The sequence below is a fragment of the Nocardia sp. BMG51109 genome (assembly GCF_000526215.1).
GTDB lineage: Bacteria > Actinomycetota > Actinomycetes > Mycobacteriales > Mycobacteriaceae > Nocardia.
In genome coordinates this window covers 6,487,586-6,545,256 of the sequence record NZ_JAFQ01000004.1, presented here as the reverse complement: position 1 = coordinate 6,545,256, position 57,671 = coordinate 6,487,586, and the positions used below count along the sequence as shown (strand labels likewise).

Sequence of the window (57,671 nt, the reverse complement as noted above, 5' to 3'; positions counted from 1 at the left end):
GCCGTCTCCGAGGTGGTCGACCTGGTCAGTACGCTGATCCGGTTCGACACGTCCAACACCGGCGAGCTGGAAACCACCAGGGGCGAACAGGAATGCGCGCAGTGGGTGATCGACCGATTGCAGGAGGTCGGTTACACCACCGAGTACGTCGAATCCGGCGCGCCCGGCCGCGGCAACGTGTTCGCCCGGCTGCCCGGCGCCGACCCGGACCGGGGCGCGCTGATGATCCACGGGCACCTGGACGTGGTGCCCGCCGAGGCCGCCGACTGGAGCGTGCACCCGTTCTCCGGCGCGGTGCGCGACGGCTACGTGTGGGGCCGCGGCGCAATCGATATGAAGGACATGGTCGGCATGACGCTGGCGGTGGCCCGGCAGTTCAAGCTCGAGGGCACGGTGCCGCCGCGGGATCTGGTGTTCGCGTTCCTGGCCGACGAGGAGAACGGCGGCCGCTGGGGTTCGCAGTGGCTGGCCGACAACCGCCCGGACCTGTTCGAGGGCGTTACCGAGGCGGTCGGTGAGGTCGGCGGCTTCTCGCTGACGGTGCCGCGCCGCGACGGCACCGAGCGGCGGCTGTATCTCGTGGAGACCGCGGAGAAGGGCCTGGGCTGGATGCGGTTGCGCGCCAAGGCCCGCGCCGGGCACGGCTCGTTCCTGCACGACGACAACGCGGTGACGATCCTGGCCGAGGCGGTGGCCCGGCTCGGCACGCACACCTTCCCGCCGGTGCTGTCGGATTCGGTGGCGGAGTTCCTGGCGGCGGTGGGCGAGGAGACCGGGATCGCCTTCGATCCGGCGGGCCCGGACATCGAGGGCCAGCTGGCGAAGCTCGGCACGATCTCCCGCATCATCGGCGCCACCCTGCGCGACACCGCCAACCCGACGATGCTGCGCGCCGGATACAAGGCCAACGTCATCCCGCAGACCGCCGAGGCGGTGGTGGACTGCCGCGTGGTGCCGGGCCGCCAGGCCGCGTTCGAGCGGGAGGTCGACGAGCTGATCGGACCCGACGTGGAGCGCGAGTGGATCACCAAGCTCGACTCCTACGAGACGACGTTCGACGGGCATCTGGTCGACGCGATGAACGACGCGATCCTCGCGCACGACCCGAACGGCCGCACCGTGCCCTATATGCTGTCCGGCGGCACGGACGCCAAGGCGTTCGCCCGCTTGGGAATTCGCTGTTTCGGCTTCGCGCCGCTGCGGCTGCCGCCGGACCTGGACTTCTCGGCGTTGTTCCACGGTGTCGACGAGCGCGTCCCGGTGGACGCGCTCGAGTTCGGCACACAGGTCCTGGAGCAATTCCTGTTGCACAGCTGACGATTTGAAAGGACGGCTCACGTGCCCGACTACTCCTACGATCCCTACGCCTCGCTGCCGCAGCTGCCGTCGTTCACGCTGACCTCCGAGGACGCCACCGACGGTCAGGCATTCGGCAACGATCAGGTCAGCGGCGTGTTCGGCGCCGGCGGCAAGGACATCTCGCCGCAACTGTCGTGGTCCGGGTTCCCCGCGGAAACGCGCAGCTTCGCGGTGACCGTGTTCGATCCCGACGCCCCGACCGCGTCCGGGTTCTGGCACTGGGCAGTGGCCGACATCCCGGTGGCGACCACGTCGCTGCCGCGCGGTGCGGGCAGCGAGGGCGGCGCGCTGCCGTCCGGTGCGCTGCACCTGCGCAACGACGGCGGGGTGGCCGGGTTCATCGGCGCGGCCCCGCCGGCCGGGCACGGCTACCACCGCTATTTCATCACCGTGCACGCGGTCGACGTCGAGTCGCTGGGCATCGGCGCCGACGCCAGTCCGGCATTCCTGGGCTTCAACCTGTTCTCGCACGCGATCGCCCGCACCCACATCGTCGCCACCTACGAGGTGAAGTAACCGCCATCCCGCATCCTCGTCCTCAACTTCGCGTCCCCGTTCCCGTCATTCCGGCGTGCTTCGGCCGGAATCCACGCTGAGATCCCGGCCGAAAGACGCCGGGATGACGGGATTCGTTGACACCGCGACGACGGGGGACGTCGAGGCTGGATGACGAATGGATCGCACAACGTTGTGGCCCGGGCCGAATTAGCCCGGGCCACAACGTTTTTCTGCACCGAATGCAGGGTGGCACCGCGTGCGTGCCTGCGCCGCACGCACGTCTACCGCAGGTCGATCACGCCCTCGGGCACCGGATCGGCGTACAGTTCGGCGATCTCGGCGGCGTACTTGGTGCCGATCGGGCTGCGCTTGAGTTTCAGCGTGGGCGTGATCTCCTCGCCGCCGGGTTCCCACGCCTGCGGCAGGATCCGGAACCGCTTGACCTGCTCGGCCCGGGAGATGCGCGAGTTGCCGGACACGATGGCGGCGCGGATCTCGTCGACGATCTCGGGGCGGGCGGCCAGCGCGGCCACATCGGCGTCGGGTGCGTCCAGCGACTTGGCGCGCACCGCCGCGGTGTCGGGATCGAGCACGATCAGCGCGGTGATGTAGGGGCGGGCGTCGCCGATCGCCACCACCTGCCCGACCAGCGAGGAGACCGTCTTGACCGCGTTCTCGATGGCGGTGGGCGATATGTTCTTCCCGCCCTCGCTGATGATCAGCTCCTTCTTGCGGTCCACGATCGTCACGTAGCCGTCGCCGGCGATGGTGGCGACGTCGCCGGTGTGCAGCCAGCCGTCGTCGTCGAGGGCCGCGGCGGTCTTGTCGGGCATGCCGCGGTAGCCGCGGGTGACGATCGGGCCGCGGATCAGCAGTTCGCCGTCGCTGTCGAGGCGCAGTTCGGCCCCGTGCAGGGCGCGGCCGACCGAGCCCGGGCGCGGCGCGTCCAGTTCGGTGAAGGTGCCGACGCCGGTGGTCTCCGACATGCCCCACACCTCGGTCACGGTGAAGCCCAGGCCGAGCAGGTATTCGAGGGTCTCCGGCGGGATCGCGGCGGCGCCGGAGGCGGCCACCCGCAGTTCCTCCAGGCCCAGCGCGGTGCGCAGTTTCGACAGCACCAGCGCGTCGGCCACCCGATGCCGGGCGGTCAGCAGCGGATTCACCCGCCCGCCGGACAGCCGGGTCCGCGCGGCCTCGACACCGACGCCGATGGCCCAGTTCGCGAGCGCCTTCTTCACCGGGCTGGATTCGGTGGCGAGCTTGGCGTCGATACCGGCCTTGATCTTCTGCCAGACCCGCGGGACACCGAAGAAGGCGGTGGGCCGCGCGTCGGGCAGGGCGGCGGCGATCTCGCGCGGATCGGGCACGCACGTGATGCTCACCCCGGTGAACAGGTTGGCGCAGTGCCCGGAGATGCGGTCGGCGACGTGCGCGGCCGGCAGGTACGACACCGCGCGGTCGTCGATGCCGACCACCAGCGGCCCGGCGCCGGTGGTCAGCCCGGCGATCTGGGCGACGACGTTGGCGTGGGTGATCTCCACGCCCTTGGACGGGCCGGTGGTGCCGGAGGTGTAGATGAGGGTGGCCAGATCGTCGGGCCGTACCGCTTTCCAGGCGGCGTCGAAGTCGAAATCGGCGGCCGGGTCGGCCTCCACGTCGGCCAGCGCGGTCGTATCGGCGGCCTGCCCGTCGACCAGCACGAGGTGGTCGACCGCGACGCCGGAGGACTGGACCACGTCGAGGAATGCCCGCTCGGTGATGACGATCCGGTTGCCGGCGTTGCCGAAGACGTGCGCGATCTGTTCGGCGGAACTGGTGTTGTACACCGAGAACGGCGCGGCGCCCAGATGCAACGCCGCGGTGTCGACCAGGTTGAACTCCGGCCGGTTGGTCAGCATGATACCGACGGTGTCGCCGTGTGAGACACCGAGTTTCGCCAGGCCCGCGGCGATCGCCCGGACCCGGCGGTCGTAGTCGGCCCAGGTGATCTGCTGGGTACCGCCCACCGTGCGCAGCGCCACCTGGTGCGGGCGCAGGGTCGCTGTCTGTTGGAATGCCTCCGGCACAGTGCGGACGGTGCTGCCGGACTGATGCGTATAGGCGATGTCTGTCGTCATATCCTGTTTCCCGATCGGTGTGCGAACCGGGCGCTCCACCGGGAAACGGTACGAACTCGACGTGGCGGAGATCGGATACGCACGGCCGGCGGGGCGCCCGCGTGACGCGGCTCACTCATCCTATCCGTGCGTTCCGGAATGCGAAGGGACTTACAGACGCTCGGCCGCGGCCGCGCAGAGGGGGTCGGGTATGGCGCCCGGGGACGGCGCGGCCGGTGTCCGGGGTACGTCCGCCGGCTCGGTTGCCGTGCGGTGCGCCGGGGCCGCGTCGACGGGCGACGGCGACTGGTGCGTCCCGAACTCCGGCAGCAGATGGCCGCGGATGTGCCGCTTGGATTCCATGTAGGCACGGGCGCGTTCGCTGCGCGGTTCGGTGATCAGCGGCACCCGCTCCACCCGAATTCCCGTGTCCGCCAGGTCTTTCACCTTCTCCGGATTATTCGTCAGCAGCCGCACGAAGCGCAGTCCGAGGTCGTGCAGCTGCCGCGCCGCGGTCGCGTAGGAACGGCAGTCGGCGGGAAGATCCAGGTGCCGGTAGCTGGTGAAGGTGTCCACGCCCTGGGCCTCGCTGTAGTGCAGGCCGCGCGCCTTGGCGAGCAGTCCCGAACCGCGGCCTTCCTGCTCGAGGTAGACCAGCACGCCCGCGCCGGCGTCCTGGATCAGGTCCATGGCGAGATCGAGTTCCGGCCCGCAGTCGCAGTCCTCACTGTGCAGTGCGTCGCCGTACAGACAGCGCGAATGGATCCGGACCAGACAACCGTCGGCAACGTCACCGAACAGCAGGATCGTGCCGCCGTTGCGCGGATCGCGGAACTCTCGCACCCGCACCGACAGGTCCCTGCCCTTGCGGCGGATGTGGTGCCGGGTGTCGTCGCGTCGGTCGGCGTCGCCCCCGTCGTGATCGGTCTGGTCGAGGTGGGTTGTCAAATGCTCCTCCGAAGGATGTCGGGTCGTTACGTAGGGCAACCGGCCGCATGGAGCGTCGCGCCGCCGGAAGAGATATTCGTTCACGACGGCACGAGACGATAGCCGTCGTCCGGGTGGCGCCGACAGCCGGGCAAACAATCGGCGTCACCGGGTCTCGATGCGCGTCGGAACCGTGGCCCCGGCCAGCTCGACCATCCGGTCGACCTCGTCGGGTGTCGGCATCGCCCCGGAGATCGCGCCGGTCGACTGCGTTGCCGCCATAGCCGCTGTGGCCCACAGGAAGTCGTCGGCGTCGGCCCGGTGGTCACCGGTGACCAGTCGCCGTGCCAGGGCGGCGGCGAAGGCCGCCGGCGCGCCCGGCGAATCCTTCAGGGCGACCGGGAACGGCCCGACGTCGACGTCGAGGTCGTCGGACCGCACACTGGTGGCGAATTCCTCCACCATGCACACGGCGCCGGCGCCGAGGATGCGCAGCCGGCGCGCCAGCTCCGCGTCCCCGTCCGGCGAGGATTCGGTCGGTTCGGTCATCGGCGCCAGGGCGGCGAGTTCGCGCCGGGTCCCGATCAGGTAGTCGACGGCGCCGAAGAAGCGGTAGAACCGCTGCGGGCCTTCGGCGGCTGGCGCCGGCTGCACCAGCAGGCGGTGCCCGGGGCGACGGGAGCCGCCGTCCAGCGCCTCCTCGATCACCGCGGCCGGCGGCTCGAAGGTGAGCAGTACCGCATCGGAATCGGCCAGCGCCGCACGGGCCGCCGGCGTGCGCAGATCCTCGGCGGCCAGCCGCACCCGATCGTCCGGGCAGGCGATGTTGAGCGTTTCGCCGGTGCCGGTCACCAGCACGACCGTGACCGGGGTGGTGGCCTCGGGCACGACGCGGACGAGATCGGTTTCGACCCCCTCGGCGCGCAGGTGGTCGAGGATGCGGCGGCCGCGGATGTCGTCGCCGACGGCCGCGATCAGCCGCACCCGCAATCCCTGGCGGGCGGCCGCCACCGCGCGGTTGAGGCCCTTGCCGCCGGGTCGGTCGAGGAAGGTGCCGATGGCCGGGTCGTCGGGGGCCGGGAAGTGGTCGACGATGCTGCAGATGTTGTCGAGCACGGCGTCACCGATCACGGTGACCGTGCCGACGCGTTCGACGGCGGTCGTGCTCGCCGGCGGCGGGGCGGACATCGACGCGTATCCGGAGGCCGCGGTCAACCGCTGCGCCAGCAGCGTGAAGGTTTCGGACTCCAGTCTGCCGCGCAATTGCCGCGGCGTGGGCACCGGGTCCGCCGTGTCGCCGCCGACGGCGTCGAGCAGCCGCGTCCAGGACCGGCTCAGATATTCGCGGCGGCGGCCGAGGTCGGGTGCGTAGAGCAGATCCGGATCGACGGTGTCGGGGATGTCGTCGCGCAGCAGGCCCAGCGACAACCCGACGTCGGCGATCAGCCGCTGCGGCGGCGGCAGGCGCCGGGCCAGATCGCGCACCACCGGCAGCACCGCGTCGGCCGGCGCGGTCCCGGCATGGTGCGCATGCTGGCGCACCACGTACAGATCCAGCAGCGGGCGGACGTCGATTTCGGTGCTGCGCAGGCGTTCCGGGCTCAATCCGGCGCGTTTGCACAGCCGGGCGAGTACCGCGCGCACGGCCGCGACCGTTGCGTCCTGTCCCGCCATCGGAGCGGTCACCTCCGTCTCGGTACGCAGTGATCATCGGGTCGACGTTGCGAACGTACCGGGTCGCTGCCGGTTTATCGACTGCCGAAATCGGCAATCATTAGAGTGCCGGGTGGCATTTGCCTGAGAAATACGGCAAGTGACGCTCCGGCATCGGCATTGTAACGCCGAAGCATCCGGGAGGCCCGATGGCCGGGAACGATTCTCTCCGAGTGTCGTCTCCGCGCCGGAACGGTTTCGGCCGAGCGAACCAGACGGTGCGGATGATGACGCCGCGCATCGCGGCCCTTCGGCCATCTGCGCCGATGTCCGGGGTGACCGCCCGGCCCGGCGCAGCGGCAGTGCTGCACGGGGCGGGACTCGAGAGGAGAACAGCCGTGACCATCGAGACGACCGACTGGGCGATGATCAGTGACCGGACCCCCGAGCGCGCATTCCGCGTCGACGGTGCCGGGGCGGCGGTGTGGCGGCTGAGCTGGCTGCCCGAACACCGGTTGACCCGCGCGCAGGCGCTGGCCGGCATGGAACTCGACGAGTTGCTCAGCGATCCCACCGCCGTGCACGACGAGACGGCACACCAGCGGGTGGCTCAGTGCGCGGCCGCCCTCGGCGTGCGCTACGAGGAGGCGGTGATCCTGCTGTCGCGGCGGATGATCACCCGCATGCGGCGGCACTCCGGTGGCCGCAGCCCCCGGGAGTCCGAACCGGTGCTGTCGGGCCCGACCTTCCGCTACCACCCCGCCGATCTCGCCGAGGACCGACCGCGTCTGTGCGGCTGAGTCCCGCGCCGCCACGACGTCGTCCCGCGCCGCCACGGCATTTGGCTGCCGCCCCCACGATGTCCGGACGCCGTCCCGCGCCGAGTGGCCGGAACACGGTGGGACGATGGGGGATTCGCGGGGGAATTCGCGGCATCCGGGTGGTGCGCCGCGACCCGTGCAACCGGTCCGGCAGGCAGGGCCGCGCTCAGGCGCGGGTCTCGAGCCCGGCGCCGACGGCCTCGGCGAGGCCGCGGTAGCCGTTCGCGCGCAGTCGCTGGGCCAGGCCGCGATGGATGCGGCGGGTCCAGAACGGGCCGCCGTAGATGAAACCGGTGTAGCCCTGCAGCAGAGTGGCGCCGGCGAGGATGCGCTCGTAGGCCTGATCGGCGTTCTCGATGCCGCCGACCGAGATCAGCACCAGCTTGTCGCCGACGCGGGCGTACAGGCGGCGCAGCACCTCGAGCGAGCGGTCGGCCACCGGCGAGCCCGACAGCCCGCCGGCGCCCATCGCGTCGACCTCGTCGTCGGGGGTGGCCAGTCCGTCGCGGCGGACGGTGGTGTTGGTGGCGACGATGCCGGCCAGGCCGAGTTCGACGGCCAGATCGGCGGCGGCATCGATATCGTCGTCGGACAGGTCGGGGGCGATCTTCACCAGTACCGGCACCTGGACGCGTTCGAGCACGGCGGCCAGCAGCGGCCGCAGCGATTCCACCGCCTGCAGGTCGCGCAGGCCGGGGGTGTTGGGGGAGCTGACGTTGACGACGACGAAATCGGCGAGCGGGCCGAGCAGGGTGGCGCTGGTGGCGTAGTCCTCGGCGGCCCGCTCGGCGGGGGTGGCCTTGGTCTTGCCGATGTTGGCGCCGATCGGCACGCCGCCCGGGCGGCGGCCGCGCAGGCGTTCGGCGGCCGCGGCCGCGCCGTGGTTGTTGAAGCCCATCCGGTTGATCAGCGCCCGGTCGGCGGGCAGCCGGAACAGCCGTGGCGCCGGATTGCCCGGCTGTGCCTCGGCGGTGACGGTGCCGATCTCGGCATAGCCGAAACCCAAGGGCCCCCAGGCGTTCACGCCGTCGGCGTCCTTGTCGAACCCGGCGGCCAGGCCCAGCGGTGCGGGGAAGTCCACCCCGAACGCGGTGGTGCGCAGCACCGGATCGCCGACCACGGTCAGCCGCGACAGCAGCGCGCGCAGCGGGGCGACACCGGTGGCCAGCCGCATCGCGGCGAAGACCCAGCGGTGGATGCGCTCCGGGGGCAGCAGGAACATCAGCCGCAGCACTAAGGAATACATCCCCGTCACATCCCCGGCTGGGCGACGGGGAAGGTGGTCTTGCGCCGGCGCAGCAGCACCCGGCGGCTGCCGTCGGTGTAGGCACGCACCCGCGACAGCTCCCAGCCGCCGTATTCGGCCTGGATGGCCAGCCGCATCGACGCCGTCACCCGGGTCATGTCGGGCGGTAGTCGTAACGGGACGTATTCGTATTCCCCCTCCTCGCTGGTCTCCTCCCACTCCGCGGGAATCGACCGCCTGCGCTGCGAACGGTGCGCCGAGGCCCGAGTCATCACTGCCCTCTCTTCCTCTCGTCCGCGCCGATCCGCTGGAGACCGTCGCCGGTCGCGGATCCCACGAACATGTCGCCGGTGCGTTCGTCGATGGTCACCGCATTCGGCTGGCGCACCGTCGCGAAGCGTCCCACTTCCTCCGGTATACCCGTCGACAGGTCGAATCCGACCACTTCGTTGCTCGCGGTGAGCGTCACCCAAACGGTCTCGGACCGCTGATCGTAAGCGAGCGCGTAGGGCGACGAGCCTACCGGGAAGCGCTGACGCAGGACGAGAGGTTCGGCGGTATAGACCAGCAGCGCGCCGCCCGCGGTATCGGTGACCAGCAGCCGGCCGTAGTGATCGGAGACGAGGTTGGTGGCGCCGGTACCGGCCCGCAACGCCAGCCCGGGCTCGCCGCGGCCCAGGTCGAGCTGGGTGATGCTGGTCTGGGCGCGGTCCAGCACGGTGACCGCGGCGCCCGTGGCGGCGACCGCGTCGACACCGGACAGATCCGCGACCGTCTGCGCGAGATGACCGTCGGCGGCGAGGATCTGGACCCGGCCGTCGGCCAGGCCGACCGCGAGGCTGCCGTCGCTGCGGCGGGCCACCGCGCGGGCGTCGCCGTCCAGCGGGACGGCGCGGGTCTCGCCGGTCACGGCGTCGATATGCACCAGGGTGCGACCGGCGGCGGCGAGGATCTCACCGGGTGCGCCCGGTGCGAGCGCCGCGGCCGGCGCGGGCAGCGTGACGGTCCGCTCCGGCGCTCCGGCCCCGCGCAGGCCCAGGGTGACCGCGTCGGCGTCCAGCAGCGCCAGCCGCCCACCGGCGGGCTCGGCGAGCACGGCGGCGAGGGGACCGGCGGCGCTCACCGTCCCGGCCGGCGCTGCCGACGGCGCGGGTGCCGGTGCGGCGGCCGCGGGAGCGGCGCTGCCGGCTTCCTTCCCCTCGCCCGACGACGAGCAGCCCGCGACGAACGCCACCGCGGCGGTGGCCGCGAGCACCGCGCACCCTCCGCGCCGGCCGGACGACCGGTTCCAGCCGTGACCGCGCATGCACCGAACTCCTTCACTGTCCCGAGACGATCCCGGCCCGCGACTCGTGCGAGCCTCTTCATCTGACCATGATCACGGAACACGCCCGCGCGCCGGGGTTCCCGCGCACCGCGATTCGGCGGGCGCCGCGGACCTGTCGGCGGGGAGGGCTACCGTCGAACCCGAACAGCCGCCGACCGTGGGAGATCGCGTTGACAGCAGGCCGACCGTCCGGATTCTTCCTCGAGGACATCACCGTAGGCCCCTTCGCGCACGGGTTCGGCGACACCGGCGACGGGCACCCGTTCGCCTTCCGCACCGTGCGCTCGGCGCTCACCGTCGAGATCTACCGGGCCGGCCGCGGCACCGCCGCCGTGCCGGGCCCGGAGGACGTGGTCGCCGTCGCCGCGGCCCCCGTCACCGATATCGACCTGGACGACGAGCGCAGCGTGGCCGCCGCGGTGCGCGATCTGGTCGCGGCCGCGGTGCCCGTGCCGCCCGCCGGCCAGACCGCCACGCCGGTGCGTGCCCTGCTGGACCGGATCGGATCCGTCCTGACCGATATGACGGGCGATGCCCGGTAATCCCTTGGCCGCCAACGACTTCGGGAGGTGAGGCCGGGTTGCGCGGGGATCGCCGCGCCGCGTGCCAGACTGTAGGAGAACTACCGGTAACATTCGACGACGGGTGAGGATGCAGATGGCATTGCGACGATCGGCCGCCGTGGCGCCACCTCTGCTGGCGCTGGCCGTGCTGGCGGGAGCCTGCGGCGGCGACCCGGGCGAGGAGTCGGTGGCCGCCGCGCGGTCCTCGGCGTACGCCGCGCTGACCGCCTCGTCCCAGGCCGCCGCCGTCAGCAGCGCCAACCGGCCGATCCCCACCGCCGCCGAACTCGACAGCCGGATCAAGCGCGCGCTGGACCCGTCGCTACCCGACAGCGACCGCACCGCCCTGATCGAGGACGGCGCCGCGTTCAGCCAGGCCATCCCCGACATGTACAAGGCGATGCAGGACAATCCGCGCGCCGTGTACGGCGTCACCGACCCGGTGTTCGACAACCACGACGGCACCCTGACCGCGACCATGCGTCTGGACAAGGACGGCACGGGCAGCAACGTGCGCACCACGATCGTGCACTTCGTCGACATCGACGGCACGTGGAAGATCTCGCGCTCCGACCTGTGCGGAATCCTGCGCTCGGCCGATTACAAGACCCCGGCCTGCGGCTGAATCCCGGCATGGTGGAACAGTTCTCGCTGCGGTGGGGCCGGTTCGTGCACCGCCATCGGTATCTGGTGCTCGCGCTGTTCGTGGGCCTCGTGGTGCTGTCGGGCCTGTTCGGCAAGGACCTCCAGTCCCGGCTGACCCAGGCCGGCTGGTTCGACGAGCGCAGCGAATCGGTGGTGGCCTCCGAGCTGGCCGACCGGACGTTCGGGCGCGACCGCGACGCCGATGTGATCGTCCTCTACACCGCGCCGCCCGGCCACACCGTCGACGACGCGCCGGTGAGCGACGCGGTGACCGCGGAACTGGCACAGCTGCGCGCGAAGTATCCCGACCGCATCCAGAAGATCGACAGCTATTTCGACGGCTCGATGATGGGCCAGTTCGCCGACGCGTCGCGCACGCACGCCTTCGCCAGTATCGGGCTGCGCGGCAACGACACCGAATCGGTGAACAACTACCTCGCCATCCGCGACGATCTGCGCGCCGACGATCCCGGCGGCGGCCCGGGCGGCACCACGGTGCAGCTGGCCGGGCTGCAGCCGGTGGTGGAGGGCCTCAACATCGGCATGCAGGACGACATCCGCCGCGCCGAGATGATCGCGCTGCCGATCGTGGCGATTCTGCTGTTCTTCGTGTTCGGCGGCGTGGTGGGGGCGTTGCTACCGGTGCTGATCGGCGGCATGACGATCCTGGGCAGCCAGGGCATGATGCGGGTGCTCACCGACTACATCGAGGTCAACGTGTTCGCCAGCGCGGTGGTGACGCTGGTGAGCCTGGGCCTGGCCATCGATTACGGCCTGTTCGCGGTGACCCGGTTCCGGGAGGAACTGGCCGCCGGGCGCAGCGTGCAGGACGCCACCGCCCGCACCGTCGCCACCGCCGGGCGCACGGTGCTGTTCTCCGCGGCGATCATCGCGGTCAGCCTCGGCGCGCTGTTCATCTACCCGAACGGGGTACTGCGGTCGGTGCCCTACGGCGGCATCTGCTCGGTGCTGCTGGCGGCGCTGCTGTCGGTGACCGCGCTGCCCGCGGCGCTGAGCATCGTCGGGCGGCGCATCGACCGGTGGGGCCCGCGCCGGCTCGCCGCCCGGCGCGGCCGAACCGAATCCGGCAGTCCCCGAACCGATCCCGCGCGGACCGAGGAAGGGCATCGCTTCTTCTCCCGGCTGGCGTTGTTCGCGATGCGGCGCCCGGTGTGGGTGATCGTGCCGGTGGTGCTGGGGCTGCTGGCGCTGCTGATCCCGTTCCGCCACATCGAATTCGGCGGGCTCAGCGAGCGCTACCTGGCCGCCGACGCCCCGGCCCGGGTGGCGCAGGAGCGGTTCGACACGCTGTTCCCCGGGTTCCGCACCGAGCCGCTGAAACTCGTTGTCGTCGGGGCGAATCCGCAGCAACTGTCCGACATCCGGTTCCAGGCCGACTTCGCGCCGGGACTGACCGGACGGTTCGAGGCGTCCGCGCCGACCACCGACGGCATCAACGTCCTGTCCACCGGGCTTGCCGACGAGCGCCACGCCGACGCCGCCATCGCCACGCTGCGCGCGATCGAGGAACCGCCGGGCGTGCGGGTGATGGTGGCGGGGGTGCCGGCGCTGGAACGCGACGCGATCCACGGGCTGATCGCCGGACTGCCGCTGCTGGCGGCGATCCTGGTGCTGGCCGCCCTCGCGCTGATGTACGTGGCGTTCCGGTCGATGGTGCTGGCGGTGAAGGCCGTGCTGCTCAGCGCGCTCAGCCTCGGTGCCACACTCGGCATCCTGACCTGGATCTTCGTCGAGGGGCACGGTGCGGAGCTGCTGCGGTTCACACCCGGGCCGCTGATGTTCGCGGTGCTCGTGCTGATCGTGACGGTGCTGTTCGGGCTGTCCACCGACTACGAGGTGTTCCTGCAGTCCCGGATGGCCGAGGCCCGCGCGAACGGTGCGCCCCCGGCGGAGGCCATTCGGTACGGCATCGCGCACACCGGCAGCGTGATCACCTCCGCGGCGGCGATTCTCATCGTGGTCACCGGGGCGTTCGGGTTCTCGGATCTGGTGCTGATGAAGTACATCGCCTACGGGATGATCGCGGCGCTGGTCTTGGACGCCACCGTGATTCGGCTGCTGCTCACGCCCGCGGTGCTCAAACTGGTGTGGCGGTGAGCGGCGGCCGGCGTGCCGGTGTTCCGCGCGTGGCGCGTGCAACCGGAGCATCGGGCTCCGATAACCTGGCAGGCGTGACCAACGACGGGGATACGCAGCAGACGACGAGTCAGGGCAAACATGCGGCGCCGGAGGGCGCCGGCGTGCATCCGCTGATCGATCTCGACCGGGATCCCAACCCGGGCGTACCGGATCACGCGCGCCCGGACGAGGACGACGACGAGCCGACCGATCGGTAGACCCCCGAGATCGGGGGGCGAGCCACCCCTTTTCCACATCGACGACTCCGGGCGGGACAGCGGCCGCTGTCCCGCCCGGAGTCTGTTCCCAGCCCGGTCGCAAACCCGGACTCCCTCGGTAACGCACTGGTCAGGGCATGAGGCGAGCACCGAAGGGGTTGTCGAGCACGATCTTCCAGCTGTCATCGAGCTGGCGACGCAGGGTCGCCACCGACAGTCCGTTCCGGGCGATCGGCGTGCCGTCGGGGGCGGTGCCGCTCATCGTCCACGGCGCGATGTGCACGGCAATGTCGCCGGTGATCATGACCTCATGTCCGTTGTCGTAGCGGAAGTCGGGTTTCACCGCGGCGAAGGCCGCGAACCCGGCCCGCAGCTGCTGCTCACCACGCACGGCATCGCCCGGTTCGAACGCCACGGCCGCGTCGTCGACGTAGAACGACATGACGGTGTCGATGTCACCGCGTTCGAGGGCGGCGGTCATCGCGGAGACGGTGTCGATCACGTTCTGTCGCATGAGGGTTCCTTGGTTCGAGTGCTACGGGAAAGCGCCGCGTCATCTGTTCGAACGGCTCGTTCGAACATGTGGCCGACGTACCGTTACCCTAACATTTTGGTAATGCAAATGTTGTCGGTATGCTGGGTGCATGAAACGCGCGGTGGGAAAATCGACGTGCCCGATGAACATGTTCCTCGAGGTATTCGGCGATCCGTGGACGCTGCTGGTGCTGCGTGACATGCTGCTGGTCGGCAAACGGCGTCCGGTGGAATTCCTCGACTCCGCCGAACGGATCTCGACCAGCGTTCTGCTGGACCGGCTCAAGCGCCTGGAAGCCGCGAACCTGGTAGTGCGAGTGGGCAGCGGTGAACGCAACCAGGTCCACTACGTCCCGACCGGGCGAGCCGTCGACGCCCTGCCGGTGCTGTTCGAGATGGCTTTGTGGAGTATGGAACACGAACCGCAGGCTCAACCGCTGCAGCGGGTGATCACCCGCATCCACTCCGATCCCGAGGACTACATCGCCGAGATCCGCGCCGAACTCGAACGCGAAATGATCGAGCCGGCCGCGTCGGACTACCCATGGTCGACCTGAACCCGCTACTCGGCTGCCGGGGTCGGAACCCGGGCCCGTGACGGTGCGCGCCCGTCGACGCCTTTGACGAGGAGCCAGAACGTGAGCCCCAGCTCTCCGACGAGTGCCGGGACGAGCAGCAGCGAGGTGAGTTCGCCGTCGGCCGCCAGCGCGAGGACAGCGAGGAGACTGGTGGTGATGTAACCGATTCCGGCGGCGAGTAGCAGTGCCGCGAGCAGACGTGGGATGTAGCGGGCACGCCGGAACAGCATGCCCAGGCCGAGGCAGTGGACTCCGAAGACGATGAGGGCCAGGCGAAATCCGGTGTCGAAGGCGCTCAGCGCTACCGCGCGGAACGTGTCCGTGGCCGCGGGGTCGAGGCCGTGCCGGTAGCTCGGGTCGGACCGGAGCGAGAAGGCGGTGCCGAGGTGGATCAGGCATGCGCCGAGCATCGCGGAATAGACCAGTCGTAGTGCCGCGGTGATCGCGGCGAGGGTGGGCGCGACCGGCCGCAGCAAGAGGTAGAGGGTGACCGCGACGGCGGTGTCGGCGAGGACGAGAACGGTCCAGCCGACGACGCCGGCGGCGAAAACAGTGTGGTGCCGTTCGAGGTCTGCCGCCGCCGCGACCGGGTCGCTCGTATCGCCGAATGCGAGTGGGGCGCAGAGCCCGCAGACGGCGATGACGAGATACAGCAGGCCGGACGCACGGGCGAGCCGTTGCCGAAGGTCCATGATCACCCCTGCGCCGCGGGCGAGACAGTGTCCGAGGCGGGGCGGGCGACGATCGCGGGTGCCCGGCCGATGAGGGAGTCGTCGGCGAGGGCCTCGACCATGAACAGGGCGAAGTCGATGCGCCGGGTCAGGTTCGCGGCCAGGGCCGGGTCGCCGACGTGGTCACGCCAGATCGGAAGTCCCTGGCTCGTGCCCTCTTCCAGGTCGCTGCCGCGTACTACGGTCCAGCGGGTATCACTGGCGAAGATCAGATCGCACGCTCGCACCTGGTCGTTCAAGTCGGCCACGCGTGCGATCCTGGCGAGCGAGCCGAACACCGCGACGAACGCGCGCAGTTTGCGGGTGTAGCGATCTCGTCCGTCGAGGGTGATGTGCCAGCCGCAGGAGAATACGAGCCGGGCGTCCCGGCGCGCATGGTCGAGTACCGCGCGGGCGGTTCCCGACGAATAGTCGCGGATCCCCCAGGGGACGAGCACGGTCAGTACGCCGTCGCAGCCGTCGACCGCGTCGGCGATCACGGCGGGGTCGTCGGTCGGTCCCGGCACGATCCTGATGCGGTCGGCGAACCGGTCGAGTTTGCCGACACTGCGTTCCCGGCAGACGCCGACAACGTCGTAGCCGCGCGCCAGGGCGTGTTCGATCATGTACCGGCCGAGCTTTCCCGAGGCTCCGATGACGCAGACCCGCATCGCTCGGGCATTGTCCTGATGCGTGTTCTGATCAGCTGTCATCGCTCCACATCACTTCCACGATCCCCCTTACAACATAAGGGAGCCTTACGGGATAAGGTAGCCTTACAAGGTAAGGTCGTCAAGGCACGACGACCGACGGACACGAAGGGCGGCATGACGGACGAAACGAATGCCGATGCCGGACATCGAATTCCGCTGACCAGGCAGCGAGTGGTGCTGACAGCGGTCGCGGTTGCCGACGAGGTGGGCGTCGAGGCATTGACCATGCGTAAAGTCGCCGACCGACTCGATGTCGAGGCGATGTCGCTGTATCACCACGTCGGCGGGAAGGCCGCGATGCTGGATGGCATGGTCGACGCGGTCTTCGCCGAGATCGACCTACCGGCTTCGGCCGCGGGCTGGCGCGCGGGCCTGCGGCAACGCGCCGAGTCGGTACGCGCCGCGTTGCTGCGGCATCCGTGGGCGGTCGGACTGGTGGAATCGCGAGCCCACCCCGGTCCGGCGACATTGCGTCACCACGACTCGGCGATCGGCCTCCTGCGCGAGGCCGGCTTCTCCCTGACCATGACCGCGCACGCGGTGTCGGTTCTCGACAGCTACGTCTACGGCTTCGTCCTGCAGGAGATCAACTTACCGTTCAGCGGCTCGGGGGACATCGACACCGTGGCCACCGACATCCAGAACGCTATGCCTGTCGGCGAATATCCACACCTGGCCGTCTTCATCGCCGAACACGCACTGCGGCCCGGATACGCTTACGCCGTCGAATTCACCTACGGACTCGACCTGATCCTCGACGGCCTCGCCACCAGGATGGCCCGACCGGACTCCGAGGGACGATGAACCGCTCCGTCGTCCATTGCGCCGTTACTACCGGAGCAGCCGGACGGGGCAGACCCGGCGGTTCAGCGCCGGGCCGGGAGTACCAGCTGCACGCCGGTGTGCGGATGGTCGAACACCTCGACCGGATGCCGATAGACCTGCGAGAGCAGTTCGGTGGTGAGGACCTGCCGCGGTGGACCGGCGGCGGCGAGGCGGCCCGATTCCAGCACGGCGACGCGGTCGGCGTAGGCGGCGGCGATACCGAGGTCGTGCAGCACGACGACGACGGCCGCGCCGTCGCGGGCGCGGCCGCGCACCAGGCGCAGCACCTGCTCCTGGTGGCCGAGGTCGAGAGCCGCGGTCGGCTCGTCCAGCAACAGCGTCGGGGTGTCCTGGGCGAGCACCCGGGCCAGCGCGACGCGGGCGCGTTCACCACCGGACAGGGCCGGAAACGGCCGTGCCGCCAGATGTTCGGTGTCGGTGGCAGCGAGGGCGGCGGCGATCGCCGTGCCATCGGCGTCCTCGCGCGGCGTGCGCACCCACGGGGCGCGGCCCATCGCGACGACCTCGCGGGCGGTGAACGGGAATCCGACGGTGTGATTCTGCGGCAGCACCGCGCGCCGCCGCGCCATATCCACCGGCGCCCAGTGTGTGATCGTCCGATCGTCGAGTTCGACCGTGCCGGTGGCGAGATCGAGCTCACCGGCCAGCGCCGCCAGCAGCGTCGACTTCCCGGCCCCGTTGGGGCCGACCAGCGCCAGGATCTCCCCGGCGACCACCTCCAGATCGACGTGGTCGAGCACCCGCCGGGCCGCACCGCGGTCGACGCTGACCTGCCGCGCCCGCAGGGTCACCGTGCCCGGCCCGGGCGGTGCCGGAATCCCGTGCGGGCGCACGAAAGCCTGTGTCAGACCGCGCAATACGCCGCTCACCGCATGCCTCCCCGCCTCGTCGCCGGTACTTCCCGCGCCGCACCTCCGGCCGAAGCCGGTGTGCGCCCGGCGATCACGCCGCTCATGCCCAGCCGCCCGACCGCGCCCGCGTGCGGCGCAGCAACCAGAAGAAGAACGGGCCGCCGATCAGCGAGGTGAGCATGCCCAGCGGCAGGTCGGCGTTCGCGACCAGGGTGCGGGCGCCGACGTCGGCGGCCAGCAGCACGATCGCACCGACCAGCGCCGACAGCGGGATCAGCACCCGGTGCGCGGGCCCGACCAGCATCCGCACCAGATGCGGCACGATCAGCCCGACGAACAGGATGATGCCGGTGAACGCGACCCCGGCGGTGGCCAGGATCGCCACGATCACGATCACGTTGCGCCGCAACCGTTCCACGTCCACGCCGAGGTGCCGGGCCGCGGATTCGCCGAGCGCCAGCAGGTCCAGCCGCGGCGCCAGCACCACCGCCGCGGCGACACCGAACGCCGTCAGCGGCGCCACCACCGCCACCGACTGCCAGGTGGCGCCGTTGAGGCTGCCCAACTGCCAGAACACGATCTGGTCCCGCGCGGCCGGCGAGGCGGTGAACAGCAGGAACGCCATCAAACCACCGGCGAAGGCATTGACCGCGACACCGGTGAGCACGAGGGTCACCGTCTCGGTGCGCCCGCCCGACCGCGACAGCAGATACACCAGCAGCGTCGTACCCAGCCCGGCCACGAACGCGCCGCCGGCCACCGACCACGCCGCCGCGAACGCGCCACCGACGACGATGACGACACCCGCACCGACCGCCGCCCCCGCCGACACGCCGATCACGCCGGGTTCGGCGAGCGGATTCGCGAACACCCCCTGCAGCAGCGCCCCGGCCGTGGCCAGCGCCGCCCCCACCAGCACCGCCAGCACCACCCGCGGGAACCGCACCTCCCACAGCGTCACCTCACCCGCCGGATGCCCCGGCAACGGCCCCCAGTCCAGCCCGATCCGATGCAGCACACTGCCCACCACCTCCATCGGGCTCGTCGGCACCTGTCCCACGGCCGCCGAGTACATCGCCAGCAGAACGAGCAGCACGACCGACCCCGCGAACACCAGCGAAACCTTCGACCATCGCCGCGGATCACGGCCGTGCGTGAACGACGCCGGCCCGTTCGGCCCGGACGCGCCGCCGTTCCCGCCGTCCGGTTCCGGTGACACGGTGCCCCGTGCCCGCTCCGTCCCCACGTCGGTCCCCGCGGAGTTCGGCTGCCCGGGGCGACCGTCCGCGGCCCGCCCCCGCGGCTCGGCCGCATCCCCGGCCACACCGCGCGATGCTGTATCGGAATCGGATCCGGTCACCCCGTCGCCGGCCGTGGGCCCGGTATCCGCACGGCGGATTTCGGCCGCCGCCGGGGTCCGTGTCACGGCCGCACCTCCGGCGGCACCGTGCGATGCCGTGTCCGGCCGGGGCGAGTCCGCGCCGGCGCCTTCCGGTTCCGGGTGCCGGGCCGCACCGGTGGCTGCCACGGCCCGCCGCGCCGAGGGATCGGCGCCGGTCAGCGGGGACGAGTGCGGTTGCGGCGGCGCCGGACTCGTGTTCGGGTCGCGGTCCGCCGGATCTGCTGCCGGTGATTCGATGTCGCGCGACGGGGTCGAATCCGCTGTGGGATGCACGGAGTCGTTGTTCCGGCGGGGATCGGTCGCAGCCGTGCCGGCACGTGTCGCCGCGGGTACGGCCGCGGTGCCGGAGACTTCACCGGCGTCCCGGCGCGGTGCCGAGCCGTTCTCCGCATCGATCCCGGAAGTGCGCGAGTTCTCCTGCGAGCGAACGGGTTCCGGGTCGGTCATGCGGAGGGCCGGTGGTAGATCGCCTGGGACAGGGCCGACAGGACGCGGCCGGTGTTGGGGCCGAAGCTCAGCAGCGCGGCATCGGACATGTCGACGACCCGCTGATTGCGGCCCGCCGGGGTCTGCGCGATGCCGGGAACCTTGGCCAGGCCCTCGACGCCGCCGACGGATTTCAGTCCGTCGGTCATCACCAGCAGCACGTCGGGGGAGGCGGCGATCATGCCCTCGCTGGTGATATTGGTGAACGGCTCGCTCAGGCCCGCCGCGGTGCCGGCGTCGGTACCGCCGAGCGCGGCGATCAGCGAGTCGGCGCCCGAACCGGGGCCGGCGATCATGGTGATCGCGGTGCTGCGCAGGTACAGGAACGCCATCTTCACCGGCGGATCCTGCTTCGGCACGGTGGCGGCGGCGATCTCGTCGCTGGTGCGCTGCGCCAGTTTCCGGCCCTGCTCGGGCACGCCGAGCGCGGCGGCCACCGCCTCGATCTGCGGGCCGGTCTTCTCCAGGCTGCGCTCGGAATCGAAGTAGACCACCGTGATGCCCAGCGCCTTCAACTGTTCACGCATCGCGGGCGTGGCGCTGACGGTGTCGGTGAGAAAGACCGTGGGCCGTTGCGCCGCAACGGCTTCCACGCTGATGCTGCCGCTGCCGCCGGCGACGTTGGGCACCTGCTGCACCGCCGGGAACGCCGCCGAGGTCGACCGGCCCACCAGGTTCGCGCCCAGGCCCAGCGCCCACACCGTCTGCGCGAGGGTGCCGTACCGGTCGACGGCGATGATGCGGCCGGCGTCGGTGACGGTCACGTCGCTGCCGTCGGACGACTTCACCGTCGCCGGCAGCGCCGGGGCGGGTGCGGGACCGACCGGCACCGGGTCGAGGTCGGCGAGCGTCGCGGTGGCCGGGCCGCGCTGACCGGATCCGGTGGCCCCGGTCGGCGATCCGCACGCGGTGACCCCGGCGACCAGGCTCAGCGCGAGCACGGCCAGCACGACTCGGGCCGCCGGCCGCCGGGACCGGGCTGCGGTGCGGGCCGATCGGACACGGTCGAGGCTGCTCATATAGGCAAGCCTAAGAGGTGCCGCCGACGGTGCGGAACCGGGCCGCCCCCGTTCACGCCCCGCCGCTGACGTCGTCGAGGGCGGCGGCGATGGCGCGCGGCAGCTCCAGCGTCTCGGCCGCGAGGACGCCGGTGAACTGGCCGATATCGCGGGCCCCGACGACCATGCTGGTCACGCCGGGGCGGTCGCGGATCCAGGCCAGCGCCACCGCGAGCGGGGAGGTGCCCAGCCCGTCGGCGGCGGTCACGAGCGCGTCCACGACGCGGGCGGCGTGATCGTCGAGGCGGTCACGGATCTCCGCGCCCGCGACCTCGTCCGCGCCGCGCGAATCGGCCGGAACGCCGTCGCGGTACTTGCCGGTGAGCACCCCACCGGCCAGCGGCGCGGCCGCGATCAGCCCGACGCCGTGATGCGCGGCGGCGGGCACGACATCGCGTTCGGCCCCGCGGGCCAGCAGCGAATAGGGAATCTGGGCGGCGGTGATCGGCGCCGCCGACGCGAGGGTCGCCAGCTGCCAGGCGTTCAGGCCGCGCACCCCGGCGTAGCGGACCCGGCCCGAACGCACCGCGTACTCGACGGTGGCCGCGACCTCGGCGAGCGGGGTGTACGGATCCCAGGCCGCCACGCTCCACACGTCGAGATAGTCGGTGCCGAGGTCGGCGAGGGTGCGGTCGAGCTGGCGCATCAGGTTGCGGCGGGACGCGTCGACGGTCCAGCGGACCTCGGCGGCCGGCGCGCCCGCCGGATCGGTCACCCCGGGCACGGCCGCCAGGCCCGCGCAGCCGCTGATCACCAGATCGTCGCGCGGCACCAGCTCGCCCACCAGATCGCCGAGCATCCGCTGCGCGCCGCCGCCGTGATAGGCCGGGGAGGTGTCCACCAGCGTCCCGCCGGCCTCCACGAACGCCACCAGCTGCGCGCCCGCCTGTTCCGCGTCGGTCTCCGTGCCCCAGGTGTGGGTGGCCAGCCCCATCCGAGAGACGCGCAGGCCGCTGTGCCCCACCGTCCGCTGTTCCATCACAGTGCCCACACTTCTGTCACAGACACGAGCCTAGGGCCACCGGCGCCGCCGGACCGGCTACGCACCCGCGAACCGCCGGGCCGAAACGCCGGACATTCTCGTCGCCGCCGGCTGTGGGTGGCGGTAGCTCGGACAGCGCGCGCGGCGGCATGTAGGGTCGCTGCCGGACTCGGCCGGGCGCGGATCATGCCCGGCGGCAGCGGATTCGGATCGTTCGGGAGGTGACGTGGGCACGTCGATGACGTGGGTGCAGGCGCTCGTTCTGGGGGTGGTGCAGGGACTGACGGAGTTCCTGCCGATCTCCTCGTCGGGGCATCTGCGCATCGTGTCGTCCGTATTCTTCGGCGACGACGCCGGGGCGTCGTTCACCGCGGTGACGCAGCTGGGCACCGAGGCCGCGGTGGTGGTGTATTTCGCCAAGGACATCTGGCGCATCCTGCGTGCCTGGTTCACCACGCTGTACCTGCGGCTGACCGCGTCGTCGCGGGAGGCGGTGCCGATCGGCGAGCAGGTCACCACGCAGCTGCCCGTCTACACCGGCGAAGGGCCGGGCGGGTACGGCCTCGACGAGGACGCGCAACGCGAACTGGACTACCGGATCGGCTGGTACGTGATCGTGGCCACCATCCCGATCGGGTTGCTGGGCTTCGTATTCAAGGACGCGATCCGCAGCGGCGCCCGCAACCTGTGGCTGGTGTCGACGATGCTGATCGTGTTCGCACTGGTCATCGCGGCGGCCGAATACTACGGCCGGCAGCGGCGCCCGCTCGAGCAACTCACCACCCGCGACGGGGTGATCATGGGCCTGGCCCAGTGCCTGGCGCTGGTGCCGGGCGTCTCGCGGTCGGGCGCCACCTCGTCGGCGGGGTTGTTCATCGGCCTGACTCGCGAAGCGGCCGTGCGGTTCTCGTTCCTGCTGGCGATTCCGGCGGTGGTGGCGTCCGGATTGTTCAGCCTCCCCGACGCATTCGAACCGGCCGGCGAGGGCCTGAACGCCTCCGGCCCGCAGCTGCTGGTGGCGACGGTGGTGGCGTTCGCGCTCGGCTACGCGTCGGTGGCCTGGCTGCTGCGGTTCGTCGCCCGGCATTCGCTGAACTGGTTCGTCGCCTACCGCATCGTGCTGGGCCTGGTCGTGATGGGCCTGCTGGCCGGCGGCGTGGTGTCGGCGACGTGAACGACCGCGCACGCGGCGCGCGCCCGCCTCACCCACCACTAGGCTGGGTTACATGACGGTGATCCTCCTGCGGCACGGGGTGTCGACCTCCAACATCGCCGCCACCCTGGCCGGACGCAGCCCCGGAGTCGATCTGACCGACCGCGGCCGCGAGCAGGCGCAGACGGTGGCGGAACGGTTGGCGGCCCTGCCGATCGAGCACATCGTGCACTCGCCGCTCGAGCGCTGTGCCCGCACGGTGGCCCCGCTGGCGGAGAAGCTGGGCCTGACGCCCGCCCCCGAACCGGGGTTGCTGGAGGTCGACTACGGCGACTGGACCGGCCGCAAGCTGTCGGAGCTGGTGAACGAGCCGCTGTGGAAGGTGGTGCAGCGGCACGCCTCCGGCGCGGTGTTCCCCGCCGGGGAGGGCCTGGCACAGGTGCAGTATCGTGCCGTGGCCGCCGTACGCGAGCACGATCGCGCCTTCGCCGAGCAACACGGGCGCGACGCGCTGTGGGTGGCATGTACGCACGGCGATGTCATCAAGGCGGTGCTGGCCGACGCGTTCGGGATCCATCTGGACGGGTTCCAGCGCATCGTGGTCGAACCGGCGTCGATGAGCGTGGTGCGCTACGGCTCGGTCGGTCCGTCGGTGTGGCGGATCAACGACACGGGAACCGATCTGTCGGCTCTGGCGGCGACGCCCGAGCAACGATCGGGGCAACGCGACGGGCCGGTCCCCGGCGGTGAAGCTGGGTCGGTCCCCGGCGGTGAGGTAGGGCCCGCCGCCGCGACCGGCACGAGCGCGGCGGGTACGGATAATGGGAATGCAGGACGCCCCGATTCGTGTAGTGAGTAGTGCAGTCGGTTTCAGGAGGTGCAGATGGCCCGAGCAATCCATGTATTTCGCACCCCCGATCGTTTCGTGGCCGGAACCGTCGGTGAGCCAGGCGATCGCGCCTTCTATCTGCAGGCCGTGGAGGATCCGAGAGTGGTGAGCGTGCTGTTGGAGAAGCAGCAGGTGAAGGTGCTCGCCGACCGGATGGGCCTGTTGCTGGACGAGGTGGCGCGCCGGTTCGGCGCGGAGGTTCCCCCGCAGGCGGACGAGGTCAGCGACATCGACCCGCTGCAGATGCCGATAGACGCCGAGTTCCGCGTCGGCACAATGGGTCTGGGCTGGGACGCGGACGCCGGCGCGGTGGTGGTGGAGCTGCTGGCGATCACCGAGACCGAGGTGGACGAGTCGGTGGTGCTCGACGACACCGAGGAGGGCCCGGACGCGGTGCGGGTGTTCCTCACCCCGTCGCAGGCGCGCGAGTTCGCGCTGCGCTCGACGAAGGTGATCGCCGCGGGCCGGCCGCCGTGCCCGCTGTGCGGCGAGCCGCTGTCGACCAAGGGCCATATGTGCGTGCGCACCAACGGATACAAGCGCGGCGACATCTTCGGCGCGGCCGACCTGGAGGAGTGAGGCGGTGGACACCGACGGCAGAGCCGGAGATCCGTTCCGCATCGGTGACCTGTCGGTGATCGGCCGGGTGAGCACGGCCAGCAATGTCACCCTGGTATGCGAGATCGGCGCCGACTGCACTGTGCGCACCGAGGGCGGCGAGGCAGGCGAGGCAACCGTGCGCGTGGTGTACAAACCGGTGCGCGGGGAGCGGCCGCTGTGGGACTTTCCCGACGGCACCCTGGCGGGCCGGGAGGTGGCCTCCTATCGGGTGTCGCAGGCGCTCGGGTGGGGCGTGATCCCGGAGACGATACTGCGCGAGGGCCCGCTGGGGCCGGGGATGGTGCAGCGCTGGGTCGAATCGATCGACCACCGCACGGCCCGCGCGGGCCGCCCGGACCTGGTGGATCTGGTGCCGCTGGGCGCGGTGCCCGACGGCTTCCGGGAGGTGCTGCGCGCGATCGACGGCACCGGCGAGGAGGTGTCGCTGGTGCACGCCGACGATCCGCGGCTGCACCGGATGGCGGTGCTCGACGTGCTGATCAACAACGCCGACCGCAAGGGCGGGCATGCGCTCGAGGGCGTCGACGGCGGGGTGTACGGCGTGGATCACGGCATCTGCCTGCACGCCGAGCCGAAACTGCGCACGGTGCTGTGGGGGTGGGCCGGGGAGCCGGTCGCCGACGAGCTGCTCGCCGATATCGACACCTTCGTCAAGTCCCTGCCCGGTGAGCTCGGCGACGAGCTGGCGGGCCATCTCACCGACGAGGAGATCGCGGCGCTGGACGCGCGGGCGCGGCTGCTGCTCGACGACCCGGTGATGCCGCTGCCCGACAGCGCGCGGCCGATTCCCTGGCCCGCGTTCTGATCCGCCGCGGCGATCCCGGCGGCCGCCCGGTTCGCTCCGCCGCGATTGCAACCGTTGACTTTCGGCATTCGCTGCAACGTTGCAGGTCGTGCCGCATCGACGGGTGTGCCGCCCGATACCGGTGACCGGGGGCGGCGCGGGGGTGCGCCGATCACACCTTTACCCTCGAATCATGCAGTCCTGGTCCGAAATCTCCGTTCCCGCCGTCCCCGGATCAGGACCGCCGTTGCGGTTGTTCGACACCGCCGACCGGCAGGTGCGCCCGCTGACCCCGGGCCCGACCGCCACCATGTACGTCTGCGGCATCACCCCCTACGACGCCACCCACCTCGGGCACGCCGCCACCTACCTGACCTTCGACCTGATCAACCGGGTGCTGCGCGACGGCGGTCACGCCGTGCACTACGTGCAGAACGTCACCGACGTCGACGATCCGCTGTTCGAGCGCGCCGACCGCGACGGGGTCGGCTGGCGGGATCTGGGCGCCCGCGAGATCGCGCTGTTCCGGGAGGATATGGCGGCGCTGCGGGTGTTGCCGCCGCGCGACTACATCGGCGCGGTGGAGTCGATCGGCGAGGTCGTGGAGCTGGTGGACAAGCTGCTGGCCTCGGGCGCGGCGTATGTCGTCGACGACGCCGAATATCCCGACGTGTACTTCCGCCGCGACGCCACCGAGCAGTTCGGCTACGAATCCGGTTACGACCGCGCCACCATGGAGCGGCTGTTCGCCGAGCGCGGCGGCGATCCGCAGCGGCCGGGTAAGCGCGATTCGATCGATGCGCTGCTGTGGCGGATGGCGCGCCCGGGCGAGCCGTCCTGGCCGGCGCCGTTCGGGCAGGGGCGGCCCGGCTGGCACATCGAATGCGCGGCGATCGCGCTCAACCGGCTCGGCGCGGAGTTCGACATCCAGGGCGGCGGCAGCGATCTGATCTACCCGCACCACGAGTACTCGGCCGCGCACGCCGAGGCGCTGGTGGCGGGCCGGCGCTTCGCCCGCCATTACGTGCATGCCGGGATGATCGCGCTGGACGGCGAGAAGATGTCCAAGTCGCGCGGCAATCTGGTGTTCGTGTCGAGGCTGCGCCGCGCGGAGGTGGATCCGGCGGTGATCCGGCTGGGCCTGTTCGCCGGGCACTATCGGCAGGACCGGGAGTGGAACGATCGGGTGCAGGCCGAGGCGCTGGCCCGGCTGCAACGCTGGCGGCAGGCGGCCGCGCCGGCGTCCGGCCCGGCGGCCGACGACACCGTCGCCCGGCTGCGCCACCATCTGGCCGACGACCTGGACACCCCGAAAGCCCTTGCCGCCGTGGACAGCTGGGCGCAGCAGGCGCTGGACTACGGCGGCCCGGACCGCTCGGCCCCGGGCCTGCTGGCCGACGCGGTGGACGCGCTGCTGGGCATTCGCCTCTGAGCCGCCGCGTTCCGGGCAACCGCATCCGGGAAGGCACGAGCTTCCTGGGAATCGCCGGTTCTACATGGGCTTTCGTCGAGTGCGGACCGTTTCCTCGAAGCTCCGGACCGGCGGTTCAGGCCGCGGGTTCAGGCCGCGGCGGCCGCCTTGCCGTAGGTGTCACTCGACTCGGACCTGTCTGTCGCTGGTTCGCTGTGTCACGACTGCTCCTCGGGTTCGGCCGTGTGGGCCCGTCTGTCGACTGCGTCGCGATAGGCCGACATCGCCGTCGACCAGAAGTGGGTGAAGTAGGCGCAGAGCCGGTCGATTCCGGCCGGGTCGAGCCGGTAGATCCGGCGGGTGCCGGCCACTTCGTCGGCCACCAGACCGGCGTGCCTGAGCACCTTCAGGTGCTGTGACACGGCCGGCCGGCTCACCGGCAGTTCTGCCGCCAGATCGCCGACCGCGCACGGACCGCGCCCGAGCCGCTCGAAGATCGCCCGCCGGGTCGGATCCCCGAGAGCCTCGAGCGCTGCGCCTTGGTAAGTGGTCACGAACGGTAAGTTAGTGTTTACATAGCGAGGTGGGCAAGGGTGCACGCCGGCCGTTCGCAGCGTTTTCTCGTGATCCGGCTGCGGTTACCGTGGTGATCGGGTCTTCCGATCCGGGACGGCCGACGGCCCCTCCGCGATGCCCGGGCGGCCGCGAACCCGATTTTGACTCGGCGAGGCAATTGGTCGTTAATGGTCTCAGGCTCGACGAGGAGGTTGAACGGTGTCACCAGTGCCCGGACGCGATCGGATGCACGCGGTACGCAAGCAGATCCGGGCCGGTGGCGCCCTGCTCGGCGCGGTGCGCCGCGACCCCCGCATCGCCCGCGACCTGATCGCGGGCCTCACCCGCCGCGCGGGCGCCGCACCGGCGGCGGCCGGCCCCGCCGCCGAACCGGCCGAGGACCGGCTCGCACCGCCGGGCCTGACCGAGTTCACCAAGACCGCCCACGCCACCCGCGAGATCACCGCCCCGCGCGATGCGGTCGTGGCGTACCTGTCGGACCTCGACCGGCTCGGCGACTGGTTCACCCTGCACAGCGGGTGGCGCGACGGCAATCCGGGCCCGCTGCACGAGGGGCAGACCTTCACCCAGCAGGCCCTGGTCATGGGGCTGCCCGCCGATATCCGGTGGACGGTGGCCGCGGTGGGCCCGACCGGGTTCGAACTGCGCGGCGAGGCCCCGCAGCAGGTGCGGATCGGCTACTGGATCACCGTGTCCGGCAGCGACTCCCGGGCCACCGTGTATTTCGACGCGGGTGTGGCCGGTCCGCCGATCGAGGGACCGCTGGGCGGTTCGGTGGCACGCAGCCTCGGCGACGCGATGCGCGAATCGCTGGCGAAACTGCCCGGCGCGTTCGCGGCCGCGGGCCCGGTGCGGGCGCGACCGACCCGGAAACCGGTGCACCACACCGCCTCCGGCACCGATCTGGACCCGAACACCCCGGTGCTGGTCGGTGTCGGGCAGGTGGTGCAGCGCACGCCCGATCCCGCCTACGCCGATCCGGCCGAACTGGCGGTGCGGGCGCTGCGCCGCGCGGCCGGGGACGCCGGCGCCGGGGAGGCGCTGCTGCGTGGTGCCGACGCGGTATTCGCGGTGGCGTGCACGTCCTGGCAGTACCGGGACCTGGGCGCGGCCGTCGCCGAGCGCCTCGGCACCCCCGGTGTGGACACGGTGCAGTCCAGCCCGTTCGGCGGTGACGGCGGGCAGCTGGTGATCAACGAGGCGGCCGCCGCGATCGCCGCGGGCGACTACGACACCGTGCTGGTGACCGGCGCCGAGGCCGGCGCCACCCAGGCCGCCGCCCAGCGCGCCGGGGTCGAGCTGTCCTGGCCGGAACAGGATCCGGCCGTCGCACCCACCCGCACGGTCGGCGTCGACAAGGCCGCCAACAACACCGCCGAAACCGCGGCCGGCCTGATCGCCCCGATCAACATGTACGCGCTGCTGGAGTCGGCCAACCGGCACCGCCTCGGCCGCACCCCCGCCGCGCACGCCGCCGCGGTCGCCGAGCTGTGGTCACGCCTGTCGGCGATCGCCGAGCACAACGAATACGCCTGGCAGCCACAGCAATTCGGCGCCGACGAGATCGCGGCCGTCACCCCGGACAACCGCATGGTGTCCACGCCTTACACCAAACTCGAATGCGCCAACCTGACCGTCGACATGGCCAGCGGCATCGTCGTCTGCAGTGCGGCGGCCGCGCAGGCGGCGGGTGTTCCGCAGGACAGGTGGGTGTTCATCCACGCCGGCGCCTCCGGCCACGACGAATGGTTCACCAGCGAACGCGCCGACCTGGCGGCCTCGCCGGCGATCCGGGACCTGGGCGCGGCCGTGCTCGGCCACGCCGGGATCGGCATCGACCGGATCGGGCACGCCGATCTCTACGCGTGCTTCCCGGTGGCGGTGCAGATCGCCGCCCGCGAACTCGGGCTGCCGATCGAAGACCCGGCGCGGACGCCATCGGTCACCGGCGGCCTGACCTTCGGCGGCGGGCCCGGCAACAACTACGGCGGGCACGCCGTCGCGTCGCTGGTTCCGAAGCTGCGCGCCGAACCCGAAACCTACGGGCTGGCAACGTCGCTGGGCTGGTATGTGACCAAGCACGCGCTGGGCGTGTACTCCGCGCAGCCGCCGCGCACCGCGTTCCGGCATCTGCGGCCGATCATCGACAATCCGCCCGCCCGGCCGGCCCGCGGCAGCCACGACGGTCCCGCCGTGCTCGAGGCCTACACCGTCCCGTTCACCCGCGACGGCGAGCCCGAGGCCGCGGTGGTCAGCCTGATCGCCCCGGGCGGTGCGCGAATCCTGCTGCGCAGCAAACAATCCGACCTGATCGAGGAGATGCTCGACGGCGATCCGCTCGGGCTGCCGGTGACAGTGACCGGCGGCGAGATCCGGATCGAGGGCCGCGACCGGACCACACTGCCCGCGCCGCCGCCACCGCCGGTACTGGTCGAGCGCCGCGGCCCGGTCACGATCGTCACCGTCAACCGGCCCGAGGTCCGCAACGCGATCAACCTCGCCGCCGCCCTGGGCATCGAACGCGCCCTCGACGCCTTCGACGCCGACCCGGACGCGCAGGTCGCGATCCTCACCGGCGCGGGCGGATACTTCAGCGCCGGCATGGATCTCGAGGCCGCGGCGCGCGGCGAGCTGCCGATGACCGAGGGCCGCGGCCCGCTCGGCATCGCCGCGAAACCGCCCCGCAAACCGCTGATCGCCGCCGTGGAGGGCCCAGCCCTGGCCGGCGGCTGCGAGCTGGCGCTCGCCGCGGATCTCGTGGTCGCCGCCGCGGATTCGACGTTCGGCATCCCGGAGGTCAAGCGCGGCCTGGTCGCCGTCGGCGGCGGCGTGCTGCGGCTGGCGCAGCGGCTGCCGCGGGCCGTCGCCCTGGAACTGGCGCTGACCGGCGACCCGATCACCGCGGCACGCGCCGCGGAACTGGGCCTGGTCAACGAGGTCGCCGAACCCGGTCACGCGCTGGACGCGGCGCTGGAGCTGGCGCGGCGGATCGCGGTGAACGCCCCGCTGAGCATCGCCGCCGGTAAGCGCATCGTCGACGAGTCCCCGGACTGGCCGGCCGACGAGGCGTTCACCCGGCAGGGCGAGGTCGCGGGCGCGGCCATGTCCTCGCAGGACGCCGCCGAGGGCGTGCTGGCCTTCACGCAGAAACGCGACCCGGTGTGGCGGGGCCGCTGATCCGGCAGGTCCGGTTCGGCTAGGGTGACGGCATGGCTGCCGCGTTGTCGCCCAACGGATTCCGCACCGCACTCGTGCTGGGCGGCGGTGGCCCGGTCGGCATCGCGTGGATGACGGGGCTGGTGATCGGGCTGCGCGAGGCCGGTGTCGATCCGGCGCGGGCGGAGCGGCTGGTGGGCACCTCGGCCGGTGCGGTGGTCGGCGCCGTCCTCGCCGCCGACGGCGACCTGACCCGGCTGCGTGCCCTGCCGCGGTCCGGGGCGTCCGAGGTACCGGTCGATCGGCCGCGCATGTGGGAGATCATGGGCGACCTGATGGCCGGGGGAGCGGATCCGGTGCGGGCGCGGCAGCGGGTCGGCGAGCTGGCGCTGGCGGCGCGGGCCGGTGATCCGGCCGATCACGTCGCGCGCATCGCGGCGCTGGTGGGCGTGCCGCACTGGCCGCACCGCGATCTCGTGGTCACCTCGGTGGACGCCGTCTCCGGACAGTTGCGGGCGTGGACGCGCGCCGATGCGGCATCGCTGCCGCAGGCGTTGGCCGCCAGCACCTCGGTGCCGGGGGTGTTCCCGCCCATCCCGATCGACGGGCGCCACTACATCGACGGCGGCGTCCGCTCGCCGGTGAATGCCGACCTCGCCGCGGGAGCCGAGGTCGTGGTCGTCGTCGAGCCGCTGGCGCACCTGTTTCCCCGCCGCGACGGCGGTTCGGGTTCGGCGACAAGGATTTCCGTCGTCCCGGACGCGGAGGCGATCGCCGCGTTCGGCGCCGACGTCTTCGATGCCGCGGCCCTCGCACCGGCCTACGAGGCGGGCGTGCGCCAGGCCGCCGGGGCCGCGCGGCGACTGCGTGAGGTCTGGCCCGCCGGCTGAGTGGCGCCGTCCCGGACGCCGGTCAGCCGGCCGCGCGCCGCGGCCCGATCCGCCGCCGCAGCCGGGTGCCGAGCCGGTCGGCGCCGACGACGATCAGCGCGAGTACGACGAATTCGATTGTCAGCACGATGATCTCGCCGAACACGGCACCGTAGCCGCGGGCCGCCGGGTCGAGGAACGGGTACGGGTAGCGGTCGGGGAAATCCGGGAACAGCGCGCCGCGCACCAGCACGAGGGCGGCGTAGCCGAGCGGAAAGCACAGCCACACCGGGACGTCGCGCCAGCGCGAGGCGTTGCGCGGCGACAGCGTCAGCCACTCCACCAGGACCAGGGCAGGCGTGACGTAGTGCAGGAAGAAGTCCGACCAGTTACCGAGGCGACCGGGGCCCGACACCAGCCCGGGCAGGGGGTTCGCGCCGTGCTCGAGGACGAAGTGCGCGATCAGGCCGGTGATGGTGGTGTACAGGACGACGGCGCCGCGCAGCCGGGGTGCCGGGGCATCGGCGGTGTGGCGGCGCAGCATCCAGTAGACCGCGCCGAGGTGGTAGCCGAGCGCGATCACGGTGCTGTCGACGGTGAAGTAGACCAGCGAACTCGGGCCGGTCGCCAGGCCCAGTGCCGCCGACAGCACGATCAGGCCGCGACACCACAGAGCAACGCGTGTCCCCGTAACCGCACGACGGTCCGGCCCGGACGCCGCCCGGCGGCTCGGCGCCGACGTCTCGGCGGCAGGCTCGCGACCAGCCCGTACGACATCGGATTCCACCGATCGATCACCCGTTCCCGCGGCGGACGGCCCTGTGGGACGACAGGGTCCCGGCACACTTCCGGCGGGAGCCCGTAGTCGACGCGGTCCATCGTGCCGCATCTCGTCCGCCCCGGCGAATCGGCGCGCCTCGCCGCGCGGCAACCGCGCGCCGCGATCCCGGCGCTCGAGCGTCGAGGCAACCGCTGAACAGGAGTGTTGTCAGCCGCGCGCGGCAGCCGCAGCGACCCGATTCAGCGCGCGGGATCCTGGATGGATGCCCGTGCGGCCGAGCCGAGGACGGTCAGCAGCGCGAATCCGGCGACGGCATTGATGACGGCGGTGGCGACCTGGGCGCTGCGATCGGCGGTCAGGGTGAACGGCAGCAGCACCGCCACGGCCGTGCACAGCACGATGATCCACTGGAACAGCGTCAGCGGGTTCGGCATGAACAGCATCAGCAGCATCAGCAGGGCAGTGGCCAGTAGCGCGACCACCGCACCGCCGATCGCGTAGCTGGTGGTGCCGATGTTGCCGTAGGTGCCGTCACCGGCCGGGGCCAGGATGGCGTAGCCGAGCACGCCGCGCACCAGCAGCACCCCGACGATGATCACCAGCGCCACCACGATCGCGGCGCCGACCCCGCCGGCCCACAATCTGCCGAAGTTGACGTGCCGCCCGCTCGGGGAGGGCTGCCCGTACCGCGGATCGGGCTGCTGCGAGTACGGGTAGTCGCGACCAGGCTGGTTGTAGTCGCTCATAGCTCGACGGTACTCCGGGACCGGGGCGCAGGGCACGGAAACACGCCAGGCTCGCGAAAGCCGCGAGACGGTCACCTGCGGTGCGCGATCGTGCCGGGCGCCCGAGCCGCAACGGCCGGTCGGTCAGGGTCCTCGACATTGTTCCGCGCGCCGCCGACCCGCCGCCCGGATTGCCGTGCGGCGGCGGGAGGGCGGGCGGGCCCGGCTTCCGGGTGCGCTGCGGCGAAACCGGTCGCCGCGAATTTCCCACGGCGACTCGGCAATTCGGCCGCGCCGGTGCACTCCAACCGGTATTGCGCTGGTAGCGGCCACGAACCGGAGGAAGAACCCGCCCCCTGGCCGGCCTCGGGCCGAATCCGGCAAACCACGGAAGCCCCACCAGCCCCATCCGTTACACTGTGACTACCATCACACCTTTGATATCGATGCACGTCATGCCGTCCGCCGCAACCAGTTATGCACATACCGACTTGTTTGTGCGAGCGCGTGATCGGGTAAACCCGGGCTTCGTGCCCGATGTGTCGACCCGGCCAACGCGCACGCAACAAACCATGAACACGGGAGAGGAGCGCGCGTGACCAGCGCCGACTCGCAACCACAGCAACGACGATCGGTGGCCGCGGCCGCGATGGGCAATGCCACCGAGTGGTACGACTACGGTGCCTACGCCGCCACCACCACCTACCTCACCGACGCGTTCTTCCCCGGCACCCTCGGCACCCTCGGCACTCTGCTCGGCTTCGCGGTCTCCTTCGTGCTGCGCCCGCTCGGCGGCATGGTGTGGGGCCCGCTCGGTGACAAGATCGGCCGAAAGGCCGTGCTGGCCATCACGATTCTCCTGATGGCCGCCGCCACCGGCCTCATCGGCCTGCTACCCAGCCATGCCACCATCGGCGTGGCCGCGCCGATCCTGCTGATCCTGCTGCGCGTCGTGCAGGGCTTCTCCACGGGCGGCGAATACGGCGGCGCCGCAACCTATCTCGCCGAATCGGTGGAGGACAAGCGCCGCGGATTCCTCGGCAGCTTCCTCGAGTTCGGCACCCTGATCGGCTTCTCCGGCGGCTCCGCGGTCGTGCTGCTGATGCAGGTCCTGACCAACGACGACCAGATGGCCTCGTGGGGCTGGCGCATCCCGTTCCTGCTGGCCGTGCCGCTGGGCCTGATCGGCTGGTATCTGCGCAACCGGCTCGACGAGTCCCCGGTGTTCACCGAGGTCGCCGAGCAGCAGCATCCCCGCACCGGCCTGATGGAGCTGATGCGTACCTACAAGCGCGAGCTGCTGACCATGGCGGGCCTGGTCGTCGCGTTGAACGTCGTCAACTACACGCTGCTGTCGTATATGCCCACCTATCTCGACACCACCATCCACATGGAGGAATCGCAGACCACGGCGATGGTGCTGATCGGGCAGCTGGTGATGGCGGTGGTGCTGCCGCTGTCCGGCGCCATCTCCGATTTCGCCGGCCGGCGGCCGATGTGGCTGTTCTCGCTGATCGCCATCGCCGTGGCGGCGGTGCCGCTGTACTGGCTGATGGGCCAGGGGCTCGGCTGGGCCATCCTCGGATTCGTCATCCTGGGCCTGCTGTACGTGCCGCAGCTGTCCACCATCTCGGCGACCTTCCCGGCGATCTTCCCCACGCACGTGCGGTACGCGGGATTCGCGCTGGGCTACAACGTGTCCACCGCCCTCTTCGGCGGCACCGCGCCGTTGATCAACGAATGGGTGATCGACCAGACCGGCTGGCATCTGTTCCCGGCCTACTACATGGCGGGTGCCTGTGTGATCGGCCTGGTGGCGTGGGTGTTCCTGCGCGAGACCGCCGGCGCGTCGCTGCGCGGCACCGGAGTGCCCCGGACCGACGAGCTGCCGAAGGTGGCGCCGGCGGCGTCCTAAGCGACTGTTAGAAAACGGCCCGGGCACTGTCGCCAGGCGTGTGACCGCAGCCACAGTGATCTCCGAAGGATGCGACGAAGCGTCGAAAAGGAGATCTTGTGACCACGACACAGCCGGACGGCGGTGTGCCGGGCCGCGGTGGTGAACGCCGAGTCGTCGCCAACGTGCTGCGCGGCTCCATCGGTAACCTCATCGAGTGGTACGACTGGTACGTCTACGCGGCGTTCAGCGTCTACTTCGCCCACACGTTCTTTCCCCAGGGCGATGCCACCGCCCAATTGCTGTCCACCGCCGCGGTATTCGCCGTCGGGTTCCTGATGCGCCCGCTGGGCGGCTGGGCACTGGGCCGCTACGCCGACCGTTTCGGGCGCCGCTCGGCGCTGACCCTGTCGGTCACGGTGATGGCGGCCGGCTCGCTGCTGATCGCGTGCACGCCCGGCTATCAGACCATCGGCGTCGCCGCGCCGGCGCTGCTGCTGATCGCCCGGCTGCTGCAGGGCCTGTCGGTCGGCGGTGAGTACGCCACCAGCGCAACGTATCTGTCCGAGGTGGCCTCCCCGGGGCGGCGCGGCTTCTACTCGAGTTTCCAGTACGTCACCCTGGTCGGCGGGCAGCTGGTCGCCCTCGCCGTGCAGATCGTGCTGCAGCAGTTCCTCACCGACGACCAGCTCGACAGCTGGGGGTGGCGGATCCCGTTCGTCATCGGCGCCGCCGGCGCGATCATCGTCATGCTGCTGCGGCGCGGCATGGACGAATCGGCCGCCTTCCACGCCGAGAACGCACGGCCGTCCGGATCGGACGGGGCACCGGCCGGCCAGTCCGGTCAGGGGTCGCTGCGCGTCCTGCTGCGGTATCCGCGGGAGTGCCTGACCGTGGTCGGACTGACCCTCGGCGGCACGATCGCGTTCTACACCTACACCACCTACATGCAGAAATACATGATCAACACCTCGGGCATCGAGAAGTCCACGGTGGCCTGGGTGAACTTCTGCGCGCTGGTGGCTTTCGTGGTGCTGCAACCGCTGGCCGGGGCACTGTCCGACCGGATCGGACGCCGGCCGCTGCTGATGTTCTTCGGCATCGCCGGCGCACTGTGCACCGTGCCGATCATGACGGTGCTCGGCGGCACCACCAATCCGGTGACCGCCTGGGCGCTGATGATGACCGCGCTGATCATCGTGTCCGGCTACACCTCCATCAACGCCATCGTGAAGGCCGAGCTGTTCCCGACGAGGATCCGGGCGCTGGGTGTCGGGCTGCCGTACGCGTTGACGGTGTCGATCTTCGGCGGCACCGCCGAATCGCTCGCGCTGTGGCTGAAGAAGGCCGGCCACGAGTCGGTGTTCTTCTGGTACGTGTCGGCGACCATCCTGATCTCGCTGGCCACCTACTGGTTCATGCGGGAGACCTCGGCCGATTCGGCCATCGACGCGGAGGCCGCACCGGAAACCCCGGCGGCCGTGCGACATTGACGTAGCGCCACGGGGCACGCGCTGCTCGCGACCGTTCCCGGCGGCCGAGCGGCGTGCGCCCCCGTGGCGCGGCCGGGAACGGATTACTGGAGAATCGCAGCGTGCGTGTGGCAGTGGTCGAGGACGACGACGGCGTCGGTGACGCGTTGGTGGAGGCCCTGTCCGCGCGCGGCCACGAGGCGCTGCGTATGCGTCGCGGCGCCGATCTGCTCGTCCGCCACCACGGTGTCGAGGTGGTCATCCTCGACCTCGGCCTGCCCGACGCCGACGGGCTGCAGGTGCTGCGGCAACTGCGGGAGGTCAGTGCCGTCCCGGTGGTCGTGCTCACCGCCCGCAGCGACGAACGGTCGGTGGTGCGCGGCCTGCGCGGCGGCGCCGACGACTACATGGTGAAGCCGCCGCGCATCGCCGAACTGCTCGCCCGCCTGGAGAACGTCACCCGCCGTGCGGCCGCCGCGTCCGGGCCACCGGCCGAGGTCGTCACGACCGGTGACGTGCGGGTGGATCTGGCCGCCCACCGCGTCGAGGTCGCCGGGCATCCGATCGCGTTGACCGCCAAGGAGTTCGAGCTCGTGCGGGCGCTGGTGGAACGCCCGGGTGCCGCAGTCAGCCGCCAGCAGCTGATGGACCGCATCTGGGGCGACGCGTTCGTCGCGGTGTCGCGCAGCCTGGACGTGCACATGACCGGCCTGCGCCAGAAGCTCGACCGGCCCGGGTTGATCACCACCATCCGCGGCTACGGCTACCGATGGGGCGAGTGACGGCGTGCGGCGGCGCCTGCTCACGGTCCTGACCGTGTTCGCCACTCTCGCGGTCGTCGCGTTCGCCGTCCCGCTGTGCCTGACCGCGGCCACCAGCCGCACCCAGCAGCTGATGCTGGGCCGCAGCGGCGACGCCGACTGGTTCGCCGGCCTCGCCGGCGCCGCGGCCGCCACGGGCGACACCCGCGCGCTGACCATGGAGGCCGCCCGCTACCACGAGGTCTACGCCGAGAACGTGCTGGTCGTCGACGCCCGCGGCGCGACCGTCGCCAACGCCGGCGTGGATGCCCGCAGCCCGGAGGTCGTGTCCGCCGTCGCCGCCGCCCGCCGCAACCAGCGCGCGGCCCCGGTCCGGCAGCTGATGCCGTGGTCGCCGGCCACGGTCCTGATCGCGCGGCCCGTCGGCACCGGTGTGCAGGTCAACGGCGCCGTCCTCATTCAGGCCTCCACCGTCCGCGCCCGCGCCGATATCGCCCGCATCTGGGGTATCGCCGCGGGCGGCGCCCTGGCCGCCCTGGTGGCGTGCACCGCGCTGGCGCTGGTGTTGTCGCGCTGGGTGCTGCGCCCGCTGGCGGAACTGTCGACCGCCGTCGCCCGGCTGACGGCCCGCCTGCCCAAGCCGCGCACCGAGGCCGTCGAGGACGCCACCATGACCCACCGGCACGGCGGCCCGCCGGAGATCCGCGCGGTCGCCGAATCGTTCGACGCCATGGCCCTCACGGTCGTCGATTCCACCGAGGCGCAACGCCAGCTGGTCGCGGATACGGCGCATGCCATGCGGAACCCGTTGGCCGCGTTGACGATCCGGCTGGATTCCCTGGAACCGGTGATTCCCGGGCACGCCGCCGCCACCTTCCGCGGCGCCACGGGCGAGCTGGAACGGCTCACCGGGCTGCTCGACAGCCTGCTCACGCTCGCCGTCGCCGAGGGCACCACCGATTTCGATCCCGCCGGCGACGACACCGAGATCGCCTGCGACGCCGTCCAGGTGGCCCGGGACCGGGTCGACGCCTGGCGCAGCGCCTTCGACCATGCCGGGCTGACGCTCACCACCGAGCCGCTCGCGCCGCATCCGGAGGCTGCCGTCGACGCCGACACGCTGGCCCGGATTCTCGATGTGGCACTGAGCAATTCGTGCCGCTACGCCGGAGCCGGGGCGCACACCCGGCTGATCGTCGCGGCCTCGGGCCCGCCCTCCGGCTCGGCCGATTCCGCGGGCACCTCCGGCTCCGCCGATTCCAGGGGCACGACCGGCTGGGCCGATTCCAGGGGCACCGTCACTGTCACGGTCACCGACGACGGGGCGGGGGTGGGCGCCGGCGAACTCGACCGGCTCACGACGAGGTTCTATCGCGGCTCATCGGCCTCGGCGACCGGTTCGGGCCTCGGCCTGCCGATCGCGGCCGCGCTGGCGAACTCGCGCCACGGCACGCTCACCGTCGAGGCGGTCGTCCCGCACGGACTGTCGGTGGTCGTCCGGTTGCCCGCGGCGGTGCGGCGATGAACCGGCGCGAATTCCTCTGCGCCGCAGCCGCCGTGGCGGCGGCCGGTGGGTGCGCGACCGGCGCGCCGCCGACGGTGCGGGTGGCCGCCGGCGAGGTGGGCGGCTTCTATCACGAGTTCACCGATCTGCTGGCCGCCGCCGATCCCGGCGCCGTGCACGTCCGACCGGTCACCACCACCGGATCGCAGGCCAATCTGGGGCTGCTCGAACGCGGTGAGGCCGATGCGGCCATGGCCCTCGCCGATTCCGTCGATGCCGGCGGGGGCGGGCTGGTCGCGCTGGGGCGGGTGTACGAGAACTACGTGCAGCTCGTGGTCGCCGCCGAGAGCCCGGTCCGCGCGGTGGCCGATCTGCGCGGGGCCCGCATCAGCCTGGGCGCATCGGGGTCCGGTGCGGCGCTGACCGGCGAACGGCTGTTGCGGGCGGCCGGATTGGATCCCGGCGGTGACGTCGCCGTCACCCATCTGGCGTTGCGGGAGGCGGTGTCGGCCCTGATCGGCGGCGGTGTCGACGCGCTGCTGTGGGCGGGCGGCGTGCCGACCGGAGTCCTCGATGTGCCGGGCACACTGCGCCTGGTCGATCTCGGCGATCTCGCCCGGCCGCTGCGGGACCGGTTCGGCTATCTCTACGATCTCGTCGTCGTTCCCGCCGACGCCTATCCCGGTACCCCCGCCGTCCGCACGATCGGCGTCGCCAACCTGCTCGTCACCACGCGGTCGCTGCCGGACGCCACCGCGGCGGCGGTCACCGAACTGCTCATCGGCCGCGCCGAGCGGCTGGTTCCCGACGAGGCCGCCGGCACCCAGTTCCTGGATGTGCGGTCGCTGATCGGGACCGCCGGTGTGCCCCTGCATCCGGGCGCGGTCGCGGTGTATCGCCGGCATCACGGCTGAGCGCGCCGACAGCCCCATCCGGCCGATCCGGTGGCAGGCGGGCCGGGGCCGAGCCGGTGCAGCGCGCACGTCCGGGCGCTCATCTTCGCCGTATCCGGCGGACTGCCCGATACGGCATCGGACCCGAGCGGCCCGCAGGCGCCGGCGGGGCCGCTCACCTTCGGATTGTGGTGGTCGGATCACAGATGGCGCTCGGGACCACGATCCGGGCGGGCGACGTGGTTCGCCGTGCGGGTTTCCGGCGTTCCGGGCATCCGGGAGACGCCGCAACCTCCCGGGTTCGAGACTCGTACGGCGCCAACATATTCCGAGAAGCGGAGCGGCGGCCGGAACGGCACGGTGACGATCGACGGCCGGTGCGGGACAGGCAATGCCGGAGCGGTCCCGAGTTGCCTACAGCCGATGCGCTCGTGTGAGATCATGACACGCCGACCACATCGGCGCCGCGGGACCGGGGAAGGACACCTACACAGATGCGACCGTTGGGATCCGACGATCCGGCAGCTCTCGGCCCGTACCGATTGCTCGGTGTGCTCGGTTCTGGCGGTATGGGCCGGGTCTACCTCGGGCGCACCGGCGGTGGCCGCACCGTCGCCGTCAAGATGGTGCACGCGAACCTGGCCGATGACACCGAGTTCCGCACCCGGTTCCGGCGCGAGGTCGCCGCGGCGCGCCGGGTGGCCGGGCCGTACACGGTGCCCGTTCTCGATGCCGACCTCGACGCCCGACGGCCTTGGCTGGCCACCGGTTTCGTATCCGGGATGTCGCTGACCGATGCGGTCGAGGCGCACGGGCCGCTGCCCGAGCAGTCGCTGTATCGCCTTGCCGCCGGCCTGTCCCGCGCACTGGCCGACGTGCACACCGCCGGAATGGTGCATCGCGACCTCAAACCGTCGAATGTGCTGCTGTCCGCGAACGGTCCGCGCGTGATCGACTTCGGTATCGCGCGAGCCGCCGACGACACGGTGCTGACCACCACGGGCAAGATCATCGGTTCGCCGGGCTACATGTGTCCGGAGCAGATCACCGGCGAGGTCGCCGTGGGCCCGCCCGGCGACGTGTTCTCCCTGGGCGGTGTGCTCGTCTACGCGGCCACCGGCGCCGGACCGTTCGGTTCCGGTCATTCGGCGTCGATGCTGTGGCTGGTGGTCGAGGGCGAACCGCGCCTGGACGGCGTCCCCGGCGGGCTGCGCGATCTGGCGGCGGCCTGCCTCGCCAAGCAGCCCGAATCCCGGCCCACGCCGACGGAACTCGCCGAGCGCCTGGCCGGATTCGACCCGGCCGGCCCGGGGGGATGGCTGCCGGGCCCGCTGCTCCAGGACATCATCAACCGGACCGAGGAACTGCTCCACCTCGACGCGCCCTCCTCACCCGCACCACCGGCCCCGCCGCCGACGAGCACCACGCTCGCATCCCAGGGATCGTGGCCGGCGCCCGGGCAGACGCCACCGGCCGGGCAGTCGTGGCCGCAACATCCGGCCGCCACGGCGGGACCTGCCCATCCGCCGCCCGGCTCGGCGATGGCGGCTCCTTACCAGGGGGCGCCTCATCAGCACCAGCCGAACGACCCTCCCGCCCGCCGCGGACGCCGCGGGATCGTGCTGGGTGCCGTGGCCGCCGCGCTGGTCGTGGTCGGCGTGGTGAGCGGGATCCTCGCCTACAACAGTGCCTCCGGCAACAAGGGCGGCGGCAGTTCGACCGTGGCCGCGGACACTCCGACCGGCGAACCGGCCACGGACGGAAACGCCGCCACCACCGAAACCGGCAGTGTCACACCGTCGTCGGATGCTGCCGGTTCGTCCGCGACGCTGCCGGCCGACTATGTCGGCACGTGGAAGGGCACCGCCGAGGACATCGCGGCGACCTACGACATCGTGGTCAACCTGCACGACGGCAAGGTCGGTGACGAACTGGGCAGCTCCAGCAACACCGGCCAGCGGTCGAACCAGACGTGCGCACGCGCCGAAACCCTGACCGCGGCCGACACCACGTCGATCACCTTGCGCGCCCGCCTCACGGGCGGGGCGCAGTGCCTGGACGACGGCCAGAGTTCCACGCTGACCCTCCATCAGGACGGAACCGCGACCTACACGATGGAGGGCCCGATCGGTGATATCAGCGGGACCCTGCGGCACCGATAATCCGGCCGGCGCGCACCTGCCGCGACATTATGGTACGAGTTCGAAAATATCGCCCGGGTTCACGTGGTCGTACAGTGCCTTGGCGCCCTCCGGCGTCATTCGGATACAGCCGTGGGATTTTTCCTCGAGGGGCCCGATATGTGTGGCGATATCGCCGTTGAAGAACACCGCCCAACGCATTTCCGCGTCGTGCATGGTACTCCAGTGGTATTCCTTTTTGAATGCCGCGCGGAAGACCCCGGGCGGCGTCTCGTATCCCGGGCGGCCGTGCGAGATCGGGGTGGGCCCGTAGATCACCTTGCCGTCCTCGAGCAGCCACGCCTCGTTGGCGGACAGGCTCATGCACACCTTCGCGCCCTCGGCCGTGCACGGCGCGACGACCGGCGCCGGAGGGATCACCGGCCCCGGAATCAGCGGCCCGACACCGGGAATGTCGGGGCCGCCGGGCCACAGCGGATCCGCCACCGCGGGCGCGGCGAACATCAGTCCGGACGCCGCCACGCCGACACCCATACACAGCGCGGACCGTATGGTCCGATCGACGTAATACCTGCTACTCATAAGCCACCGACCTCTCTGGCCTTGCCCGCCGTCCGGCAGGTGACAGGACCTTTTTCTGGAGCATCAATCAGGTGTTGATCGTAATCCGCTCCGGTCTGGCCGCGATCACAATAAGGTCACATATTCCTCTCCCGCATTCCCGGCTGCGACGGGAATGCGGGTATTCGGGTTTCCTGTATCGAACTCCGGACCTATAATCGCGGTCCGCCCGGCGCACCCGTGCGGATTCGGCGCCGGCCGAAGGTCGATTTCCGCCGCGTGCGCGGGGGCTCAGGTGACGACGAGCGTCGCGACGCCCAGGTACACGAGGATCGACAGCAGATCCTGCACGACGGTGGCCGGCGGCCCGGAGCCGAAGGCCGGATCGATCCGCAGCCTCGACAGCAGCCACGGCAGGCCCATCGCCACGACCGCGGCGACCGAGCAGGCGGCCAGCAACGACAGCGACACGGCCAGCGATACGTCCCAGGTACCCCAGATCGCCAGCGTGAGCGGATAGGACACCGCCGCGATCAGCACGCCGATCAGCAGTCCGGTGATCGACTCGCGGACCACGACCTGCCGAATGCCGACACCGACCGACAGGCCGCGCACGACCAGCGCCTCGGTCTGGGTGCCGACCGCGTCGGCGAGGTGGACGACGCCCGGGATGAAGAACGCGACCAGCACCTGCCGCTCCAGCTCGGCCTGGAAGGCGTCCACGACACCGGCCGCGAGCATCGCCCCGGCGAGCCCCACCAGCAGCCACGGCAGGCGGTGCCACAGGCGGCGCCCGACCGGCTCCACGGTCGCGGTGCGCGCGCCGGAGGTGGATTTCAGGTAGCCGGACAGGCGGGCGACGTCCTCGTCGTGCTCCTGCCGCAGCACCGACAGCAGCCGCTGCGGCGGGATGAGCCCCAGCCACCGGCCCTCCGCGTCGACCACGGCCAGTCCGGGTTCGTTGTGCTGCAACGCCTCCCACGCGGCGGCCTCCTGATCGCGGTGCCCGGCGATGGTCGGCGGGTGGGGGTCCATCACCTCGCCGACCCGCGCCCCGCGCGCGGCGGCCAGCAGGTTCTCGAGGGTGATCAGCCCGGCCAGGCGGCTGCCGTCGCACACCGCGACGACCGCCGCGCTGTCGAACCGGGCACCCCGGATCCGGGCCAGCACGGCGTCGACCGCCTCGGCGGGATTGGCGATCGGGACGTTGCGGGTGGCATGGGCGGCGGCGGTTTCGAAGATCTCGGCGCTGCGGGCGTTGGGCTCCACGCGCGCACGCTATCCCGGCGAATCCGGACACGCCAGAGCGGGAACTCGCGAGCGGCGCGCCGCGTGATCGACGGCGCCCCACCGTCTCTCGGGCCACCGGATCCACCGCGGCGGCACGAGCGACGGGGATCACGTCGCAGCCCGGATCCGCCGCCCGTGCCACTCTCCGGATGCCTCCGCCACCACCGGTTCCGGGCGCGGGCACGCATCCTGTCCGTGATCGGCGGCAAGGGGCAGATGTTCGGCTCCCGAACCCGATCAGGATGCGGTGGGCACCGAGAATTCCGCGCCGAGGACGGTCCCGGGTGCGCCGGTGGCGATCAGCCGACCGTCGCGCAGGAGCAGGCAGTGGTCCGCGCGCAGCGCCTCGGCGTGATCATGGGTGGCCTGCACCACGGTCACCCCGTCCTCGGCGAGTTCCCGCAGGATCCGCGAGATCTGCTGCCGCGCTTCGGCATCCAGTCCCGTGGTGGGTTCGTCGAGCAGCAGCAGCCCGGACTGCTGGGCCAGCGCCTGGGCCAGCAGCGCCCGCTGCCGCTGCCCCCCGGACAGTGTGGTGAGCCGTCGGCGGGCCAGCTCGGCGATTCCCATGCGGTCCAGGCATTCCCGCACGATCCGGTGGTCGGCGCGGGTCAGCCGGCGCCAGGGCCCGCGATGGGGCCAGCGCCCCATGGCGACGGTGTCGCGCACGGTGATCGGCAGCGTCGCGGGGACGGCGCTGTGCTGCACGACCAGGGCGGGCCGGCGGTCGCTCGCCCGTTCGATCGCGCCGCCGGTGGGTGCCAGGACGCCCGCGATCGCGCTCAGCAGAGTGGATTTCCCGGAGCCGTTGGGCCCGAGGATTGCGGTCACCCGGGCGGCGGGGACATCGGTGGTGATCTCGTGCAACACGGTGTGCGAGCGGTAGCCCGCCGCGAGCGAGTCGATCCGAACGGCCGGGGTGTTCTGTCCGTGCACTACATCACCTAACTTGTATTGAAAATCATTTCCACTATAAGGTGTCGCCCCATGGATGTCCTGTTTGCCCCCTTCGAGGTTTCGTTCGTCCAGCGGGCACTGTGGGGCGGGCTCCTGGTGTCCTGCGTATGCGCGCTCGCCGGAACGTGGGTCGTGGTGCGCGGCATGGCCTTTCTCGGCGACGCCATGGCGCACGGCATGCTCCCCGGCGTCGCCGTCGCCTCGCTGCTCGGCGGCAACCTGCTGGTGGGCGCCGCCTGCAGCGCGGCGGTGATGGCGCTGGGAGTGACCGCGCTGCAACGCAATCCGCGCTTCACCGCCGACACCGGCATCGGGCTGGTGTTCGTCGGCATGCTGGCGGCCGGCGTGATCATCGTGTCCCGGTCGCAATCGTTCGCCGTCGACGTGACCGGATTCCTGTTCGGCGACGTCCTGGCCATCCGCGACCGCGACCTCGGCTGTCTCGGGGCGGCGCTGGCGGTCGCCGCGGTGGTCACGGTGCTCGGGCACCGCGCATTCGTGGCCCTGGCCTTCGATCCGCGCAAGGCACACACCCTCGGGCTGCGGCCGCGGTGGGCGCAGGCCGCGCTGCTGGGCCTGCTGACCCTCGCCATCGTCGCGTCCTTCCACGTGGCCGGCACGCTGCTGGTGTTCGGGCTGCTCATCGCCCCGCCCGCCGCGGCGATCCACTGGGCCGACCGCATTCCGGTGATCATGCTGCTCGCGGCGCTGTTCGGCAGCTTCGCCACCGTCACCGGCCTGTTCGTGTCCTGGCACGCCGGCACCGCCGCGGGCGCCACCATCGTCGCGGTCGCGGTGGCCACGTTCTTCGCCTCGGTCGCGGCGGCGTGGCTGCGTGACCGCCTGCGCTCGTCGGGTTCCGGCAAGCGGGCCGCGGCGCTCGCGGCGGCGGCGCTCGCCGTCCTGCCGGTGGCCGGATGCGGTTCCGGCGGAGGCGAATCCGCGCCCGTCACCGAGACACCGCACGGCTACGTCGAGGGAGCCGAGGAGACCGACGCGCCGCAGACCCGGGTAGTCGTCGCCGACGCCGCCGGAGCGGTCCGCGTCGTCGACACGATCGAGAACACCGTCACCCCGGCCGGGCAGCATCCGGGCGCCACCGCGATCCGCGGCGACGACCGGTTCGCCTACCTCGCCGCGGGCGGGGCGGTGCGGATCGTCGACGGCGGCGCGTGGACGGTCGACCACGGCGACCACATGCACTACTACAAGGCCGCGATCCGCGAGGTCGGCACACTGCGCGGCGCACCGGGCGGTGGCGCACCGGCCGCGGTGCACAGCGATGTCGCGCTCACCGCGGTGGCCACCGCGTCCGGCACCGTCCTGCTGGACCGGCCCGCCCTCGACGACGGCCACATCACCGAGCGCGGCGTCCTCGACGGTGCCATCGCGATCCCCTACGAGGAACACCTCGCCGTACTGACCAGGGATACGGGACGGCTCGAGATCCGCGGCCGCGACGGCGCGACCGTGGCGCCCCTGGCCGAGACCTGCCCGTCGCCCCGCGGATCCGCGGTCACCCGCCGCGGCCTGGTCTTCGGCTGCCGCGGCGGCGCCGTCACCGTCACCGAGACCGGCGGCCGGTTCGAGGCCGCGAAAATCCCTTACCCGCAACCGGTTCCGGACGCCGAACGCGCGACGGAGTTCACCCACCGCCCGGGCAGCACCACCCTCGTCGCCCGCGCCGGGGACCGCGGCGTCTGGGTGCTCGACGTCCGGGCGCGCAGCTGGCGGCTGCTCGACACCGGACCGGTCGCGTCGGCCAACACCGCGGGGGAGGGCAGCACCCTGCTCACCCTGACCCGCGACGGCGTCCTGCACGGCCACGACATCGCCACCGGCGCCCGGACCGCCCAGGTGCCGTTGCTGACCGCACCCGTCCCCGACGGCGCGGCCCCACCGTCGATCGAGATCGACACCACCCGCGCCTATGTCAACGACGCCGCCGGCCGCGCCGTGCGCGAGATCGACTACCGCGACAACCTGCGCCTGGCGCGCTCGTTCCCGCTCGACATCACCCCGACTCACCTGGTGGAGACCGGCCGATGAGAACCCTGATCCGGCTCTGCGCCGCCCTGCTGCTGCTCGGACTGGCCCCCGCCTGCACCGCCACCCCCGACGACCGGCCCGAAATCGTCGTCACCACCAACATTCTCGGCGACCTGACCCGCGCGATCGTCGGCGACACGGCCGCGGTCACGGTCCTGATGCCACCCGACGCCGACCCGCACCAGTTCGCGATCTCCGCGCAGACCGCCGCCCGCATCGAACGTGCCGACCTGTTCGTCCACAACGGGCTCGGCCTCGAGGAAGGCATCCGGCGGCACGTCGACGCCGCCGGCGACGCCGGGGTCACCACGCTCGCCGTCGGCGAACAGGTCGACCCGATCCGCTACCGCGGCACCGACGACGACCGGCCCGACCCGCACTTCTGGACCGACCCCGCCCGGGTGCGCCGCGCGGTCGAGCTGATCGGCGAGCGCGTCGCCGCGATCGGCGGCATCGACGCGAACGCGGTGCGCGCCGGCACCACCCGGTATTCCGCCGAACTGGAACGCCTCGACGGCTGGATGACCGAACGGTTCGGCACCATCCCCGCCGACCGGCGCAAGCTCGTCACCAACCACCACGTATTCGGTTATCTGGCACAGCGTTTCGGGTTCGAGGTGATCGGCACCGTGCTGCCCAGCGGCACCACCCTCGCCTCACCCAGCGCCTCGGATCTGGCCGGGCTGGCCGACACGGTCCGCGCCACGGGCGTTCCCGCCGTGTTCGCCGACTCCTCCCAGCCCGACCGCCTCGCCCGGGTGCTCGCCGACCAGGCCGGAGTGCACGTGCGAATCGTCGCCCTGTACTCGGAATCGCTCACCGAGCCCGGCGGCCCGGCCGCCACCTACCTCGACATGATGCGCGCCAACACCGAGGCCATCGTGCGCGGCCTGACCGCGTGATCCGGCCCCGGAACAAGAGAATGGAGTAACACCATGCGGTTACGCGTCCGCGCCACCCGATCACTGGCCGTGTCCGGCGTTCTCGCCGCGATAGCGCTGAGTGGTTGCGGCACAGGCGGTTCGGAACCCGGCAACGAGGCATCCGACAGCCCGCAGGGCCCGGCGATCGCCGAGCCGATCGCGGTCACCTACGACGGCGGCATCTACCTGCTGGACGGAAAATCCCTGACGACGGCGGACGAGCTGAAGCTGGACGGCTTCAACCGCCTCAACCCCGCGGGCGACGACCACCACCTGATGGTGTCGACGAAGGACGGATTCCGCGTCCTCGACGCGGCACACGGCGACTGGACCGACCTCTCGTTCCCCGCCGCGAAACCCGGGCACGTGGTGCGGCACGCCGGGCACACCGTCCTGTTCGCCGACGGCTCCGGCGAGATCACCACCTTCGATCCGCATCAGCTCGCCGACGGTGCGCCGCAGACCGACACCTACAAGACGGCCGCCCCGCACCACGGTGTCGCGATCGAGCTGTCGAACGGTCAGCTGGTCCACACGCTCGGCACCGAGGACAAGCGCACCGGCATCGCCGTCCTGGACGCCGCCCGCAAGGAGATCACCCGCAACGAGGACTGCCCGGGCATCCACGGTGAAGCCGCGGTCCAGGGCGAGGCCGTCGTCGTCGGCTGCCAGACCGGCGCCCTCGTCTACCGCGACGGAAAGATCACGAAGGTCACCAGCCCCACACCGTACGGCCGGATCGGCAACCTGTCCGGCAGCGCCGCCTCACCGATCGCGCTGGGCGACTACAAGCAGGACGAGGACGCCGAACTCGAACGGCCGCGGCAGATTTCGCTGGTCGACACCCGCAACAACACGCTGCGGCTGCTCGACATCGGCACCAGCTACACCTTCCGGTCGCTGGCCCGCGGCCCGCAGGGCGAGGCCCTCGTACTCGGCACCGACGGGCAGATCCACGTCATCGACCCGATCGCCGGCACCCAGGTGCGCACCATCCCGGTCACCGCGCCGTGGGAGGAGCCGCTGCAGTGGCAGCAACCGCGCCCGGCGCTGTTCGTGCGCGGCGCCGACGTCTACGTCTCCGACACCGCCGCGAAGAAGGTCCACCGCATCGACCTGGCCACCGGCACCGTCGCCGCCACCGCCACGCTTCCCGAAACACCCAACGAGCTGAGCGGTACCCTGGCCGACTGATCACGCGCCCCGCGAAAGCCGCGGCGTTTCGATCGCTGTGACGTTTCCGGGCATGGGTGGGGCCGGGAGCGAGCGGGCTCCCGGCCCCAGCCGCACGCAGGGGAGCGGCTGCGACCTCCCGGCCCGGAACTCGGGCGGTGCGGAATCGGCACGGCCGCAGCCTGGTTCGCACCGGATCGCGGCCACACCCGTCATCGACTTCTCGGCCGGAATCTCGCAGTGGACTGCGGCCGAAACATGCCGGAACGACGGCTGGAGCCGGCGCCGGGCAGACTCCGCCGGCCCCGTACACGACGAGCGGCCGCCGGAACGGAACGCGACGCGCGGGGACGCGGCACACCGAAGCAGGTGTGCGAGTATCGGGCGGACGGCGGCCGGACAGAGAGTATCCGCCCGGCGGCACCGGCGCACTGCACGCGATGGAAGCCGCTGATGTTGCCAGTCGTTCTTACTTGAAATCCAGTTCTGCCGCCGGGTCGATGGCCGATCGGCAGCAGGTGTGCGAGTATCGGGCGGACGGCGGCCGGACAGAGAGTATCCGCCCGGCGGCACCGGCGCACTGCACGCGATGGAAGCCGCTGATGTTGCCAGTCGTTCTTACTTGAAATCCAGTTCTGCCGCCGGGTCGATGGCCGATCGGCGTTCACCGTCTCGGCCGGTACCCGCTTGTAAGCAAGGAATCTCGCGGATTCTCCGCGATGCCCAGTCACGTACCGGGCGGTTTTCGCTGCGCATATGTGATGATCTATTTCTTCTCGACAACTGGATATGAGTTCGGAGTGACATGCGGTCTACACACAGCACGACCCGTCGGGGGTTCCTGGGACTGGCCGCCACGGCGGCCGCCGGTGTCGCCGTGTCCACGGGGCCCGCGCGAGCGGCCGCGCCCGGCCGGCGAGTGGCGATACTCGGCGGGGGAGTCGCGGGCCTGTCGGCCGCGCACGAACTCGGCCGCCGCGGCTTCGCGGTCACCGTCTACGAGCGAACCCCGGACCTGGGCGGCAAGGCACGCAGCAACACCGTCCCCGGCTCGGGCACCGGCGGCCGCCCCGAGCTCCCCGGAGAGCACGGTTACCGAGGATTCCTCGGCTTCTACCACAACCTCGACGAGCTGATGAAGACCATCCCGCACGGCCCGGGACGCAGCGTGTTCGACAACCTCGTCCCCACCGGAACCGGCCGGTTCTTCCGCGTCGGCGGCCGCCCGGAGATCACCGCGACCAACGTGCCCCGGCCGTGGAACCCCGGCCCGGCACCCGAGGAGTTCCTTGCGAACGCGCTCGCGAGTATCGACCTGCTCCGGTACATGCCTGCGGCCGAAGCCGACTTCTTCCTGCGCAAACTGCTCGTCTTCATGACCAGCGGCCCCGAACGCCGCGAAGGGCAGTGGGAGAACCTCACCTGGTCCCGATTCCTGTGCGCGGACACGAAATCCGCGGAATACGACGCGCTGCTGGTCCGCGGCCTGACCCGCAACCTGGCCTCGATCCGCTCCGACGAGGCCAACGCCCGCTCCGTCGGCATCATCGGCGAGGCGTTCATCCTCAGCCTGCTCGGTTTCGGCAACACCCCCGGCTCGGTCGCCGTGCGCGTGCTGGAGGGAGCGACCAACGAACTGTGGATCCACCCGTGGGTCGACCATCTGCGCGACCTCGGCGTCGGCTTCGAAACCGGCTGGGCGGCAACGGCACTGACCGTCGCCGACGGACAGATCACCGACGTGGTGCTGCGCGACGCGGGCGGCACGGCACGGCGCGTCGACGCCGACTGGTACGTGCTCGCGGTACCGGCCGAACGCGCCGCACCGCTGTTGACCGGGCCGGTCCTCGACGCCGACCCGGCACTGGCCGGTGTGCACGGGCTGCGCACCGACTGGATGAGCGGCATCCAGTTCTACCTCCGGAAACCGTTGCCGCTCACCGCCGGCGGAACCAGCTACGTCGACTCACCCTGGGCGCTGACCTCGATCAGCCAGGCCCAGTTCTGGAGACGCCCGATGGCCGACTACGGCGACGGCACCGTCCGCGACATCCTGTCCGCGGCCATCGCCGACTGGACCACCCCCGGCATCGTGCACGGCAAACCGGCCCGCGACTGCACCCGCACGGAAATCGCCGAGGAGGTCTGGGCCCAGATCACCGCCCACATCAACGACAACGGCCCCGACCTGCTCACCCGCCCCGACCTGCATTCCTGGCACCTCGACCCGGCCATCACCGGCACCGGAACCCCCGACGCCGCCAACGACACCCCGCTGTTCATCCAGCACCCCGGCTCCTGGCAGCACCGCCCCGCCGCCACCACGGCCCTGCCCAACCTGTTCCTCGCCGCCGACTACGTCCGCACCGGCCTCAACGTCGCCACCATGGAAAGCGCGAACATCGCCGCCCGCGCGGCCACCAACGCCCTCCTCGCCCGCGCGGGCTCCACCGAACCGCCCTGCCGCATCACCCCGCTGCAACGCCCGCCCCTGTTCGCCGCGCTCGAATCGTCCGACGACGACCGCTACCGCCGGGGCCTCCCACACATCCTCGACACCGAACAACCGGCCGTCCCGTAGCACGGCACAGTGACGAACCATGATGCCCAACGCGTCGTTGCCCTCGACGAATCCCACTGCGCACCCACGGATTTCGATACGGTCGTCAGGGTTGCCCCTATCGGAACAGCACACCGACGGCCGCGGGTCACGGCGCAGGTTCTCCTCCTCGACCCGTCCGGCCGAGGTGTTCATGACGATGTACTCGGCACCGTGTACTCGGCACCGTGTACTCGGCACCGTCGACGGTCGCCGGTCGGCGTTCACGTTCGCGCGGGCCTGTAGTCGTGCGGGGTATGCGGCGGGATGGTGTGCCCGATCGCGTCCACGGCGGCGCGGGAGGTTTTCGCCACCGATTCCGTGCCTCCGTCGCCGAAGTTCTTGACACCGTCGCCGACGTTCCACAGGTTGGGGATCGGTGTGGCCGGGGAGAGGTCGGTGCCGGGGGCGGCGTGCTGGCCCGGCCAGTCGTCGCGGTTGACCGTCGTGGACAGGATGTGTGCGGAGTCGAATCCGGGCACTGTCGTGCGCAGGTCCTCGAGCAGCGCCTGCATCTCGCGTTCGCCGTCGAAACCATCGGCGGTGGTGACGGGCAGGCCCCACCCGAGATACAGGTGCCATCCCGGCGGTGCCATTTCCGGGCAGGTGGGGGTGAAGTTGATCAGTTCGAGGAGTCTGCCGTTCTTCGTGGGGCCGAAGGTCATCGCCCCGAACCGGCCCAGCGAGTTGCGCATGGCGAAGTTGACCGCCAGCAGGGCGGCGGGCCGTGCGTTCTCGACCTCCCGCAGGTAGGACTGCGGGAAGTGTTGTTCGCCGACGAGTTCCACGGTGGCTCGCGGTCCGGCATCGCTGATCACTGCGGCACAGTCGATCTCGGTCTCGGTGCCGCCGGTCGCCAGCACGGCGCCGGTGATCCGGCCGTCGGCGACCCGGAGCCGCCGTACCTCGGTGGACGTGCGGATCCGCCCACCCAGTTCCGCGAATCGCTCGAGCAGTGCGTGCGAGACGCCGATACTGCCCTCCGGGTGGAATCCGAACCTGCGCAGGCCGGTGTTCTGCGAGAAGAACGTGAACACGGCGGCCGCGGGCAACTCGTCCGCCTCGGTGACGAAGAACGACGCCAAGGGATTTCGAAGCATCGCGTGTATTCGGCGGTTCTTGGTGAACCGGTGCAGCCACTGGGCGAACGTCACGTCCTCGGGCCGCAGGCCGCGCTCGGCCGCGAACCGGGGCAGCCGGTCCAGGCTCACTCGGCAGATCCAGCGGAACGCTCCGTTCGCCCAGCCGCCGATCACCGGGGTCAGGTCGACGTTCATGCGCCCCAGCCGCAGTACCACCATCGGCCGGGGCACCCGGACGCCGCGGCCGGTGGCCGAGCCGGCGCCGTAGGGGACGCCGACGGTCCGGCACACCTGCTCCAGGGCACCGCCGAACTCGAAGGCCGCCGCGCCTGTGTTCACCAGGAAGCCGTCGATCTGTTCGGTCGAGGCGCGGCCGCCGACGCGATCCAGCCGTTCGGTCAACAGGACTCGGTAGCCGGCCCGGGCGAGCAGTGTCGCGGCGCAGATGCCGCCGATGCCCGCGCCGACGACGAGGACGTCGCACTGGTCATCGTTCGCTTGCATGGATACCTCCCGGGACCGGATCCGTTTCCGTCGTCGGTTTCGGGCGCGACGGCCACCAGTTCCAGTTGCCCATCAACTTCATCGCCGCGGGCACGATGATGATCCGCACCAGCGTCGCGTCGAGTGCCACGGCGACCGCGAGGCCGATCCCCATCTGCTGCATGATGGCATTCCCGGCGAGTCCGAAGGCGCCGAAGACGACGATCATGAGGATGGCGGCACCGGTGATGAGCGGTGCCGTGCGAGCCATGCCCCGGGCGACGGCGAGCTTGTTGTCGCCGCCGGCACGGTACTCCTCCCGGACCCGGCTGAGCAGGAACACCTCGTAGTCCGTGCTCAGGCCGACGATCATCGCGAGGATCAGCGGCGGAACGAAGGACACCAGGAACCCCTGGTCGTCGAGCAGGCCGGCGTTCCACCCGTACTGGAACAGCATGACCAGCACCCCGAACGTCGCGCCGACCGACAGCACGTTCATGGCAATGGCTTTCAGCGGCAGGAACACCGAACGGAACGAGACCAGCAGCACCAGGTACACCGCGGCGAGCATGAGGGCGACGACCAACGGCATGTGGTCGGAGATCACCCGGTTCAAATCCTGCGAGCGCGAGGTGATGCCGCCCACGTCGGAGGTCAGCGGCGCCGGTAGCTGGTTCGACCGTTCGACGACCTGGTTCAGCAGCCGTTCGGTGGCGGGATCGGCCGGCTCCCGGGCGGGCACGACCTCGACCACGAAGCGGTGCGCGTCGGCGGGGACGAAGTAGCGCAGTCCCTGCTTCGCATCGGGGGGCAGACGGTCGAAGGCCGCCGGGTCCAGCGCCGCGAACGGGTTCGCGGGCGAGACCTGACGCAGCACGGTCATCGCCGAGTTCACCGTCTGCACGTCCGGCAGGGCGCCGACGTCCTGCACGAAGCGGGTCAGCGCCTCCGCGTTCGCCGGGTCGGTGATCGGTCCCGGGCTCTGGACGACGACCTGGATCGGCAGCGCGGCACTGGGACCGAACTGGTCGGCAATATGCTCGGACCCGACGCGCACCGGCGAGGACTCGGGCAGCATGCGCAGGTCCGGCAGCGACAGGGTCATGCTCGCCGCCGGAACCGCCAGCACGATCAGCACGGCGGCCCCGGCCGTCAGGAGCGTCACGGGCCGCCGCATGACCGCCAGAGCGGTCCGGTACCAGCGGTGCTCGGTCAGCTCGGCATCGGTGGCCGTCTCGCTGCCGCCGATCCGGCCGGGCAGTCGCAGCACGCCGGCGTTGATTCGGTGCCCGAGCAGATGCAGCAGCACCGGGGTGAGGACGCTGGATACCAGCACGGCGATCGCGACCACCAGCGCCGCGCCCGCGGCGAGCGACACGATGGCGTTGACCGGCACGACGAACAGCGTGACCGCGGCAGCGATGATCGTGATGCCCGATGCGACGACCGTATGCCCCGCGGTGGCCAAGGTGCCGGTGACCGCCGAGCGTACGTCCTGCCCGGCGGCGAGTTCTTCCTTGAAGCGCTTGATCATGATCAGCGAATAGTCCACGCCGACACCGAGACCGAACATGAGCACGACGTTCTGCACGAAGATGGACAGTTCGACCTGCCGCGCGACGACGCCGAGGATCCCGAGGGCGAACACGACATTGGTCAGGGTGGCCGCGAGCGCGGCGCCGACGGCGACCACGCTGCGGAACAGCAGCAGCAGCACGAGCGCGACGAGCGGCAGGGCGATCGCTTCGGCGCGGATCAGGCTCAGTACCGAGTCCTCGTTGACCGCGCCCTGGAATATCTCCACGTTCACCAGCGCCACGTCGAGTCCCTGGGAATCGAAGCGGGCGTCGAGGTCCTTCTCGATGGCCGGCAGTTCCTTCGTGGCCGTGTTGTCATCGAGGCCGGAGCCGATGGAGGTCACCACCGTCGCGCGGTCCTTGCCGAGGAAGGTGCCGCGCGACAGCGGTGACAGCGTGCTGTAACCGAAGCTGCTCTGCACGCGCAGCCTCGGATCCGATCGGACCTGCTCGAAGACCTCCCGGGTGCGCTCGTCGAAGGCGGAGGAGGAGTCGGTGTTGTCGCGATCGTGGACCACCAGGACGGCGGTCGTGGCTCCGCGTCCGTGCAGCCCCTCCGACAGCATGTCCCGCACGGCCACCGTGCTCGAGCCGGCGATGTCCCAGCCACCCGCGCGCAGGGTGCCGGTGAGCGACAGAGCACTGACGGCCCCGACGATCAGCAGCAGCACCCAGGCCGCGACGAGGCGCCACCTGTTGCGTTCGGTGAAGTGCGATATCGATGGCGCCCACCCGGACCCCCGCGGTCCGGGCGGCGAATCCCGGGCGCCGGCAGGGTGCTGCGCGGGCACGGTATCGGACGAATCCGTCATTGGGCGGTTCCGGGGGCGATCACGTCGGTGGCCAGTTCGTGCACCATGTCGACGACGTTGCCGATGGTGCGCACCCCCGCCAGTTGTTCGCGTTCGACGGTCCGGCCCAGTTCCGCCTCGAGCAGCTCGATCAGATCGACGAAGTCGATGGAGTCCATACCCAGATCGTCGCGTAGATCGATCCGTTCGTCGTCGAGTTCGTCAGCCGACATGCTCAGAGTATCGCTGAGCATGCGGACGACCCGCTGGCGAATGAGATTGCGATCCAAGGCTCCTCCTCGATGGTCGGGCGTGTCGGTAGGGGGTGGGGGGATTCTGCGGTGGATGCCGACCGGTGACCGAGCCGGTGGATGTCGGTCGGTGACCGGGCCGGTGGCGGCCGGTCAGTGACCGAGCCGGTGCTGGAGGGTGCCGCAGACCTCGCCGGTGGCCTCGACGAACCGGTCGATGTCCGCCTCGTCCACCACCAGCGGCGGCTGGATGCGCATGACCTGGTTGGTGTTGGCCGTGATGAACGTCAGGATCCGATGCCGAGTGCCGAGTGCGGAGACGAACCGCATGCACAGCAGCTCGGTCAGCGCCTGCTCGACCGCGGTGCCCGCGTGCCGCAGGCTCTCGCTCACGGTGTCGGGCAGCGTGTCGGACAGGTCGAACAGGCCGCCGGGCAGGCGGGTCAGCGACTCGGACACCGCGGCGCCGGTCGCACCGGCGAAATAGCCGGGGTCGAACGCGATCGCGTTCATCAGGCCCACACCGCGGGTCTCGGCGATGAAGTCGAACGGTGCGCAGACTCGTTCCAGCCCGGCCCGCAGCCGTTTACCGAGCCGGTCGGCGCGGGTGGAAAGTTCCTCTCCCACGAGCACGTCCAGTGTGGCCAGCGCGACGGCCGCGGCGAAGTTGCCGCCGCCGAAGGTGGAGGTGTGCGCGATCGACCGGGTCGGCGAGGCGTAGGCGGCGTCCCAGACGGCCGCCGTGGTCAGCGTCGCGCCGATCGGTACCAACCCGCCGGACAGCGACTTGGCCAGGCACAGGATGTCCGGCTCGACCAGCTGGGATTCGCAGGCGAACATCGTGCCGGTGCGGCCGAGGCCGGTCTGGATCTCGTCGACGATCAACAGCGCGCCGGCCTCGCGGCAGATGTTCGCGGCCGCGGCGAGATAGCCCGGCGGCGCCACCACGACACCGCCCTCGCCCTGGACCGGCTCGACGATGAAGGCGGCCGCGCCCGCGACGGCTGCGCGGAGCTCGTCCTCGTCGCCGTAGGGCACGCGGAGGCAGTCGGGCACCAGCGGATGAAACTGCGCACGATGCGACTCGCGTCCGGTGACCGAGAGCGCGCCCAGTGTCTTGCCGTGGAAGCTGTTGTCGGCGTATACGATTCGTGTCCGCCCGGTGGCGGCCCGCGCCATCTTCAGCGCGGCCTCGACGGCCTCGGTGCCCGAGTTGCTGAAGAAGACCCGCTCCATCGTGCCGGGTGCGAGGTGACACAGTCGCTCGGCGAGCTCGCCGGTGCGGGCGGGAACGGAGGTGTACTGCACGAAGGTCGGCTGCCCGCCGGTCAGGAATCCCCGCGCGGCGCGGGTGACCGCCGGGTGGTTGTGGCCGACGTTGAGGCAGCCGTAGCCGGCGACGAAGTCGAGGTACTCCGTGCCGTCCGCGGTCGCCAGGACGGCGCCGTGGCCGGTGGTGAACACGCGGTCGAGGCCGTGCACGGCATACATCGAGCCGACCTGGGGGTTGACGTGTGTGGCGAATCGTCGCCGGGCCAGCGTGGACTCGTCCGCGCCGCCGGTGCGTGCGCGCCCGCGGACGGCGGCGAACCCGGCGAGGCGCCCGTCGGGCAGTGGCCGGCCCAGCCGTGCCGGACGCGCCACCCGGAACCCGTGGCGGGCCGCGAGCTCGCCGATCTCGCCGATCCGCGCGGGGTCGAGCTGCCGTCCGAGCGAATAGGATTCGGGCCGTTGCTCCAGTGCCAGCACGATCGTCTCGGCGAGGCACCCGTTGAGCTGTTCGCTGAGACCGAAACCGGAACCGAGTGCCGAGCCGGCCGTCATCAGTCCGCCGTCGAGGATGAGAACGTCCTCGCGGGGGCGCTCCGCGTGGACCACGTCCCGGGGGAGCGCGACGTCGATCACCACCGTGCCCGGCCGCAGGGCCGTCTCCTCGACGATGGCACCGCTGGAGGAGGCGGCGAGGACGACGGTGGTCTTGGCCAGGCAGTCGGCGAGGTCGGTGGTGACCTCGACCCGGTCGCGGTGTCGCTGGGGGAATTCCGCGAGCACCAGCAGCGGATCGACCCGGCCCTTACGGCAGGCGAGCACGACCTCGGCGCCGTCCTCGAGCAGCAGCGAGGCGAGGGCCGTGGCGATCGAGCCCGGAGCGCCGATCACGCCGATCGGCACGGTGCCGATGTCCTCGCCCAGGGTGTCGAGCACCTCGTGCAGCAGCCGGTGCGCCGCATGGGCGGTCAGGGAGTTGCCGCTGGTGACCGGGATATCGACCTGGTCGGCGATCCGCTGACCGCGGTTGCCGATGATCGAGGTGGCCCCGCCGAGCCCGACCAGTGCGGCGCCGTTGTCGTGCAGCGAGCGTACCTGGTCGATGACGTAGGACACCGACTCGGAAACGTGGCCGAGCAGGTCGGGGGCGGTGTGCGGGATGTAGCGCACTTCGCCGGAGCAGCTCGCCCCGGTCGGGGAGACGATGTGCCCGAACGACGGGACCGGGAGATACGGCGCGGCGGGCCCGCGCCCGGCGCGCCCGGCGACCGTCGCGGCGAGCAGGGTTGCGGCCCGGATCATGTTCTGCTGCTGCGCCGACACCGGGTGAACCAGAAAACCGAACTTCATCGCGACCTCCCACTCGGCAGTACTCCGGCCAATG

The 57,671-nt window shown here is 71.3% G+C and carries 50 protein-coding genes (2 of these 50 running past the window's edge); 26 read left to right on the top strand and 24 right to left on the bottom strand.

Annotated features, from left to right (window positions below; genetic code table 11):
• Both D892_RS0130890 and D892_RS0130885 read left to right on the top strand, forming a co-directional pair.
• Positions 1–1,317: the 3' portion of a M20/M25/M40 family metallo-hydrolase gene (locus D892_RS0130890; protein WP_024804957.1), read on the top strand. It extends 45 nt beyond the left edge of the window; only the last 1,317 of its 1,362 coding nucleotides appear in the window; its start codon lies off the left edge, out of view; its stop codon occupies positions 1,315–1,317.
• 21 nt (positions 1,318–1,338) lie between these two features.
• Positions 1,339–1,875 (top strand): YbhB/YbcL family Raf kinase inhibitor-like protein, encoded by a 537-nt coding sequence (locus D892_RS0130885; RefSeq protein ID WP_024804956.1) that lies wholly within the window; start codon positions 1,339–1,341, stop codon positions 1,873–1,875.
• Between the two features lie 263 nt (positions 1,876–2,138).
• On the opposite strand, the gene D892_RS0130880 is transcribed toward D892_RS0130885, so the two are convergent.
• From D892_RS0130880 to D892_RS0130870, 3 genes are all read right to left on the bottom strand, one after another.
• Complete coding sequence (locus D892_RS0130880; protein ID WP_024804955.1) at positions 2,139–3,974, bottom strand: long-chain fatty acid--CoA ligase; 1,836 nt, start codon at positions 3,972–3,974, stop codon at positions 2,139–2,141.
• 150 nt (positions 3,975–4,124) lie between these two features.
• Positions 4,125–4,901 carry a GTP cyclohydrolase II gene (locus D892_RS44105; protein ID WP_024804954.1) on the bottom strand — a complete coding sequence of 259 codons (777 nt, stop codon included), beginning with the start codon at positions 4,899–4,901 and terminating at the stop codon, positions 4,125–4,127.
• Positions 4,902–5,045: 144 nt separating this feature from the next.
• Entirely contained in the window at positions 5,046–6,566 is a 1,521-nt protein-coding gene (locus tag D892_RS0130870; RefSeq protein ID WP_232236207.1) for a PfkB family carbohydrate kinase, read from the bottom strand.
• 365 nt (positions 6,567–6,931) lie between these two features.
• Between D892_RS0130870 and D892_RS42515 the strand changes: the two genes are divergently transcribed.
• Positions 6,932–7,333: a hypothetical protein gene (locus tag D892_RS42515; protein ID WP_024804952.1), complete on the top strand. Its 402-nt coding sequence runs from the start codon at positions 6,932–6,934 to the stop codon at positions 7,331–7,333.
• Between the two features lie 187 nt (positions 7,334–7,520).
• Here the strand turns inward: D892_RS42515 and D892_RS0130860 are convergent, their stop codons facing one another.
• The 3 genes from D892_RS0130860 to D892_RS0130850 are packed head-to-tail and all read right to left on the bottom strand — an operon-like array spanning position 7,521 to position 9,906.
• A complete protein-coding gene (locus D892_RS0130860; protein ID WP_024804951.1) occupies positions 7,521–8,600 on the bottom strand; it encodes a quinone-dependent dihydroorotate dehydrogenase in 1,080 nt (359 codons plus the stop codon).
• A gap of 5 nt (positions 8,601–8,605) precedes the next feature.
• Positions 8,606–8,872, bottom strand: coding sequence for a DUF5703 family protein (locus D892_RS0130855; RefSeq protein ID WP_024804950.1), 267 nt, complete (start codon positions 8,870–8,872; stop codon positions 8,606–8,608).
• Entirely contained in the window at positions 8,872–9,906 is a 1,035-nt protein-coding gene (locus D892_RS0130850; protein WP_024804949.1) for a YncE family protein, read from the bottom strand. Before D892_RS0130850 ends, D892_RS0130855 begins: the two co-directional genes overlap by 1 nt.
• 191 nt (positions 9,907–10,097) lie before the next feature.
• Here D892_RS0130850 and D892_RS0130845 point away from each other — a divergent pair, with 191 nt between their 5' ends.
• From D892_RS0130845 to D892_RS0130830, 4 genes are all read left to right on the top strand, one after another.
• Positions 10,098–10,469 carry a hypothetical protein gene (locus D892_RS0130845; protein ID WP_024804948.1) on the top strand — a complete coding sequence of 124 codons (372 nt, stop codon included), beginning with the start codon at positions 10,098–10,100 and terminating at the stop codon, positions 10,467–10,469.
• A 115-nt stretch (positions 10,470–10,584) separates the two neighbouring features.
• Positions 10,585–11,115: a hypothetical protein gene (locus D892_RS0130840; RefSeq protein ID WP_024804947.1), complete on the top strand. Its 531-nt coding sequence runs from the start codon at positions 10,585–10,587 to the stop codon at positions 11,113–11,115.
• Between the two features lie 8 nt (positions 11,116–11,123).
• Positions 11,124–13,253 (top strand): MMPL family transporter, encoded by a 2,130-nt coding sequence (locus D892_RS0130835; protein ID WP_024804946.1) that lies wholly within the window; start codon positions 11,124–11,126, stop codon positions 13,251–13,253.
• Positions 13,254–13,327: 74 nt separating this feature from the next.
• On the top strand, positions 13,328–13,492 hold the full coding sequence (locus tag D892_RS0130830) for a hypothetical protein (RefSeq protein ID WP_198037016.1): 165 nt from the start codon (positions 13,328–13,330) through the stop codon (positions 13,490–13,492).
• A gap of 130 nt (positions 13,493–13,622) precedes the next feature.
• Here the strand turns inward: D892_RS0130830 and D892_RS44100 are convergent, their stop codons facing one another.
• Entirely contained in the window at positions 13,623–14,006 is a 384-nt protein-coding gene (locus tag D892_RS44100; RefSeq protein WP_024804944.1) for a nuclear transport factor 2 family protein, read from the bottom strand.
• Between the two features lie 130 nt (positions 14,007–14,136).
• Here D892_RS44100 and D892_RS42505 point away from each other — a divergent pair, with 130 nt between their 5' ends.
• Positions 14,137–14,583: a helix-turn-helix domain-containing protein gene (locus D892_RS42505; protein ID WP_024804943.1), complete on the top strand. Its 447-nt coding sequence runs from the start codon at positions 14,137–14,139 to the stop codon at positions 14,581–14,583.
• Positions 14,584–14,588: 5 nt separating this feature from the next.
• On the opposite strand, the gene D892_RS44095 is transcribed toward D892_RS42505, so the two are convergent.
• Complete coding sequence (locus D892_RS44095; RefSeq protein ID WP_051499214.1) at positions 14,589–15,296, bottom strand: DUF4386 domain-containing protein; 708 nt, start codon at positions 15,294–15,296, stop codon at positions 14,589–14,591.
• 2 nt (positions 15,297–15,298) lie between these two features.
• On the bottom strand, positions 15,299–16,027 hold the full coding sequence (locus D892_RS0130810) for an NAD(P)-dependent oxidoreductase (RefSeq protein WP_232236206.1): 729 nt from the start codon (positions 16,025–16,027) through the stop codon (positions 15,299–15,301).
• Positions 16,028–16,141: 114 nt separating this feature from the next.
• Here D892_RS0130810 and D892_RS0130805 point away from each other — a divergent pair, with 114 nt between their 5' ends.
• Positions 16,142–16,831, top strand: a complete 690-nt coding sequence (locus tag D892_RS0130805) for a TetR/AcrR family transcriptional regulator (RefSeq protein WP_024804940.1) — start codon at positions 16,142–16,144, stop codon at positions 16,829–16,831.
• A gap of 62 nt (positions 16,832–16,893) precedes the next feature.
• On the opposite strand, the gene D892_RS0130800 is transcribed toward D892_RS0130805, so the two are convergent.
• The 4 genes from D892_RS0130800 to D892_RS0130785 form a co-directional block, all read right to left on the bottom strand.
• Positions 16,894–17,742 (bottom strand): heme ABC transporter ATP-binding protein, encoded by an 849-nt coding sequence (locus D892_RS0130800; protein WP_024804939.1) that lies wholly within the window; start codon positions 17,740–17,742, stop codon positions 16,894–16,896.
• Positions 17,743–17,824: 82 nt separating this feature from the next.
• On the bottom strand, positions 17,825–18,841 hold the full coding sequence (locus tag D892_RS42490; RefSeq protein WP_036570393.1) for an iron ABC transporter permease: 1,017 nt from the start codon (positions 18,839–18,841) through the stop codon (positions 17,825–17,827).
• Positions 18,842–19,569: 728 nt separating this feature from the next.
• On the bottom strand, positions 19,570–20,631 hold the full coding sequence (locus tag D892_RS0130790) for a hemin ABC transporter substrate-binding protein (RefSeq protein WP_024804937.1): 1,062 nt from the start codon (positions 20,629–20,631) through the stop codon (positions 19,570–19,572).
• 52 nt (positions 20,632–20,683) lie between these two features.
• Complete coding sequence (locus D892_RS0130785; RefSeq protein WP_024804936.1) at positions 20,684–21,649, bottom strand: aldo/keto reductase; 966 nt, start codon at positions 21,647–21,649, stop codon at positions 20,684–20,686.
• A gap of 229 nt (positions 21,650–21,878) precedes the next feature.
• Between D892_RS0130785 and D892_RS0130780 the strand changes: the two genes are divergently transcribed.
• The 5 genes from D892_RS0130780 (at position 21,879) to mshC (ending at position 26,531) form a co-directional block, all read left to right on the top strand.
• Positions 21,879–22,826: an undecaprenyl-diphosphate phosphatase gene (locus D892_RS0130780; protein ID WP_024804935.1), complete on the top strand. Its 948-nt coding sequence runs from the start codon at positions 21,879–21,881 to the stop codon at positions 22,824–22,826.
• A 52-nt stretch (positions 22,827–22,878) separates the two neighbouring features.
• Complete coding sequence (locus D892_RS0130775) at positions 22,879–23,664, top strand: histidine phosphatase family protein (protein ID WP_024804934.1); 786 nt, start codon at positions 22,879–22,881, stop codon at positions 23,662–23,664.
• Between the two features lie 24 nt (positions 23,665–23,688).
• Positions 23,689–24,273, top strand: a complete 585-nt coding sequence (locus D892_RS0130770; RefSeq protein WP_024804933.1) for a DUF3090 domain-containing protein — start codon at positions 23,689–23,691, stop codon at positions 24,271–24,273.
• 4 nt (positions 24,274–24,277) lie between these two features.
• Positions 24,278–25,120 carry an SCO1664 family protein gene (locus D892_RS0130765; protein WP_024804932.1) on the top strand — a complete coding sequence of 281 codons (843 nt, stop codon included), beginning with the start codon at positions 24,278–24,280 and terminating at the stop codon, positions 25,118–25,120.
• A 172-nt stretch (positions 25,121–25,292) separates the two neighbouring features.
• Positions 25,293–26,531: a cysteine--1-D-myo-inosityl 2-amino-2-deoxy-alpha-D-glucopyranoside ligase gene (gene mshC, locus D892_RS0130760; RefSeq protein ID WP_024804931.1), complete on the top strand. Its 1,239-nt coding sequence runs from the start codon at positions 25,293–25,295 to the stop codon at positions 26,529–26,531.
• A 197-nt stretch (positions 26,532–26,728) separates the two neighbouring features.
• Here mshC and D892_RS0130755 read toward each other — a convergent pair whose 3' ends face one another.
• The gene (locus tag D892_RS0130755) at positions 26,729–27,064 is read right to left on the bottom strand and encodes a helix-turn-helix transcriptional regulator (protein WP_024804930.1); all 336 of its coding nucleotides are present in this window, start codon (positions 27,062–27,064) and stop codon (positions 26,729–26,731) included.
• A 220-nt stretch (positions 27,065–27,284) separates the two neighbouring features.
• Between D892_RS0130755 and D892_RS0130750 the strand changes: the two genes are divergently transcribed.
• Complete coding sequence (locus tag D892_RS0130750) at positions 27,285–30,263, top strand: crotonase/enoyl-CoA hydratase family protein (protein ID WP_036567576.1); 2,979 nt, start codon at positions 27,285–27,287, stop codon at positions 30,261–30,263.
• Between the two features lie 32 nt (positions 30,264–30,295).
• On the top strand, positions 30,296–31,132 hold the full coding sequence (locus tag D892_RS0130745) for a patatin-like phospholipase family protein (protein ID WP_024804928.1): 837 nt from the start codon (positions 30,296–30,298) through the stop codon (positions 31,130–31,132).
• A 22-nt stretch (positions 31,133–31,154) separates the two neighbouring features.
• Here D892_RS0130745 and D892_RS0130740 read toward each other — a convergent pair whose 3' ends face one another.
• Positions 31,155–31,763 carry a Pr6Pr family membrane protein gene (locus D892_RS0130740; protein ID WP_024804927.1) on the bottom strand — a complete coding sequence of 203 codons (609 nt, stop codon included), beginning with the start codon at positions 31,761–31,763 and terminating at the stop codon, positions 31,155–31,157.
• A gap of 368 nt (positions 31,764–32,131) precedes the next feature.
• A complete protein-coding gene (locus tag D892_RS0130735; RefSeq protein WP_024804926.1) occupies positions 32,132–32,638 on the bottom strand; it encodes a DUF6069 family protein in 507 nt (168 codons plus the stop codon).
• Between the two features lie 628 nt (positions 32,639–33,266).
• On the opposite strand from D892_RS0130735, the gene D892_RS0130730 reads away from it, so the two are divergent.
• The 6 genes from D892_RS0130730 to D892_RS0130705 all read left to right on the top strand — a co-directional run bounded on the left by D892_RS0130730 (position 33,267) and on the right by D892_RS0130705 (position 41,303).
• Complete coding sequence (locus D892_RS0130730; protein WP_024804925.1) at positions 33,267–34,532, top strand: MFS transporter; 1,266 nt, start codon at positions 33,267–33,269, stop codon at positions 34,530–34,532.
• 98 nt (positions 34,533–34,630) lie between these two features.
• Complete coding sequence (locus D892_RS0130725) at positions 34,631–36,004, top strand: MFS transporter (protein WP_024804924.1); 1,374 nt, start codon at positions 34,631–34,633, stop codon at positions 36,002–36,004.
• A 101-nt stretch (positions 36,005–36,105) separates the two neighbouring features.
• On the top strand, positions 36,106–36,765 hold the full coding sequence (locus D892_RS0130720) for a response regulator transcription factor (protein WP_024804923.1): 660 nt from the start codon (positions 36,106–36,108) through the stop codon (positions 36,763–36,765).
• Positions 36,766–36,769: 4 nt separating this feature from the next.
• A complete protein-coding gene (locus D892_RS0130715; protein WP_024804922.1) occupies positions 36,770–38,269 on the top strand; it encodes a HAMP domain-containing sensor histidine kinase in 1,500 nt (499 codons plus the stop codon).
• Positions 38,266–39,162 carry a TAXI family TRAP transporter solute-binding subunit gene (locus tag D892_RS0130710; RefSeq protein ID WP_024804921.1) on the top strand — a complete coding sequence of 299 codons (897 nt, stop codon included), beginning with the start codon at positions 38,266–38,268 and terminating at the stop codon, positions 39,160–39,162. Before D892_RS0130715 ends, D892_RS0130710 begins: the two co-directional genes overlap by 4 nt.
• A gap of 473 nt (positions 39,163–39,635) precedes the next feature.
• Positions 39,636–41,303: a protein kinase gene (locus D892_RS0130705; protein WP_024804920.1), complete on the top strand. Its 1,668-nt coding sequence runs from the start codon at positions 39,636–39,638 to the stop codon at positions 41,301–41,303.
• Between the two features lie 27 nt (positions 41,304–41,330).
• Here the strand turns inward: D892_RS0130705 and D892_RS0130700 are convergent, their stop codons facing one another.
• From D892_RS0130700 to aztA, 3 genes are all read right to left on the bottom strand, one after another.
• Positions 41,331–41,864, bottom strand: coding sequence for a L,D-transpeptidase (locus tag D892_RS0130700; protein WP_232236205.1), 534 nt, complete (start codon positions 41,862–41,864; stop codon positions 41,331–41,333).
• Positions 41,865–42,134: 270 nt separating this feature from the next.
• Positions 42,135–43,112 (bottom strand): magnesium transporter, encoded by a 978-nt coding sequence (locus D892_RS0130695; RefSeq protein WP_024804918.1) that lies wholly within the window; start codon positions 43,110–43,112, stop codon positions 42,135–42,137.
• Between the two features lie 258 nt (positions 43,113–43,370).
• Positions 43,371–44,069 carry a zinc ABC transporter ATP-binding protein AztA gene (gene aztA, locus D892_RS0130690; RefSeq protein WP_024804917.1) on the bottom strand — a complete coding sequence of 233 codons (699 nt, stop codon included), beginning with the start codon at positions 44,067–44,069 and terminating at the stop codon, positions 43,371–43,373.
• Between the two features lie 51 nt (positions 44,070–44,120).
• Here aztA and aztB point away from each other — a divergent pair, with 51 nt between their 5' ends.
• The 4 genes from aztB to D892_RS0130670 all read left to right on the top strand — a co-directional run bounded on the left by aztB (position 44,121) and on the right by D892_RS0130670 (position 50,816).
• Positions 44,121–46,139 (top strand): zinc ABC transporter permease AztB, encoded by a 2,019-nt coding sequence (gene aztB / locus D892_RS0130685; protein WP_024804916.1) that lies wholly within the window; start codon positions 44,121–44,123, stop codon positions 46,137–46,139.
• Positions 46,136–47,041: a zinc ABC transporter substrate-binding protein AztC gene (gene aztC, locus D892_RS0130680; protein ID WP_024804915.1), complete on the top strand. Its 906-nt coding sequence runs from the start codon at positions 46,136–46,138 to the stop codon at positions 47,039–47,041. Before aztB ends, aztC begins: the two co-directional genes overlap by 4 nt.
• 33 nt (positions 47,042–47,074) lie before the next feature.
• Positions 47,075–48,256: a zinc metallochaperone AztD gene (gene aztD / locus D892_RS0130675; RefSeq protein WP_024804914.1), complete on the top strand. Its 1,182-nt coding sequence runs from the start codon at positions 47,075–47,077 to the stop codon at positions 48,254–48,256.
• Between the two features lie 784 nt (positions 48,257–49,040).
• Complete coding sequence (locus tag D892_RS0130670) at positions 49,041–50,816, top strand: FAD-dependent oxidoreductase (protein ID WP_024804913.1); 1,776 nt, start codon at positions 49,041–49,043, stop codon at positions 50,814–50,816.
• Between the two features lie 242 nt (positions 50,817–51,058).
• On the opposite strand, the gene D892_RS0130665 is transcribed toward D892_RS0130670, so the two are convergent.
• The 5 genes from D892_RS0130665 to D892_RS0130645 all read right to left on the bottom strand — a co-directional run.
• Entirely contained in the window at positions 51,059–52,420 is a 1,362-nt protein-coding gene (locus tag D892_RS0130665; protein ID WP_024804912.1) for an NAD(P)/FAD-dependent oxidoreductase, read from the bottom strand.
• Entirely contained in the window at positions 52,404–54,788 is a 2,385-nt protein-coding gene (locus D892_RS0130660; RefSeq protein WP_024804911.1) for an MMPL family transporter, read from the bottom strand. The genes D892_RS0130665 and D892_RS0130660 overlap by 17 nt, the downstream gene beginning before the upstream one ends.
• Positions 54,785–55,057: an acyl carrier protein gene (locus D892_RS0130655; protein WP_024804910.1), complete on the bottom strand. Its 273-nt coding sequence runs from the start codon at positions 55,055–55,057 to the stop codon at positions 54,785–54,787. The genes D892_RS0130660 and D892_RS0130655 overlap by 4 nt, the downstream gene beginning before the upstream one ends.
• Before the next feature lie 114 nt (positions 55,058–55,171).
• Positions 55,172–57,637, bottom strand: coding sequence for an aminotransferase class III-fold pyridoxal phosphate-dependent enzyme (locus tag D892_RS0130650; protein ID WP_024804909.1), 2,466 nt, complete (start codon positions 57,635–57,637; stop codon positions 55,172–55,174).
• Positions 57,634–57,671, bottom strand: the final stretch of a protein-coding gene (locus D892_RS0130645) for a hypothetical protein (protein WP_024804908.1). Its footprint extends 2,302 nt past the window's final position; only the last 38 of its 2,340 coding nucleotides appear in the window; its start codon lies beyond the right edge, outside the window; the stop codon is at positions 57,634–57,636. The genes D892_RS0130650 and D892_RS0130645 overlap by 4 nt, the downstream gene beginning before the upstream one ends.

What these genes read in the sequence shown, in the direction of transcription:
- D892_RS0130880 (WP_024804955.1), bottom strand. Translation starts at nt 3,974, where the DNA reads ATGACGACAGACATCGCCTATACGCATCAGTCCGGCAGCACCGTCCGC.
- D892_RS0130860 (WP_024804951.1), bottom strand. Translation starts at nt 8,600, where the DNA reads ATGTATTCCTTAGTGCTGCGGCTGATGTTCCTGCTGCCCCCGGAGCGC.
- D892_RS0130855 (WP_024804950.1), bottom strand. Translation starts at nt 8,872, where the DNA reads ATGACTCGGGCCTCGGCGCACCGTTCGCAGCGCAGGCGGTCGATTCCC.
- D892_RS0130850 (WP_024804949.1), bottom strand. Translation starts at nt 9,906, where the DNA reads ATGCGCGGTCACGGCTGGAACCGGTCGTCCGGCCGGCGCGGAGGGTGC.
- D892_RS0130840 (WP_024804947.1), top strand. Translation starts at nt 10,585, where the DNA reads ATGGCATTGCGACGATCGGCCGCCGTGGCGCCACCTCTGCTGGCGCTG.
- D892_RS0130835 (WP_024804946.1), top strand. Translation starts at nt 11,124, where the DNA reads ATGGTGGAACAGTTCTCGCTGCGGTGGGGCCGGTTCGTGCACCGCCAT.
- D892_RS44100 (WP_024804944.1), bottom strand. Translation starts at nt 14,006, where the DNA reads ATGCGACAGAACGTGATCGACACCGTCTCCGCGATGACCGCCGCCCTC.
- D892_RS42505 (WP_024804943.1), top strand. Translation starts at nt 14,137, where the DNA reads ATGAAACGCGCGGTGGGAAAATCGACGTGCCCGATGAACATGTTCCTC.
- D892_RS44095 (WP_051499214.1), bottom strand. Translation starts at nt 15,296, where the DNA reads ATGGACCTTCGGCAACGGCTCGCCCGTGCGTCCGGCCTGCTGTATCTC.
- D892_RS0130810 (WP_232236206.1), bottom strand. Translation starts at nt 16,027, where the DNA reads ATGACAGCTGATCAGAACACGCATCAGGACAATGCCCGAGCGATGCGG.
- D892_RS0130805 (WP_024804940.1), top strand. Translation starts at nt 16,142, where the DNA reads ATGACGGACGAAACGAATGCCGATGCCGGACATCGAATTCCGCTGACC.
- D892_RS0130790 (WP_024804937.1), bottom strand. Translation starts at nt 20,631, where the DNA reads ATGAGCAGCCTCGACCGTGTCCGATCGGCCCGCACCGCAGCCCGGTCC.
- D892_RS0130785 (WP_024804936.1), bottom strand. Translation starts at nt 21,649, where the DNA reads ATGGAACAGCGGACGGTGGGGCACAGCGGCCTGCGCGTCTCTCGGATG.
- D892_RS0130775 (WP_024804934.1), top strand. Translation starts at nt 22,879, where the DNA reads ATGACGGTGATCCTCCTGCGGCACGGGGTGTCGACCTCCAACATCGCC.
- D892_RS0130770 (WP_024804933.1), top strand. Translation starts at nt 23,689, where the DNA reads ATGGCCCGAGCAATCCATGTATTTCGCACCCCCGATCGTTTCGTGGCC.
- mshC (WP_024804931.1), top strand. Translation starts at nt 25,293, where the DNA reads ATGCAGTCCTGGTCCGAAATCTCCGTTCCCGCCGTCCCCGGATCAGGA.
- D892_RS0130745 (WP_024804928.1), top strand. Translation starts at nt 30,296, where the DNA reads ATGGCTGCCGCGTTGTCGCCCAACGGATTCCGCACCGCACTCGTGCTG.
- D892_RS0130735 (WP_024804926.1), bottom strand. Translation starts at nt 32,638, where the DNA reads ATGAGCGACTACAACCAGCCTGGTCGCGACTACCCGTACTCGCAGCAG.
- D892_RS0130730 (WP_024804925.1), top strand. Translation starts at nt 33,267, where the DNA reads ATGGGCAATGCCACCGAGTGGTACGACTACGGTGCCTACGCCGCCACC.
- D892_RS0130710 (WP_024804921.1), top strand. Translation starts at nt 38,266, where the DNA reads ATGAACCGGCGCGAATTCCTCTGCGCCGCAGCCGCCGTGGCGGCGGCC.
- D892_RS0130705 (WP_024804920.1), top strand. Translation starts at nt 39,636, where the DNA reads ATGCGACCGTTGGGATCCGACGATCCGGCAGCTCTCGGCCCGTACCGA.
- D892_RS0130700 (WP_232236205.1), bottom strand. Translation starts at nt 41,864, where the DNA reads ATGAGTAGCAGGTATTACGTCGATCGGACCATACGGTCCGCGCTGTGT.
- aztB (WP_024804916.1), top strand. Translation starts at nt 44,121, where the DNA reads ATGGATGTCCTGTTTGCCCCCTTCGAGGTTTCGTTCGTCCAGCGGGCA.
- aztC (WP_024804915.1), top strand. Translation starts at nt 46,136, where the DNA reads ATGAGAACCCTGATCCGGCTCTGCGCCGCCCTGCTGCTGCTCGGACTG.
- aztD (WP_024804914.1), top strand. Translation starts at nt 47,075, where the DNA reads ATGCGGTTACGCGTCCGCGCCACCCGATCACTGGCCGTGTCCGGCGTT.
- D892_RS0130670 (WP_024804913.1), top strand. Translation starts at nt 49,041, where the DNA reads ATGCGGTCTACACACAGCACGACCCGTCGGGGGTTCCTGGGACTGGCC.
- D892_RS0130665 (WP_024804912.1), bottom strand. Translation starts at nt 52,420, where the DNA reads ATGCAAGCGAACGATGACCAGTGCGACGTCCTCGTCGTCGGCGCGGGC.
- D892_RS0130660 (WP_024804911.1), bottom strand. Translation starts at nt 54,788, where the DNA reads ATGACGGATTCGTCCGATACCGTGCCCGCGCAGCACCCTGCCGGCGCC.
- D892_RS0130650 (WP_024804909.1), bottom strand. Translation starts at nt 57,637, where the DNA reads ATGAAGTTCGGTTTTCTGGTTCACCCGGTGTCGGCGCAGCAGCAGAAC.